Below are 57,671 nucleotides of genomic sequence, written 5' to 3'. Positions count from 1 at the left end.
ACCTCGGCGTTGAACAGACCGGGCTGACATACCGCGGTGCGGGTGACCGGGTCGACGGTGATGTCACGCATCTTCTCCGTCGACAGCACGATGCCGTTGTCCAGCGCCGTCGCCCCGCCCGACAGACCGCTACCGGCTCCCCGGGTCACCACCGGGACCCGGTGGGTGGTGGCCCACCGCAACACGGTCTGCACGTCTTCGGTGCACCGCGGCCGGACCACGGCCAAGGGTTTGCCGGCCGACGGGTCGAAGGCGCGGTCCTGACGGTAGCCCTCGGTCACGGTCGGGTCGGTGACGACCATCCCGTCGGGCAGACCGGCAACCAGCTCGGCCAGGACATCAGCATTCACGACCCGATCCTACGGACCCATCAGCGCTGTACAGTTGAGCGATCCTCGACGGGTGAAGGGGTTGAGCAGCGTGTTTGGACGCAGAGCCCTCAGCAAGGTCGGCGTCCGCGCGTTTGCGGACGTCCTCGCCGCCGAGCAGTCGGCGATTTCGGTCACCCTCGGCAACCCGAATCTGGTGAACAACACCGAGGTTCGCTGGAAGCTGCTGCTGCGCGTCACGCCCGATGCCGAACCGCCGTTCGAGGTCAATGTCAACGCGCTGCTCCCTCAGCTGAGTCAACCTCGTCCGGGCACGCGGCTGCCGGTGCTCTACGACCCGAAGGACCACAGCCGCGTGCAAATCGACCCTCGGCCGGCGGACACGGCCGACGTGGCGATCGAGGCCGTGACCGCGGCCCGCCCCGACCTGGCGGGCGCTCAGGTGATGGGCATGCCGATGACCGACGTCATCCGCCAGGCCATTGCCGATCCCACCGCATTCCGCCAGGAGATGATGCGGCGCGGGGCCGAGATCCAGCAGCAGGCGCTCGGCGCGGTGCAGGCGGCGCAAACCCAACATGCGGCGGACCCCGTCGATCGCCTCGAGAGGCTGGCGGCGCTGAAGGACCGCGGTCTGCTCACCGACGAGGAATTCGAGCAGCAAAAGCGCAAGATTCTCGGCGAGTGAATCACAGCGGCGATTCCTGGCTCGTCTCGAACGCCGGCGCGCGGTCCAGTTCCCGCAGCGACGGCAACCTGGTGGCAACCAGCCCGATCACCAGGATCGGCACCGCCAACGCCAGGAAGGTGACCTGCAATCCGGCGGCATCGGTGAGCGGACCGGCCACCAGCAAGCCCAACGGCCCCGCGGCGTAGGTCAGCCCCGCCATCACTCCGACCACGCGGCCGCGCAGATGGTGCGGCGCCCGGGTCTGCATGACGTAGTTGTAGATGGGCTGGATCGGCCCGTATACCAGGCCGGTCACCCCGCAGAGCAGCAGGATCACCGGCAGCGACGGCAGGAAGGCGATGCCGACCGTCGCGGCGCCGAAGGTGAGGGTCGCCGTCAGCACGGCCGTACGCCGCCGGGTGTGTTTCGAGAGCACCGCGTAGCCGAGCGCACCCGCCACGCCGCCGACCGCGAGCGCCATCAACGCCCAACCCAGCTCGGCGGGCTGGTGCCGGTCGGCGAAATACTTTGGGAACAGCACGCTTTCCATCGGCAGGTAAAGCGCGGTCACGGCCAGGTCGATCAGGCCGAGCGTTCGGAGCACCCGCAGCTTCCACACGAACCGCAGCCCCTCGACGACGCCGGACACCAGGCCTTCCGGGCGGGCCGCCTGCTGAGGCTTTCCGGCACCCTCGAGGCGCAGCGCCCCAATGGCCAAGAGGGACAACCCGAAACAACCCGCCGTGAACCACATCGTGTTGACGCCGCCAACCGTGGCGATCATCAAGCCGCCGATGCCCGGGCCGACCATGAACCCGAGGTTGAGCACGACCTCGTAGAGGCTGTTGGTGCGGTCCAACGACCAGCCCGCGCGCGCGGCGGCCTCCGGCAGCATCGACTGGCGCGCCGTCATCCCCGCCGGATCGAAAGCGGCCGCACAGAAGGCCAGCACGGCCAGCATGACGACGCTGATGGCATCCACGCCGAACAGGCGGGCGGCCAGCGGCACGGCGGCCACCGCCGCGCACGACAGCGAATCGGAGACCAGCGACACCCGCCGCCGCCCGACGAAGTCGACCGCGGTGCCGGCGACCAGCGTAGAGAGCACGAGGGGCAGCGTCATCGCGGCGGCCACGACCGACGCGTCGCGGGCGCGGTCGTGGTGCTGCAACGCGAGCCAGGGGAACGCGATGATCGAGACGCCGGTACCCGTCGTCGCCATCAGTGTGGCGGACAGGATCAGCAGCGCCGGGCCTCGGCTCGTGTGGCTCATGGGTATCCCGGGGAGAATTTAGCCGCTGATCCACGGCCCGACCACTGAATATTCGGGGCGTTCAGTCGTTGCCTCGCGGCTGACTGCAGGATGTTCTTGTGCTCGTCCACCCTCGTACCGGTCAGCCCTTCGATTCACCGGTGGTTCCCGGCACCGGATGGCCCGGCGACCCGGCGACCGCCCGGACCGAGGTGGCCGCCGACGCCGCACGGGTCGCCGAGCTGGCGGCCCACGCCGCGTCGCTCCCCGAACTCGACGCCCTGGTCAGCGTCTGCCGGGCCTGCCCGCGGCTGGTCGACTGGCGCGAGGACGTCGCCGTCCTCAAGCGCCGCGCCTTCGCCGACCAGCCGTATTGGGGCCGGCCGGTGCCGGGCTGGGGGTCGGAGCGACCCCGGCTGCTGATCGTCGGGTTGGCGCCCGCCGCGCACGGCGCCAACCGCACCGGACGCATGTTCACCGGCGACCGGTCCGGCGATCAGCTTTATGCCGCGCTGCACCGGGCCGGGCTGGTGAACCAACCCACCAGCGTGGATGCCGCGGATGGCCTGCGGGCCAATAAGGTTCGCATCGTGGCGCCGGTGCGGTGCGCGCCCCCGGCCAACGCCCCGACGCCGGCGGAGCGCGACACCTGCTGGCCCTGGCTTCAGGCCGAATGGCGGCTGGTATCAGAGCATGTGCGCACGATCGTGGCGTTGGGCGGATTCGCCTGGCAAATCGCGCTGCGGCTGCCGGGCGCGTCCGCGATGCGCAAGCCGCGGTTCGGCCACGGCGTCGTCGCGCAATTCGCACCTGGCGTGCGGTTACTCGGCTGCTACCACCCGAGCCAGCAAAACATGTTTACCGGTAGGTTGACACCAGCAATGCTCGACGACGTTTTCCGTGATGCAAAAAGGCTGGCAGGGATTAAGTGACTGACGTTCTGATTTCCGGCGCCAGCGTGGCCGGTACGACGGCGGCTTATTGGCTTGGACGGCACGGCTATTCGGTCACCGTGGTGGAACGGCACCCCGGGCCGCGGCCGGGCGGCCAGGCCATCGACGTGCGCGGGCCGGCGCTCGGAGTGCTGGAACGGATGGGGCTGCTGGCCGCCGCCCAGAAACGCAAGACCCAAATCCGCGGCGCCTCCGTCGTCGACCGGGACGGCAACGAGCTGTCCCGCGACACCGAGTCGACGCCCACCGCCGGGCCCATCGACAGCCCCGACATCGAGCTGTTGCGCGACGACCTCATCGAATTGCTGTACGGCGCAAGCCAATGGACGGCCGAGTACATCTTCGATGACACCATCACCGGCGTGGACGACGACGGCGCTGCCGTCAACGTGACCTTCGAACGTGCCCCCGCACGCAGCTTCGACTTGGTCATCGGCGCCGACGGATTGCACTCCAACGTGCGCCGGTTGGTGTTCGGCCCCGAGGAGCAATTCATCGAGAGGCTGGGCACGCACGCGGCGATCTTCACGGTCCCCAATTTCCTGGATTTGGACTACTGGCAGACCTGGCACTACGGCGATTCCTCCATGGCCGGCGTCTACAGCGCCCGCAACAACACCGAGGCCCGGGCCATGCTCGGTTTCATGGACGCCGATCTGCGGATCGACTACCGCGACACCGAGGCGCAGTTCGCCGAGCTGGAACGGCGGATGGCCGACGACGGGTGGGTCCGTCCGCAGCTGTTGGGATACATGCGCGACGCCCCGGATTTCTACTTCGACGAGATGTCGCAGATCAAGATGGATCGCTGGTCGAAGGGCAGGGTGGCGCTGGTCGGCGACGCCGGATATTGCTGCTCGCCGCTGTCGGGCCAGGGCACGAGCGTGGCCCTGCTGGGTGCCTACATCCTGGCCGGCGAGCTCGCGGCGGCTTCCGGGGACGGGACGGTCGACTACGAAGCCGGTTTCGCGAACTACCACAAGGAGTTCAACGACTACGTCAAGCGCAATCAATGGCTGGTCGTCGACAACATTCCGGGCGGGGCGCCGATCCCGCAGGAGGTCTTCGACCGCATCGTCAGCTCGATCACGCTGAAGGACTACTGACGCCGCGCCCGGGAACGTTCGCGCGCCGGGAGGCGTTGACGCGAACGTGCGTCTTTCCGTCCTTGATCTCGTCCCGGTGCGTACGGATCAGACGACCGGCGACGCGCTCGCGGCGACCGTGCAGCTGGCGCAGGCCGCTGATCGGCTGGGTTTCACGCGCTACTGGGTCGCCGAGCATCACAACATGCCGTCCGTCGGCGCCACCAGCCCGCCGGTCCTGATCGCCTACCTGGCCGCGCAGACGTCGCAGCTGCGGCTCGGGTCGGGCGGGGTGATGCTGCCCAACCACGCGCCGCTGGCGGTGGCCGAGCAGTTCGCGCTGCTGGAAGCCGCCGCGCCGGGGCGCATCGACCTCGGCATCGGCCGGGCGCCCGGGTCCGACCCGGTGACCTCCTACGCGCTGCGTGGCGGCCGCGACGACCGTGACATCGAGAATTTCCCCGAATACCTCGACGACGTGGCCGCGCTGATGAGCCCCCGCGGCGTGGTGGTGCCGCTGCGGTCGGGGGACTACCGGCTCAAGGCCACCCCGGCGGCCGCCGGCGAACCGCGCCTGTGGCTGTTGGGCTCGTCGATGTACTCGGCGCACCTGGCCGCCGCCAAGGGGCTGCCGTACGTGTTCGCACATCACTTCTCCGGCAACGGGACCGAAGAGGCGCTCGAGCTGTATCGCTCCCGATTCAAGCCGAGCGCCGTGGCCGCCGAGCCCGTGACATTCCTGACGGTGAACGCCGCCGTGGCCGAAACACGCGATGAGGCAACGGCATTGATGCTGCCCAATCTGCAGATGATGGCGAAGCTGCGCACCGGAGAGCCCCTGGGGCCGGTGCCGCTGGTCGAGGAGGCCGAAGGCGCGCAGTTGACGCCGCAGCAGCAGGGCATCGTTCAGAGCGGGCTGCGACGAGCGGTCCTCGGCACGCCCGTCGAGGCCGCCGAGCAGTTGCGGGCACTTGCGCAACGGTTCGAGGTCGACGAGGTGATGGTCAACCCGGTGGCCTCGGCCCGCCGCGGCACGCTCCCGGCCACCGGGCCGGCGCGGGTGGCGACCCTGGAGCTGCTCGCCAAGGAGTTGTTCTGACCGGTCAGTCCGTCACGGCCGAGCGTTGGGAATCGACGGGGCCGGCGATCGCGCGCCGGTCGGTGATCCAGCGCCGCAGTTCGTCCGGCGGCAACGGCGGGCTGTGCACGAACCCCTGGGTGATGGTGCAGCCGTAACGCCGCAGTGCGCTCAGGGTGGCCTCGTCCTCGACCCCCTCGGCGACGAGGTCGGCGCCGAGGTTCTGCGCCAAATCCACGGTCGATTGCACGATGGCGACCGATCGGGGGTCCTGAGCCAGCCGCGCGACGAATCGCCGGTCCAGTTTGAGCTCGTCGACCGAGACGTCCTGCAGGCGGGCCAGCGACGACCATCCGGTGCCGTAGTCGTCCAGCGAGATGCGCACGCCGAGGAGCTGCAGGGCGGCCACGGTGTTGCGGGAGCGCTCCGAGTCGACCAGTGCGCCCTCGGTGATCTCGATGATCAGCGCGTCGGGGGGCAACCCGTGGTTGCGCAGCAACCGCTCGATGGTGACCGCGAGGTCGAGGTCGAGCAGGTTCGTCGTCGACAGGTTCACCGCGACGCTCATCGCAATGCCTTCGTCGCGCCAGGACCGGATCTGTTCGAGTGTGAGGTTGATGGTGCGATGGGCCAAGGTGCGCATCAAACCGGAACGTTCGGCGGCCGCCAGGAACTCCTCCGGCAGCAGCAACCCGCGGGCGGGATGTTGCCAGCGCAGCAGCGCCTCGACGCTGTGGACGCTGCCGTCGCTCGCGTTGACCTTCGGCTGGTAATGCACCGTCAACTCGTCGCCGTCGATCAGCGCCGCGCGCAGCTCGCGGACGAGGTTGGGGTCATGGTCGCGATCCAGCTCGAAGCCGGCCTCGTACACCGCGATTTTGCTGAGGGCCGACTTGGCGTACGGGATCGTCGCCTCGGCGCGATTCAGCAGCTCCTGCGGATGGTCGCAATGGTCGGGATAGAGCGCAATGGCGACGCAGGCCTCGACCTGCACGCTGATCGCGTCCAGCTCGAACGGGATGCTGATCCCTTCGAGCAACCGCCCCGCTTGGGCGCGCGCGGCGACGAGATCGGAGCCCTCACCGAGCAGGATCGCGAACTCCTCGTCGCTCACCCGCGCGAGCAGATCGTCGCGACGCACGTTGTGCGCGAGCCGGTTTGCGACGCGCCACAGCAGCTCATCGGCAAAGTGGCGACCGACCGAGTCGTTGATCTCCCGCAGCCTGGGGAGACTCAGCAGCAGCAGAGCGCGACGCGACGACGTTCCGACCGGTTGGTCGGAAGCCGAGAGCGCGGTCAGCGCAGTCGCCAACGACCGCCGATTGGGCAGGGTGGTCAATTTGTCGGTCATGGCCTGCTTGTGGCTTTCGGCCAGCAGACTGACATCCCGGAAGGTCACCGAGAATCGCGCTGCGACCGCGACCAGGCTCAGCGCGGCGAGCGTCGAGGCGAGCCGTGAATGGTGGCCCAGGATCGCGACGCCGAGTGCCACCACGGTGCACGTCACCGGCACCGCGTAGGAGTCCAGCCCGCGCCGCGTCGCCGGTGCCGCCGACGATCCCCGGGCCCAGCTGGCCATCGCCACCAGCAGCGACGAAGCCGGCCAGAGCGCGTCCAGCGTAGTGCCTACCCGGTATGAGCCGGCCGATGTCTGGAAGAGGTACGCCGTGTCCGCGACCGCGAAGCCAATCAACCCGACGACCAGGAAGCCCCAGCGAAACTCCCTGCGCCATCCGACGATTGGCAGCATGCCGACGGCCAGGGCCAGCAGCACCAGGTCGCCCCACGGGTAGACCAGACCCACCAGCACGGTCGCGGGCGTCCGTTCCGCGGCGGTGTGCATGGGCCCGGCCCGCAGCGCCGCGGCCAGCGCGGCGACGGCCAACGCGCACACCAGGGAATCGAGGCGGATCGGCACCGGCACCCGCTTGAGGTGTGATCGCATCAGCAGCAGCATCCCGGCATAGACGAACGGATAGAACGCCAGGTATTCGGGATCGGCAACCGATGGCGAGTGAGCGTTCGGCACCCACAACGCGTAAACGACGTCACCGAGCGCCGAGAATGCCATGCCTGCCGCGATCAGAGACCATGCAATCCGGTCGGCCTTGAGGCGGTGTGCGCGAACGGCGATCAGCGCGGCCGCCAGCAGGTTCAACGCCGAGTACAGGGATTTGGCGAAGAACACGCTGTGGCTGGCATGCGGGAAGAGGAGGCTGGTCGCCGCGAAGGCGACCACGCCGAAAATCAAGACAGCCAAAGCGATCCGGATCGGCGCCGGGGGCCACCGGACGCCGTCGATACCGTCCTGCGGAGGCGCCGGTCGTGACGTGCCGACGTCGGTGACCCGCCTGCGCATGGGCTCGGCGCTCGTCTCGGCGGCCGCCACCGCCGCGGGAGCCGGCCCGGGCGCCGGAGCGGCCGACAGCGAGTAGGAGAGCGGCAAATCGGGCACGAAGCTGCGAACGCATTGGCCGCCTTCGCGTTTGGCGGTGTACATGGCCAGGTCGGCGTGCCGGAGGAGCTGCTCGACGGTGCAGTCCGACGCGACGGTGGCCACCGTGAACCCGACACTCGGTCGCACCGGTACGGGAACACCGTCGACCACGATCGGGGCGTCGAACGCCTCGAGGACCCGATGTGCCGCCGCGTGCGACTCCTCGACGGGACCCTCGAGGAGCACGGCGAATTCGTCGCCGCCCAGGCGCGCGGTGACGCACTTGTCGCCCAGGGCGGCGGTGAGCCGCCCTGCCACCCGGACCAGCAGTTCGTCACCCGCGGGGTGACCGAGGGCGTCGTTGACCGATTTGAAGTTGTCAAGGTCGAGGCACAACACCGCTATGGGGGCGATGTCGCAGCTCTGCCGGGCGACGGCCTGTTCCAGGCGATCGAGGAAGTACGCCCGGTTGGCCAGCCCCGTCAGACTGTCGCGGAACGCTTCCCGGGCGACCTCGGACAGCAGGCTCTGGTTCTCCATCAACATGACGAACTGACGCACGAGCACCGCGGCTACGAGGATCCCCAACGCGACGACTAGCGGGCCGTGCGCCATCAAGCCCACCGCGTGGCCCAACCCGACCGCGGCGGCGACCACCAGCGGAAGGTACGGCAGCCACAGCCGGGTCCGTGACAGCATTTCGTCGTTGCGCGAGGCCGGCGCCGCGACCTCGTAGACGCTGGACAGCGCTGCCAGCGCGATCATGCCCAGCCCGGCCACTCTGCCCAGGTCCACGAGACCGCTCACCTGATAGCTGCCGATCCCGCTCTTGAACACCATCGCGATGTCGGCCACGCTGATCGTCACCACGCCGCCGGACAGCAGGTTGCGGCTCGGCGGGTCGCCGCGACGCACCCGGGACAGCATGAGGATCGCGGTCGTCAGCAGGAGGACGTCGTTGAAGACTTCAGCGACGGTGGTCGCCCGGGAGCCGCTGTCCTCGCGCAGTTGTTTGTCGAGGACGAAGACCCACGACACGACGAACAGCGACGTCGCCACGATGAGGCCGTCGAGCACCAGTCGGCGTGGGCTGTGGCGGGAGAACCGTGACAACAGCACCAGCGACGCGAAGGCGCCGAACGGCCAGAGCAACAAGACGATCTCGGCGGCCGCGGGATGGGTGGCGTGGGCCAGTCCCGGACGCACGTCATAAACGGCCCAGATGACCTCGCCCGCGGCCCAGCCCAGCTGGGCCGTCACCATTGCAACCCATCCGCCCCGGTGCCGACCCGTCGCGGAGCGCGCCGCGTAGCCCGCACATCCCGCCCCGACCAGCAGGCAGCCCGCCAACGCGACTTCGTCGGCCGGCCGGGTCGCGTACGCGCCCTCCCAGCCGCCGATCGACGACGCGACCACCAACGCGGCCGCCAAACCATATGCGCCGAGGACGAGCCAACCGAGACGCGGGGGCAGCCTTAATCGCCACCACGGGTTGCCCGCCCAGGGTCTCATGCCCACTCCAGCCGATGTAGCGCCGCGCGGTGAGCTGTCGAGAAGTTCACCGCGCTAGTGGAGAATAAACCTCCACGCCGGGTTCAGGGTCAACGCCGCCTGAGTACCACGACGGGAATCGGCCGCGACGTCTTCTTCTGGTAAGCCGTGTATCGATCGCCGTTGTTCGTGTTGACGATCTGCCACAGCCGCGAGTAATCGGCGTCATCGGGCAGCACGGGGCGGGCGGTCACCGCGAAACGCTTTGGGCCGACGTTGATTTCAACGTCCGGGTTCTTCCGCAGGTTGTGGTACCAGCCGGGTGCGCGGGGGTCGCCTCCTTTGGAGGCGACGATCAGGTAGTCGTCTCCATCGCGCGCATAGGTGAGCGCCGCGGTACGGGGCTGCCCGGTCTTGGCGCCCACGGTGTGCAGCAGCAGGCTGGGCATCACCAGCAAGCGATGACCGATCCAGCCGTTCGTCTTGCGGTAGACGGTGTCGTGCACGCGCAGCATCGGGGGCAGCAGCCGCTGCTCGACCCAGGACGGAAGTGCCATCGGCCCAGTATTACTGGCTGGCGTCGATGCGGGCCAGTGCCGAGCGCAGTATTTGCGCGGTGGCCTCGCGGTCGGGGTCGCGCCGCAGCAGCATCCCCTTGGCGACGGAAAGCTTGTCGCCGTTGCGCCGGGGCAGCACGTGCAGGTGGATATGGAACACCGTCTGGAAGGCGGCGCGGCCGTCGTTGATGGCGATGTTGGTCGCGTCGGCCAACTCCGTCGAGCGGGCGGCGCGGGCGATCCGTTGACCGATGGTGACCATCCCGGCCAGCGTTTCCGCTGGGGTATCGGTGAGATCCACGCTGTGGCGTTTGGGGACGACCAGGGTGTGGCCGCGGGTGAACGGGCGGATGTCGAGGATGGCCACAAAGTCGTCGTCTTCATAGATCCGGATGGCCGGGGCCTCCCCGGCGACGATCGCACAGAACACGCAGGACATGTCGCCCACGGTACTGGCCGGGGGATACGCTGCCGCAGTGGACGCTCGCGACGTGGCCCGCGATGTGGCTTATGCCGGCGCGGCCGCTCAGGTGCGGATGCTGGCCGACGGCGAACTGACCGCGCCGGAGTTGCTCGAGATCTACCTCGAGCGGATCGCGCGACTGGACAGCCAGCTGCGGTGCTACCGCGTGGTGCTCTCCGACAGCGCGCGCTACGAGGCGGCGGTCGCGCAGGACCGCCTCGACGCGGGCGAGCGGCTCCCGCTCCTCGGGGTGCCGATCGCGATCAAAGACGACGTCGACGTCGCCGGCGAGGTGACGACATACGGCAGCGGCGGACACCGGCCCGCGGCGACATCCGACGCGGAGGTGGTCCGCCGGCTGCGCGCCGCGGGCGCCGTCATCCTCGGCAAGACCAACGTGCCCGAGCTGATGATGTTTCCCTACACCGAGTCGCTGGCGTTCGGTGCCACCCGCAACCCCTGGAACCTCACGCGCACCCCGGGCGGAAGCAGTGGCGGCAGCGCCGCCGCGGTGGCCGCCGGCCTGGCTCCGCTGGCGCTGGGATCCGACGGCGGCGGCTCGATTCGCATCCCGGCGATCTGGTGCGGGCTGTTCGGTGTCAAACCCCAGCGGGATCGGGTGTCGCTGGAGCCCCACGACGACGCGTGGCATGGGCTGAGCGTCAACGGACCGCTGGCCCGGTCCGTGCTGGACGCCGCGCTGTTCCTCGATGCGACCTCCACCGTGCCGGGGCCCGAGGGCGAGTTCGCGGCGGCGGCGACGCGTGCGCCCGGGCGCCTGCGAATCGCCTTGAGCACCAAGGTCCCAACCCCGCTGCCCGTCAGGATCGGCAAGGAGCAGCTCACCGCGGTCGAGCAAGCCGGCGCGTTGCTGCGCGACCTGGGCCACGACGTGATCACCGCCGACCCCGACTATCCGCCGTCGGCCATCATGACCAACTACCTGCCCCGCTACCTGCGGGGTATCAGCGACGACGCCGACGCGCTGGCCCATCCCGACCGTCTCGAAGCGCGCACCCGCAACCTGGCGCGCGCCGGTTCACTGTTCTCCGACCGCCGGATGGTTGCCCTCCGCGAGGCCGAGGCCGCGGTCAACGCCCGGATTCAGTCGATCTTCGACGACGTCGACGTCGTCGTCACGCCGGGCAACGCGACCGGGCCCTCGCGCATCGGTGCCTACCAACGCCGCGGCGCGGTATGGACGCTGCTGGCGGTGGCGCAGCGGGTGCCCTACCAGCAGGTGTGGAACCTGACCGGGCAGCCCGCCGCGGCCGTGCCATGGGATTTCGACGGCGACGGCCTGCCGATCGCCGTGCAGCTGGTGGGCCGGCCGTTCGCGGAAGCGACGCTGTTGTCGTTGGCCGCGCAGATCGAATCCGCCAGGCCGTGGGCGCACCGGCGACCGCCGGTGTCATGAGGAACAGATGACTCGCCAGGCGGCCAGCTTGGCGCCCCGCCCGACGGCGTGGGCTGGGCTCGTCGACGGGAGCCGCCGGTATTCCACCCGCTCGTCGGCCTCGGCGAGCCTGCGGTACAGCTCGGCGGCCTTGGCGCCGTTGAAGTACACCCGCGTGATCGTCGGGTATCGCGCGAACAGTTCACCGAAATCGTTGACCACCAAGCTCTTCGGTTCGATTGCCGAGTCCGCGCTGCCGGGGCGGCGGCATGCGCGCAACACGTCCCAGAGGGCTACGCCCACCGATTGCAGCGCGGCCAGCCGGTTTTCGTAGGGCGCCGCCGCGTCGAACCCGAACAGTTCGGCGGTGATCGCCCAGAACGCATTTCGCGGATTGCCGTAATACTGGCCAACCGCCAGCGACTGCGCGCTCGGAAACGAACCCAGGATCAACACCCTGGCGTTCTCGTCGACGACCGGCGGGAATCCCCGCAGCAATGGTGCGCTCATCACTTCAGATGATGACCTCACGCCGCGCTCGCGATCGACGCAGCGATCGGCGCCGACCCGCGTCGCCCGGCTGCGCCGCGCTCGCGATCGACGCGCGTTGTACGTTGGCGAAGTGGACGAGGACCTGCTCGACGGACTCGAGGGCAGCGCACGCACCGAGCGAGCGGAATTGGTGGAGTGGCTGCTCGAGCAGGGCATCACCGCCGAAGAGATCAGGGCCACCAATCCGCCACTCTTGCTGGCCACCCGCCACCTCATCGGTGACGACGGTACCTACGTGTCCGCCCGGGAGATCAGCGAGACCCACGGCATCGACCTGGCACTGTTGCAACGCCTGCAGCGCGCGATCGGTCTGGCCCGGGTGGAGGATCCCGACGCCGTCGTGCACATGCGCGCTGACGGCGAAGCCGCCGCCTACGCCCAGCGCTTCGTCGAGCTGGGCCTGGACCCCGAGCAAGTCGTGCTCGTGGTCCGGGTGCTCGCCGAAGGGCTATCACGCGCAGCCGAGGTCATGCGCTATACCGCGCTGTCGGCGATCATGCGGCCGGGGGCCACGGAGCTCGAAATCGCCAAGGCGTCAAAGGCGCTGGTCGGCGAAATCGCGCCCGAACTCGGCCCGATGATCCAGCAGATGCTGTTCATGCAGCTGCGCCACATGATGGAGACCGAGGCGGTCAACGCCGCGGAGCGCGCCGCAGGCAAACCGTTGCCGGGCGCGCGCCACATCACCGTCGCGTTCGCCGACCTCGTCGGCTTCACGCGGATCGGTGAGGCGGTGTCGGCGGAGGAGCTGGGGCATCTGGCCAACCGCCTGGCGCACCTGGCTCGCGACATCACCGTGCCGCCCGTGCGGTTCATCAAGACGATCGGCGACGCGGTGATGTTCGTGTGCCCCGAGCCGCTGCCCTTGCTCGACGTGGTGGTGAAGCTGGTGGACGCCGTCGACACCGACAACGACTTTCCACGCCTGCGGGCGGGCCTGGCTTCCGGCATGGCGGTCAGCCGGGCGGGCGACTGGTTCGGCAGCCCGGTCAACGTCGCGAGCCGGGTTACCGGCGTGGCGCGGCCGGGGACCGTGCTGGCGGCCGATTCTGTCTGGGAGAACATCGCCGACACCGGCGAGTTCAGCGGGTCGTACGCCGGTGCGCGCCGCCTCAAAGGCATCAAGAACGAGGTCAAACTCTTCCGTATCCGCCGGGGCGACGGCGGCGACTGAGTCGAAGTCCGGCGGACATGGGCAGGCCCGGACGACTCTGGGGGCGTTGGACTCCGTCATGCGCGGGTCCTACGCGGCCGGTCTTCTACCCTGACTTCCGGCGCTTGGAATTGGTCGTTTCCGGGCCTGCTTCGCTACCAAAAATACAACGTCGAACAACCCATATCAACGGGTTCTCCGCACTTAAACGCACCTTTTCCGGGTGCGCGGGCGGGCGGGCCGTCGCGCCGTTGACGTCCACGACGCACCTCCCGCCGCCCGGCCGGCGTTCGCCACGGGTGAACGCCGTCCCATCAGGCTTGTAACGGTGTAATCATGTAATTATGAAATCGCATCACGCACACGGCCGGCGCTACGGCCGCCCCGGCGGCTGGCAGCAAGCCCAGCAACCCGACGCCAGTGACGCCGCGGAATGGTTCGCGGGGCGCCTGCCCGAAAACTGGTTCGACGGCGACCCGACGGTCATCGTCGACCGCGAAGAAATCACCGTCATCGGACGGCTGCCCGAACCGCAGGGCTCGGAGCAGGAGACCGACGCTCGCGCGGAAGGACGCGCTTCCCGGTTCCGGGAGGAAACCCGTTCCGAGCGAATGCATATCGCCGATGAGGCACAGGATCGCTACGGGCGCAAGGTTTCCTGGGGCGTGGAGGTCGGCTCGAAGTCTGGCGTAGAGCGAATCCTGTTCACTCACATCGCGGTGCCGGTGATGACGCGCCTGAAGCAACCGGAACGGCAGGTACTCGACACGCTGGTCGACGCCGGCGTCGCCCGGTCCCGCGCCGACGCGCTCGCGTGGTCGGTCAAGCTGGTCGGTGAACATGCCGAGGAATGGCTGGCCAAGTTGCGCAGCGCGATGTCGGCCGTCGACGACCTACGCGCGGAGGGTCCGGACCTTCAGTCGTAGGCCAACGCCTTCGTCGCGCTGATTAGACGCGTTGGCCGCGTTGGGGTTCGGCCGGCGCTCAGCCGCCGTAGTTGGTCCACCATGTGTGCAGGTCTTCGAGGGCGGGGGGATCCCCGTAGACGTCGCACAGCATGAGCCTGGCCTCATTGGTCCAGATCACGTTGGGGTGGTTCTTGTAGGTCCCGCACGCGATCATTCCGGCGGTCACGGTCGGCGTGCTGTCGTGGTGCCAGCCGTCCGGTGACGCCCCCGCTCCCGGGCAGTTCATCAGTTGCACAGCGCCCACGTCGTCATCGAATGCCTTCTTCAGCGTGTCCTGATCGGCGAACAGTCCGTAGACGGCCCGAGACGGGCCGCCCTGATTGGTGTTCTGATCGCAGTCGACCATGGCCAGGGCGTTCACCCAGATGCTGTTCGACTTCGGCGTCGCGGGCGTGCAAGCGCCGCTGGGATATCCGGCGGGCAGCAGGGCGAGCAGCTTGCTCTGCGGGTTGGCGGCCCGGGTGGTTGTTGTGGTGGTGCTGGGCCTGGTGGTGCTCGACGTGGTGGAGGTGCGGTTGGCCTGCGGATTGTTGTCGTCGCCTCCCATGACTATCGCGATGCCGACGGCGGCCAGCGCGACGACTACCACCAACGCGGCGACGCCGGCGATGATCGGCCAGGGGTTGCGTCCTTTGCGGGGCGGCTGGTTCCACGCCGGGCCGCCGAATTGGGGTGGCGGGCCGCCCCAATTGGGGTTGGCGGCTTGGTAATAGGGCGGTGTGGTGGGGGGTGGGCCGGCCGCCGGGATGGGGCCGCTGTCGGGCCGCCACGTGGGAGCGCTCTGCGCGGGTGCCGGCGTCGAGCCGAGCGCGGGGTTAGGTGTCAAATCCTGTGCCGGCGGCGGCGGTGTGGGGGGAGGCGCCATGACGGTGCCCGGCAAGGTGGCTTCTTGGCTGCGGCGCAAGATGGTGGCGGCGTGGTCTTGGTCGGGGTCGCTGAGTGCGTCGTGGGCGGCCAGGGCCAGGTCGCCGGCGCTGGCGTAGCGGTCCTCGGGTTTTTTGGCCATGCCGCGGGCGATCACCGCATCGAAGCCCTTGGGAATCCCGGGACGCAGCGCGCTGGGGTGGGGAATGGGATTCATGGTGTGGGCGGTGACCAGCGCGCCCGCGCTGCTGGATGTGTAGGGCGGGGATCCGGTGAGGCATTCGTAGAGCACGCAGGCCAGGGCGTAGATGTCGGCGCGGTAGGTGACTTCGGCGTTGGAAAACCGTTCCGGGGCCATGTATTTCCAGGTCCCCACGGCGGTGCCCAACTGGGTCAGCTTTTCGTCGGTGGTGGCGCTGGCGATGCCGAAGTCGACCAGATAGGCGAAGTCGTCGCGGGTCAGCAGAATGTTTTGCGGTTTGACGTCACGGTGCATCACCCCGGCGGCATGGGCGGCATCGAGCGCCGAGGCGATCTGGGTGATGATGGCCACCGCGCGCGGCGGGGCCAGCGGGCCAAAGCGTTTGAGTACGCCGTCCAAGTCGGTGCCCTCGATCAGGCGCATCTCCAAGAACATCTGCCCGTCGATTTCGCCGTAGTCGTGGATGGGCACCACATGGGGCTCCTGCAAACGACCGGCGGTGCGGGCTTCGCGTTTCATCCGCTCCCGAAACACCGGGTCCTTGCTGAAGGTCTCCGAGAGCAGCTTGACCGCCACCGTCCACTCCTTGACGGTGTGCTCGGCCTCGTAGACCTCGCCCATTCCACCGCGGCCCAGCAGCCGTTTTAGGTGATAGGGCCCAAAATCCGACCCCGCCCGCGAGACCTGCTCATCACTCATCGCCGATCCTTCACACCCAACCACCACACCGCCGACACCCAACAATCGCCGGGCCCACCGGGCGGCCGCAACCCCCTGACCCAGCAACCATGACCGTAAGCCCCCACCCGGCCCGACGCATGACAATCACGCGATTTACCCGGGCGACGGTGTGGCTAGCTTTCGTCGTCCGCGGCGATCTGGAAGGTGAACTCGTGGTCACAGATACGGACGTGGTCGCCGTCGCGGAGCGTGGCGGCGGACCGGATTCGCTCGTGTTGCACGTGGACCCCATTGGACGACCGTAGGTCGTTGATGATGAAGCTGGTGCCCGTGTCGACGATGACGGCATGGTGGCGGCTGACTTTGGGGCTGTCCAGGACGATGTCGTTGTCACCGAGCCGCCCGATCCGGGTCGCCGCCGCCCGCAGCGGGTAGCTGCGTCCTGACGCCTCGTGCAGATAAGCGATGGCCTGCTGCCCGGATACCATGGTGTGCTGTTCGAGCACGGTGACCGTGTCGACGGCGGCGGTCTTCGCACTTCGCTTCACGTCCAGCGGTTCCTGGCGCAGGATTTGCTCGTTGAGCGACCGCAGCGTCGGCCCCGGATCGATGCCCAGGTCTTCGGCCAGTGTGGTTTTGACGCGACGGTAGGCCGCCAACGCGTCGGACTGCCGGTCGGTGACGTAGTAGGCAGTGATCAACTGGGCCCATAACGGCTCCCGGTAGGGGTGTTCGGCGGTCAGCGCCTCCAGTTCGGTGATCACGGTGGACGCACGCCCGCAGGCGATTTCGGCTTCCGCCTTGGCGCCGTGGACCAGAACCTTTTCCTCGACGAGCGAGGTGGCGTACGTGTCGACGAATTGGAATTCGCGGAGGTCCTCGAGCACCGGACCGCGCCATTCCGCCAGCGCGGCCGTCAGGTGCCGGCTGGCCTCTTCGAATCTTCCGGCGGCGGCCGCGTGCACGCCCGCGGTCTTCTCGGCAATGAATCGCCCTATATCGCAGTCACTTTCGGTGATATTGAGCCGGTATCCCGGCGGCGCCGCGGCCAACACGCCCCGCGGGTCGATGCCGGCGGTGCTGAGCAGCTTACGAAGGTTGGACACGTAGGAATGAATGCTGGCCCGTGCCCCGGACGGGGGCTCGTCGTCCCACAGGGCCGTGATGAGCCGGTCGACGGCGACCGGACTGTTGCGGTTCATCAGCAGCATGGCCAGTACCGCTCGCTGTTTGGGGGTGCCCAGGCCCACCAGAGTGCCGTCAACGCTCATCTCCAACGGCCCGAGCAGAGCGAGTTCGAGACGTTTGTCCACCACGCTTATTGGTCCTTCCGGTCCTCCGCACCCGCCGACGCAACAACGAACGCCACTACCTTGCCATTGTGCTGCCATTGTGATGGCAACCCCGGCGGATTCGATGACAACCCGCGAATAGTGCGACCGAAACGCCTTTCCCGCCGCACGATTGGAGCGGAGCGCCGCCCGGTGATCTCGGGCTACGCCCTTGTCATGGCGTAGTAGGCGCCCCGCCGGGCCAGCAGCTCGGTGTGACTGCCTTGTTCGACGATCCGGCCGGCTTCGACCACGACGATCCGGTCTGCGTCTCTGATCGTCGAAAGCCGATGCGCGATAATGAAACTCGTGCGATCCCGGCGCAGCTCCGACATGGCGCGGGCGATGAGCGCCTCGGTGCGGGTGTCGACCGAGCTGGTCGCCTCGTCGAGGATCAACAGCCGCGGCCTGGCAAGGAACGCGCGCGCGATGGTAATGAGTTGCTTTTCGCCGGCACTGATGTTGCCGCCGCCACCGCTGACGCGCGTCTGGTAGCCGGCCGGCAGAGTGTGCACAAACCGGTCGACGTACGCCGCCTTGGCGGCTTGCACCACCTCGTCCGCGCTCGCCTCGGGCCTCCCGTAGGCGATGTTCTGCGCGATCGTCCCGTCGAAGAGCCAGGTGTCCTGCAGGACCATGCCGATCCGCGACCGCAGCGACTGCCTGCTCACGGTGGTGATGTCGATGCCGTCGACCAGGATCCGGCCGGAGTCGACGTCGTAGAACCGCATGAGCAGGTTCACCAGCGTGGTCTTGCCGGCCCCCGTTGGGCCGACGATCGCCACCGTGGTCCCCGGCTCGGCCAACATCGACAGGTCGTGGATCACCGGCGTGTGCGGGCGGTAACCGAAGCTCACGTGCTGGAACTCCACCCGTCCGCCCGGGCCTCGGTCGGGCAGCGGGAGGGCGGGCTGGGGATCCGGCGATTCCTCGGGCTCGTCGAGCAGTTCGAACACCCGCTCCGCGCTGGCCACCCCGGACTGCAGGGTGTTGTACATCCCGGCCACCTGGCTGAGGGGGGCGTTGAACTGCCGGACGTACTGGATGAAGGCCTGGATGCCGCCGAGGGTGATGTGGCCGCTGGCCACCTGCAGTCCGCCCAGCACGGCGACGGCCACGTAGCCGAGGTTGCCGATGAACGCCGTCGCCGGCGCCACGAGGCCGGAGAAGAACTGAGCGCCGAAACTCGCCCCGTACACGTCGCGGTTGCAGTCGCGAAACTTTGCGCGCGCCGCGGCCTGGTGGCCGAACGTCTTGACCACCGTGAAGCCGCTGTAGGTCTCCTCGATGTGGGCGTTGAGCCGACCGATGCTCGTCCATTGCGCTACGAACAGGCGCTGTGCGCGCCGCGCGATCGCGCGCGTGGCCAGCAGGGTCAGCGGCACCGTCGCCACGGTGATCAGGGCCAGCAGCGGCGAGATGGACACCATCATCGCCAGCACGGCGACCACGGTCAGGATCGAGGTCACCAGCTGGGTGATGGTCATCGACAGCGACGACTGCACGTTGTCGATGTCGTTGGTCACCCGGCTCAACAGCTCACCCCGCTGGCGCCCGTCGAAGTAGGACAGCGGCAGCCGGTGGATCTTGTCCTCGACATCGGAACGCAGCGAGACCATCGTGCGTTGCACGGTGACGTTGAGCAGCCGTGCTTGCGCCCAAATCAGCAGCGCCGAAACCAGATACAGGGCCAGCGCGAGCGCCAGCGTTCGTGCCACCGCACCGAAGTCGACGCCCTTGCCGGGCACCACACCCATTCCCGACAGGAGGTCGGCGAAGGTGTTGTCTCCCCGCGCCCGGGCGGCGGCAACGGCCTGCGCCTTGGTGATGCCCGCGGGGAGCTGCCGCCCGATGACGCCGTTGAACAACAGATCCGTGGCGTGGCCGAGGATGCGCGGGACGATGACCCCGATAACCGTCCCGGCGATGCCGAGGCTGATCACCGCGATGCTCAGCCGCCGTTGCGGTGCAAGCCGTTTCACCAGCCGGATGGCCGATCCCCAGAAGTCGCGGGACCGTCCGGCCGGTACCGGGGTCGCACCACGAGTGGCCGCGACGGTCATGGCGCGCCGCCGAATTGACCAGATCGCACGGCGCTCACCGACTGAGAGTCGGCGAACTCCGCATAAGTGGGGCAGTCGGAGAGCAGCGATTCGTGCGTGCCGGTGCCCACCAGTCTGCCGTTGTCGACGACGATCACCTGGTCGGCCCGGGCGGCGGTCGAGACCCGCTGGGTGACAAGGATGACCGTGGTTGCGCCCGCCATCTGTTGTAGCGACGCGCGGACCCGCGCGTCGGTGTGCACGTCGAGCGCGCCGAACGAGTCGTCGAAGAGGTAGATGGCGGGGCGGCGGATCACCGCCCGGGCGATCGCCAGTCGTTGCCGCTGACCGCCGGAGAAGTTGATGCCGCCCTGGGCCACCCGCATCCGCAGCCCGTCGTCGTGCGCGCGGACGAATCCGTCGGCGTCGGCCACCCGCAACGCTTCCCACATCTCGTCGTCTGTCGCGTCCGCCTTGCCGTAGCGCAGGTTGTCGGCCACGGTGCCGGAGAACAGATAGCCGCGCTGGGGTACCAGCCCGATCGCGGACCAGAGTCGCTCGGTGTGGTAATCGCGGACGTCGACGTCGTCGACCAGGACGGCGCCGCCGGTTACGTCGTAAAGCCGGCAGATCAATGACACCAGCGTCGACTTGCCCGACCCGGTGCTGCCAACGATGGCCGTGGTGGTGCCGGGCCGTGCGGTGAATGAAATATCCTGCAGCACAGGGCGATCGGCGCCCGGATAGGTGAATGTCGCGCCCTCCAAACGCACCACCCCGGCGATCCCGCCGGGCGGGAAGACCGGTCGCTGCGGATCGGTTACCGCGGCCGGGGTGGACAGCACCTCCGAGATCCGTTCGGCGCACACAGACGCTCGCGGCAACACCACCAGTGTCATCGTCGCCATCAGCACCGCCATAAGGATCTGGGTGAAGTAGGCCAGGAAAGCGGTCAGCGAGCCGACCTGCATCTGGCCCCGATCGATGCGCAACCCGCCGAACCAGATCAGCGCGACGCTGGACACGTTCACGGTCAGCGTGGTCACCGGCAGCATCACCGCTTGCCAGTTGCCTGCGGTCAGCGCGGTGTGCGACAGCGCGGCGTTGGCGCGGGCGAATCGGTCGCGCTCATAAGCTTCGCGGGCGAACGCCCGGACGACGCGCACGCCGGACAACTGGTCGCGCATGACCCGGTTGATGCCGTCGATCAGGCCTTGCATCCTGCGGAACAGGGGCAGCATGTGCGACATCACCCAGTAGTTGGTCAACGCCATGATGGGAACGCTGACCAGGAGCAGCCAGGTCAGCGCGGCCTCCTGGTGGATGGCCATCAAGATCCCGCCGATGCACATGATGGGCGCGGTGACCAGCACGGTGCTCGATATCTGAACCAGGTATTGGATCTGGCGGACGTCGTTGGTGGTGCGCGTCAACAGCGTGGGCGCGCCGAAGCGGGCGGTCTCATGCTCGGAGAAGGTGGTGACGTGTTCGAACATCGCCGCGCGCAGGTCGCGACCGAAGCCCATCCCGGTCCGCGACCCGAAGTAGACCGCCCCGACCGCGCAAAACACCTGCAGCCCGGTGACCGAGAGCATCACCATGCCGAGCCGGACGATGGTGGCCGTGTCGCCCTTGGCGACGCCCTCGTCGATGATCGCGGCGTTGACCGTCGGCAGGTACAGCGACGCGAGCGTGCTGATGCCCTGAAGCACCATCAGCACCGCGACCAGCCGTCGGTACGGCCGGATGTACTGGCGCAGCAGTGCCAGGAGCATCTGGTAACTCTCGCACACCGCGCATCGACCAGCGCAACTGAAACGCCTGCTCAGGCGCGTCGGTGGTTGACCCGCTGAGCTGCCGCTACAGTGCATCGTGTGGACCGGGAGCAGGCTGAGCAAGAGCAGGGTAGCGGTGCGGCGTAATTCAAGGGCGCTGGCCGTCGCGGCGTCGGCCTTGATGATCCTGGCCCCCGTGGTCGCGGCGTGCTCTGATTCCGGCGGCAACAAACCGGGAGCGACGTCCTCGTCGGCGCCGGGCAACTCGGAGGGCCACCACGGGCCGATGTTCCCCCAATGCGGCGGCGTCAGCGATCAGACGGTGGCCGAGCTGACCAAGGTGACCGGTCTGATCAACACCGCCCGGAACTCCGTCGGCTGCCAGTGGCTGGCGGGCGGCGGCATCCTCGGTCCGCACTTTTCCTTTTCCTGGTATCGCGGCAGCCCGATCGGGCGTGAGCGCAAGACCGAAGAACTGTCGCGCGCTAGCGTCGACGACATCAACATCGACGGACACAGCGGATTCATCGCCATCGGCAACGAGCCGAACCTGGGTGACTCGCTCTGCGAGGTGGGCATCCAATTCCAGGACGACTTCTTCGAATGGTCGATCAGCTTCAGCCAAAAGCCGTTCCCGCCGCCATGCGACATAGCCAAAGAATTGGCGCGTCAGTCGATTGCGAACTCCAAATGACCAGAAGTAGCGCCCGCGCCGTCGTTGCCGTCCTCATCGCCGCCCTGCTGGTGGTGACCGGATGTTCGAGGTCGATCGGGGGTACCGCCATCAAGGCGGGCGGGCCCACCCGCAACAACAACTCCCAACAGCAGTATCCGAACCTGCTCAAGGAGTGCGAGGTACTGACCAGTGACATCCTGGCCAAGACGGTGGGCGCCGACCCGCTCGACATTCAGAGCACGTTCGTCGGCGCCATCTGCCGGTGGCAGGCCGCCAACCCCGCCGGGCTGATCGACATCACCCGGTTCTGGTTCGAGCAGGGCAGCCTCAGCAACGAACGCAAGGTCGCCGACTTCCTGAAGTACAAGGTCGAGACGCGGAACATCGCCGGGATCGATTCGATCGTGATGCGCCCGGACGACCCGAACGGCGCCTGCGGAGTGGCCAGCGACGCGGCCGGCGTGGTCGGGTGGTGGGTCAACCCCCAGGCGCCGGGCATCGATGCCTGCGGTCAGGCCCTCAAGCTGATGGAGCTGACGCTGGCCACCAACTCGTAGCGCAATCAATCAGCGCGGCACCTCGAACCCGATCAGCTCGGCGCGACCGAGTTCGAGATCCTTCCATCCGGACGGGACGGTCAGCACGGCGATCGCAGACGTCGGGAACTTGGCCGAAATCCGTTCGGCCGTAGCCGCATCGGTGCCCCTGCCGGCCAGGCCGAGGGCCAGGGCAGACATCGTCGGCTCGTGGCCGACGACAAGCAGCGTTTCGACTTCCTCGCCGACCGCGTTGATTTCCTCGATCATGGTGCCGGGTGTGGCGCCGTAGAGCCGCTCGCTGTACCGCACCGGAGCGTCAATGCCCGTGTTGGCCAACGTCTGCCGCGCACGGGTCGCGGTCGAGCACAGCACGGCGTCGATGGCCGGGGCGTCGGCGCGCAGCCAATCACCGGCGAGCCCGGCTTGCTTGATGCCGCGGGGTGCCAGCGGCCGATCGTGGTCGGCGACCCCGGGCGGGTAGTCGGATTTGGCGTGACGCATCAACAGCAACGTGCGCTGATCTTTCACGGCAGCCACGTTAACCCCTATGCCGCGTCGTCGTCATCGTCGTCGTCGTGGCCGTCGGGTAGGAGTTTTTCGGGGTGGTGGTAGGGGTTGGTGCGGGGTTGGCGGCGGTCCAGATGTGGGGGTGGGATCCATTCGGTGTCACCGTTGGCGTCCTTGCGGGTGGTCCAGCCGTCGGGTTTGAGCATGCGGTGGTGGGGTCCGCAGGCGAAGGTGAGGCCGGTGATGTCGGTGCGGCGGGATTGCGCGTAGTCGGTGACGTGGTGGACCTCGCAGAGGTAGCCGGGCACGGTGCATCCGGGTGCGGTGCAGCCGCGGTCCTTGGCGTAGAGGACAATTCGCTGCCCGGGACAGGCTAGCCGTTTGGTGTGGTACAGCGCCAAAGGCTTGGCGTTGTCGAAGACGGCCAGGTAGTGGTGGGCGTGGCGGGCCAGGCGGATGACGTCGCTGATGGGCAGGCGGGTGCCGCCGCCGGTTATTCCGGTGCCGGCGGCGGCCTGCAGGTCTTGCAGCGTGGTGGTGACGACGATGGAGGCCGGTAGACCGTTGTGCTGGCCGAGTTTCCCCGAGGCCAGTAGCGCACGTGAGGCCGCCAGTAGTCCGTCGTGGTTGCGTTGGGCGGCGCTGCGGGCGTCGCGGTCGATGGCCTCCTGGGTGGGGGCCCCGTCCACGCACGGGGTGTCATCGAGGGGGTTGCACATGCCGGGAGCGGCCAGCTTGGCCAGTACCGCCTCCAGGGTGGCGCGGGCCTCGGGGGTGAGCAGGCCGCGCAGTTCGGACATGCCGTCGGGGCCTTGTTTGCCCAACGCGAGGCCGCGGCGGCGGGCGCGGTCGTCGTCGGTGTAGGTGCCGTCGGGGTTGAGGCAGTCGGCCACGTGGTCGGCGAGCGCGGCGAGTTGTTCGGGGCGATACCGCGTTCCGTGAGCGGCCAGGTCGGCCTCGACCGTCTGGCGGGTGGCGGCGTCGACCCAGCCGGGCAGCTGGTGAAAGAACCGGCGGATCACCGCCACCTGCCCGGCACCCAGCGTGCCGGCGCGCTGGGCGGCCGCGGTGGCCGGCAGCGTCGGCGCCAGCGGTTCACCGGTGAGCCCGTGCCGCGGCCCCAAATCGGTGGCCTCCCGCACCCGCCGCGACGCCTCGGCGCGGCTGATCAACGTGGCCTCGGCGATCGCATGCGACACGGTGCCGCCCAACTCCTCGGGGGTGGCTTGGCGGGCCAGGGAGTTGATCAGCGGATGCTCGAGGGCCGGCAGTTGGCGGCGCACCTTTTCGCAGCGCTCCAGCATCGCCAGCTGTTGCCGAATGTTCATCGCGTCGACCGGCAACGCGCGAGCGCGGGCCAAGACCGCATCAAGGTCGTCGAACACCGCGTCGACCTCGTCATTGCCACCCGAATTCATGACCCCGAAACTAGCCACCCCCACCGACAAAAACCGCCGCCAGATCGCCACAGATGCACACTCGAAAAAAAGCCGCAAAGTAGCCGCTCGGAGACCTGCCGACCGAGGTCCCGCGTCTTGTCGGTGTGCGGACTTAAGCTCGCAATGCCCTGGTAACCACACGCTTCGAAAGGGGGCCGCCGACATGCGATTCCTGCACACCGCGGACTGGCAGCTCGGCATGACCCGGCACTTCCTCGCCGGCGACGCCCAGCCGCGCTACTCCGCGGCCCGGCGCGACGCGGTGGCCGGCCTGGGAGCGCTGGCGACGGAGGTGGGTGCCGAGTTCGTCGTCGTGTGTGGTGACGTGTTCGAACACAATCAACTTCCCCCGCGGGTTGTCGGGCAATCCTTGGAAGCCATGCGCGCCATCGGAATTCCGGTCTACCTGCTGCCGGGCAACCACGATCCACTGGACGCGTCGTCCGTCTACACCAGCGCGCTGTTCACCGCCGAACGCCCCGACAACGTGGTGGTGCTCGACCAGGCCGGCATCCATCAGGTGAGGCCCGGGCTGGAGATCGTCGCCGCGCCATGGCGATCCAAAGCCCCGACCACCGACCTGGTCGCCGACGTCCTCGAGAAGCTGACTCCTGAGCCGGTCACCCGGATCCTGGTCGGGCACGGCGGGGTCGACGCCCTGGACCCCGACCGCGACAAGCCTTCCCTGATTCGGCTTGCCGCGGTCGATGACGCGCTGGCGTCCGGCGCGGTGCACTACGTGGCATTGGGGGACAAGCATTCTCGCACCCTCGTGGGCGACAGCGGCCGCGTCTGGTATTCGGGGGCGCCGGAAGTCACCAACTTCGACGACGTGGAATCGGACCCCGGTCACGTCCTCGTCGTCGACATCGACGAAACCGACCCGGCCCGCCCGGCGACGGTGGAATCGCGGCGCGTGGGCCGTTGGCGGTTCGTCACGTTGCATCGACAAGTCGACACCCGGCGCGACATCGCCGACCTCGACGTGAACCTGGACCTGATGACCGACAAGGACCGCACCGTGGTGCGGTTGGCGCTCACCGGATCGCTGACGGTCACCGACCGCGCCGCGCTGGACGCCTGCCTGGACAAGTACGCGCGGTTGTACGCGTGGCTCGGCTTGTGGGAACGCCACACCGACCTGGCGGTCATCCCCGCCGACGGCGAATTCAGCGATCTCGGTATCGGGGGTTTCGCCGCGGCGGCGGTCGACGAGTTGGTGGCGACCGCGCGCGAGGGGGACTCCGAGACCGCAGTCGACGCGCAGGCGGCACTGGCCTTGCTGCTGCGGCTCACCGATCGGGGCGCCGCGTGAAGCTGCACCGCCTGATCCTGAAGAATTATCGGGGCATCGCGCACCGCGAGATAGAGTTTCCCGACCACGGTGTCGTGGTGGTGTGCGGCGCCAACGAGATCGGCAAGTCGTCCATGATCGAAGCGCTGGACCTGTTACTGGAGTCCAGGGACCGCTCGACGAAGAAGGAAGTCAAGCAGGTCAAACCCACCAACAGCGACGTCGGCTCCGAGGTGAGCGCCGAATTAAGCTGCGGCCCTTATCGATTCGTCTACCGCAAGCGGTTCCACAAGAAGTGCGAAACCGAGCTGACGATTCAGGCGCCGCACCGCGAGCAGCTCACCGGCGACGAGGCGCACGAACGTGTCCGCGCGATGCTGGCCGAGACGGTGGACAGCGACCTGTGGCATGCCCAGCGGGTGCTGCAAGCGGCGTCGACCGCCGCGGTGGATCTGTCGGGCTGTGACGCACTGTCGCGCGCGCTCGACGTCGCGGCCGGCGACACCGGGGCGCTGTCCGGCGCCGAACCGCTGCTCATCGAACGAATCGACGCCGAATACGGACGCTACTTCACCGCGACCGGCCGTCCGACGGGCGAATGGGCCGCGGCGATCGCCCGGCTGGCCGACGCGGAGGCCGCGGTCGCGGAGTGCGCGGCGGCGGTCGCCGAGGTCGACGAGCGGGTGTGTCGGCACGCCGTCCTGACGGAACGGGTGGCCGAGTTGTCGCAGCGGCGCATCGCCGCCCGCCCCCGGCTTGCCGCCGCGCGAGAGGCCGTGGAAAGGATCGACGAACTGACGGGCCAGGCGCGCGAGGCCGAGTTGATCGCCGCCGCCGCGGAGGCGACGAGCGCCGCGGCGGCAACCGCTCACCACTCACGTCTGCAACTTCTCGCCGAAATCGACGTCCGCGCAGCCGGTGTCGCGGCCGCCGAGACGCAGGCGCAAGAAGCCGCCACGGCGCGCGCGGCCGCGAATGTCGAAGCCGAGGCCGCCGAACTGGCGGCCCGGGAAGCCACCGAGGCCCTCGCGGAGCTGCACCGCCGCGCGGAATCCGCCCGCCGCGCCGTCGTGCAGCTGGCCGACCGCGAGGAGGCTGACCGGTTGAGCGCCCGATTGACCAAGATCGAGGCCATCCAGCGGGACCGCGACCGGGTGTGCGCAGAACTCCGCGAGATCGCCGTCACCGAGCAGCTATTGCGACGAATCGAGGACGGCGCCGTCGCGGTCGATCGCATCGGCGACCAGTTGGCGTCGACGTCCACGGCAGTCGAGTTCACCGCCGCCGCGGACGTGGAGCTCTCGATCGGCGACCAACGGGTGTCGTTGGCCGAGGGTCGAACCTGGTCGATTACCACCACGGGACCCACCACGGTCGAGGTCCCCGGCGTCCTGACAGCGCGGATCACTCCAGGCGCGACGACGCTCGACATTCACGCAAAACACGCTGCGGCACAAGAAGATCTGGCGGCGGCGTTGGCCGCTGGTGGGGTCGTTGACCTGGCCGCCGCCCGGTCCGCCGACCAGCGTCGCCGCGAACTGCAGGGCAGCCGCGACCAGCTGAGCGCCACCCTGGCCGGCTTGTGCGGTGACGAAGAGATCGACCAGCTGCGGTTGCGGCTCACGCAGCTTCGTGCTGGGCAGCCGGCCGGGGTGGAGTTCCACGCTATCGACATCGACGCCGCGCGCGCCGACCTCGATACGATCGAGACGGCTCGCCTGGCCGCGGTGGCCGATTGCGACGACCGCCGCCGGGACGCCACCGCTGCCGCCACTCGGCTCACCGAGTTGGCCACCCGCGCAACAGTTCTGCAGAACACCCTGGAGACTCAACGCAGCGAACTCACAGCGGCCAACGACCGGCTGACCGAAGAACGGGCGTCGGCCGGCGATGACGATCTCGCGTCGTTGGCGGATACCGCGCAGCAGGCGGCGCGGGCCGCGCAACGTCGTCACGCCGAACTGGCCGACAGACTGGCGGCGGCCAGGCCTGATGCCGTGCACGACGAATTAGCCGCTGCCACGAAGGAAACCGAGGAATTGCGCGAGCGCTACGAGGAGGCGGCCCGCGCGTTGCGCGAGATCACCATCGAACTCTCGGTGTTCGGCAGCGAGGGCCGCCAAGGCAAGCTCGACGCCGCGGAAACCGAGCGCGAGCACGCCGTCAGCGAGCACATCCGGGTCGGCAGCCGGGCCCGGGCCGCGCGGTTGCTGCGCGCGGTGATGACACGCCACCGCGACACCACCCGGCAGCGCTACGTCGAGCCCTACCGCGCGGAGCTGCAACGGCTCGGCCGGCCGGTGTTCGGGCCCACGTTCGAGGTCGACATCGACAGCGACCTCTGCATTCGCAGCCGCACGCTCGACGGCGTCACGGTGCCCTACGAATCACTGTCGGGCGGGGCGAAGGAGCAACTCGCCATCCTGGCGCGGCTGGCCGGCGCCGCCCTGGTCGCCAAGGAGGACGCCGTTCCGGTGGTGGTCGACGACGCGCTCGGCTTCACCGATCCCGACCGGTTGGCCAAGATGGGCGAGGTATTCGACACAGTGGGCGCGCACGGGCAGGTGATCGTGCTCACCTGCAGCCCCGACCGGTACGACGGCGTCAAGGGCGCGCACCGCATCGACCTGAGCGCCTAGCGCCAACGCGTTGAGCTGCGTCGAACGCCTCGGGTGGACCGCTGCGACGGTGCCCGCCGGCGGTCCCGGCAGAATGGGATCATGGTGGGCCGACACAGATGACGATGAATGCGAAACGTCGCCGGGCGCAGGAGAAGCTCGCGGCACTGCCCGGTGTGCGACCCGTGCGCCGGCCGGTCTCGCCGGATAGCACGGAAGAGTTCGATCTGTACTACGTGCGCACCGGCCGGAAGTCGGCACACCCGCTGGTCATCATCCCGGGTGGTCCTGGGGTGGCGTCGGTGCAGATGTACAAGGGACTGCGGTGTCGCGCGGCCGCTGCCGGCCTGGACGTCATCATGATCGAGCACCGCGGAGTGGGCATGTCGCGCCACGACGACTCCGGCGAGGATCTGCCCCCCGAGGCGATCACGGTGAACCAGGTCGTCGATGACATCGCCGCCGTGCTCGACGACGCCCATGTCGACTCGGCCGTCATCTACGGCGCGTCGTACGGCACCTACATCGCGTCCGGTTTCGGCGTGCGCCATCCGGGCCGGGTGCGGGCGATGATCCTGGATTCGCCGCTGTTGTCGCGGCATGACGTCGTGATCGTTCGCCACGCGATCCGTCGGCTGCTGCTTCGCGGTGACAGCCCCGAGACCGCCGCGCTGGCGCCCAAAATGCGCAAGCTCGTCGACGCGGGGGTGATGACCGCGGCGGCCACCCAGGTCGTGGCGACGATCTATGGCTACGGCGGCGCCGAGCTGCTCGAGCGACAGCTCGACCTGCTGCTGGATGGGCGAAAGTTGTTGTGGTGGGCGCTGTCCCGGTTCTCGACGCTGAGCAACCTGCCCTATCGCTACGAGGAGGACCTGGTGAGCCGCATCGCGTTCCGGGAACTGAACTACGCTGCCGAGCCCGACGGACTACCGCTCGACCCCGCCGTGGCGGAACGTGAAGCGCGCACGCAGACCGCGACTTTCGAGGACGAGCCGTACGACCTGGTGGCCGAGATGCCGCATTTCACCTGGCCGACCGCGGTGGTCTCCGGCGGCCGCGACCTCATCACGCCGCCGGCCGTCGCCGAGCGGGTAGCCGCGCTGCTGCCCAACGCGGTGCTGTTGAAGCTGCCCAGCATGGCGCACAGCGCGCTGGACTTCCGCGAGCCCGCCGCGATCGCCATCGCCCGGGCGGTGTGGCGGGGTGAGCTCGACGGGCTCGCCGCGAAAGCGCCTGCGCTCGACGCGCTTCCGGCGCGCCCCGAGCTGCGGCTGCTGTGGAAGGCGATCGGGGTGGCCGCCGCTATTGAGGGCGCGCTGCCGATCCCGGCGCGGCTACGCCGGATCAGCCGCGCATGAACCCGATGGCGGTGTAGCGGAGGTCGCCCAGGCCGGGCGCGCCGAAATTCGCCAGCGTGCTGCGGACCGCGACGTCGCCGGGCGACTGCGTCAGCGGCAGGCTGAACCCCTCGGCCCAGATGAGTTTGTCGAGATCGTTGGCCAACGCCTGCGCCTTGCCGGGATCGAGTTCTTGCAGGGTCCGCTCGATCGCCGCGTCGATCTGCGGGCTGCCGATTTTGCCGAAGTTGCTCTCCCCGCCCGACAGGTAGATCTGCGTAAGTGCCGAGAGCGGAAAAGCGTCACCGAGCCAACCGAATTGGGCGATGTCGAAAGCCCCGACGTTGATGTAGTTGGTGAAGAACCCGCTGCCGGACCTGGACACCAGTTCGAGCTTGACGCCGATCTGCGCGAGGCTGTGCTGGGCGATCTGGGCGAACTGACGGCTACCCTGGGCGTCATAGAACAGATCGCGGACGACCAGTGGGCGGCCGTCCTTCTCGCGGAACTGGCCGTTCAACCTCCAGCCCAGGGCATCGAGCTCCCGCTTGGCCTCGTCCGGGTCATAGGGGACGACCGCGCTGTTGTCCTGGTAGCCCTCCTGCCCGGCGACATAGATGTGGTTGCCCAACGCCGCCGGATCACTCGTGAGGCCGTATTGGACGACCTTGGCGATGGTGCGGCGGTCGATGCCTTTGGCCACCGCGAGGCGCAGCGCCTTGTCGGCCAGGATCGACCCCGGGGCGCCGTTGAACGTGAAGTGAGACCATGCCGGGGCGGGCGCGCGGCGGATCGTAATCCCCTTCGTGCGCCGAGCGATGGTCAGCTGGTCGACGGTGCCGACGCCGGTCGCGTCGATGGTGTTGTTCTGCAGGGCGGGCAGCCGCGCGGCGTCATCGAGGACCAGGTAGGTGATGTTGTCCAACCGTGGCCGGGCGCCCCACCATTTCGGGTTGCGGGACAACACGATCCGTTGTGTGGTCCGGTCCAGTGACGTGACGATGAAGGGGCCCGCCGAGGGTCCGGGCCCATCGAGTTGGCCCTTGTTGAACGCCTCCGGCGTGGCCGTCATGCTCCTGGGCAGCAGCATGCCGTTGCCGGCGAACATGCCACGCCACTCGGCGTACGGCTTGGCGAAGGTCACGACGGCTTGCCGGTCGTCGACACCTCGGGTGACCGACGCGACACGGTCGGCCCCGCTGGGCCCGGCGATCTCAAAGGTCTTGTCGGCGCCGCTCAACGCATGGATCTGGCTGGCGATGTCTTCCCACGTAATCGGCGTTCCGTCGGACCACACCGCCTGCGGGTTGATCGTGTAGGTCACCACTTGCGGTGCGGTCCCGGTGAGTTCGACGCTGGTGAAGTAGTCGGTGTCGACAGCCGTCGAGCCGTCGGCGCCGATGATGAAGGCCCGCGGCAGGGTGGCCTTCATCATCGCGGCGACCTCGGCCGAATTGCCGTCGATGTGCAGGATGTTGAAGTTCGGCGGGAAGTCGCTGAGCGCCAGTCGCAGGCTGCCGCCGTCTTGCAGGGTGGCGGGGTCCCGTGGGTTGATGTCGCTGGTGGTGCCGATCTCGGCACTGCGGCCGCTTTCGGGCGCCAGGTTGATGGCCGGTGAGCATCCGGACACCGCCAGCGCCGTCGCGACGATCGCCGTCGCTACCCGCCTAGACACGTCTGCCCGGATCCGGTTGTGGCACGGCGCCCAGCAGCCGCCGGGTGTACTCGTGCTGCGGGTCTTCGAACACCTGCCGGCTCTCGCCTTGCTCGACGATCGTGCCGGCATACATGACCACCACGTGGTGCGCGAGGTGTCTGACCACCGAAAGGTCATGGGATACGAAGAGATACGACAGGCCGAAGCGCTCCTGCAGGTCGAGCAGCAGGTTGATGATGCCGGCCTGGATGGAGACGTCGAGGGCGGAGACCGGCTCGTCGAGCGCCAGGATCTTCGGCTGCAACGCCAGCGCCCGCGCGATGCCGATGCGCTGCTTCTGCCCGCCGGAGAACTCGGCGGGGTATCGGGCGGCGTCGGCTCGGCGCAATCCCACGATGTCGAGCAACTCGGCGACGCGCGCGTTGGTCTCGCTCTTACCGAAGTCGTTGGCCAGCAACGGCTCGGCGATCAGGTCGGATACCGGCAGCCGGGGGTCCAGTGCCGCCACCGGGTCTTGGAACACCACCTGGATGTCGCGTCGCAGCGAGCGTCGTTTCGACGCGCTCAGCGTCGCCACGTCGGTGCCCAGCACTTCGATCGAACCTGATTGCGGGGCAACCAATTCCAGAATTTCGTGGAGGGTGGTCGACTTACCCGAGCCGGACTCGCCGACGATGCCCAGGGTGCGGCCCGCCCGCAACTCGAAACTGACGCCGTCGACCGCGCGTACCTCCCCGACGGTGCGGCGCAATACCAGGCCTTTGGTCAGGGCAAAGGTCTTGACCAGATCGCGCACCCGCACGACGACCGGCGAGTCGCCGGACACCGTGGTATGCGCCTCGGTGTTGACCCCGTAGATCTCCGCGGCGGTGCGTCCGTTGACCTGGTCGGTGCGGATGCAGGCCGCTAGGTGATCGGCGCCCACGGGGAGCAACTCCGGTTCCTCCGCGCGGCATTCGTCGATGACCAGGGGGCAGCGCGTCGCGAAGGGGCAGCCCGGGTCCAGCCCGATCAACGACGGGGGCGCGCCCGGGATGGGCACCAGCCGGGTGCCCTGCTCGGCATTGAGCCGCGGCACCGAGCCCAGCAGACCGACGGTGTAGGGCATCTGGCGATCGCGGTAAAGGTCATTCACGCCTGCGGATTCGACGACGCGGCCGGCGTACATCACCAGCGCCCGGTCGGCGAACTCGGCGACCACGCCGAGGTCGTGGGTGATGATCAGCACCCCGGCGCCGGTGATGTCGCGTGCTGTCTTGAGCACCTCGAGGATCTGCGCCTGCACGGTGACGTCCAGGGCGGTGGTGGGCTCGTCGCAGATCAGCAGGTCTGGGTCGTTGGCGATCGCGATCGCGATGACCACCCGCTGGCGCTCGCCGCCGGACAGTTCGTGCGGGAACGCGCGGGCACGCCGTTCGGGCTGAGCGATACCGACCAGATTGAGCAGTTCCACCGCGCGCCGGCGGGCGGCTTTTTTGCCCACATGCGGTTGGTGGATCTCGATCGCCTCGGCGATCTGGTCCCCGACGGTGTAGACGGGTGTGAGCGCCGACATCGGATCCTGGAACACCATGCCGACCGTCTTGCCGCGAAACCTCGACATCGCATCGTCGCCCAGACCGAGCAACTCGGTATCGTGCAACCGCACCGAGCCGCGCACCTGCGCGTACTCCGGGAGCAGACCCACCACCGCCATCGCGGAAACCGACTTTCCCGAGCCGGATTCGCCGACCATGGCGACGACTTCGCCCGGGGCGATGCTGTAGCTGATGCCGCGCACCGCGGTCACCGGTTTGCCGTCCGTCGGGAAACTGACGGCCAGATCGGTCACCTCGAGCAGCGCGGTCACCGGGCGACCCCCCGCAGCATGCCGCTGCCGGGATCCAGCGCGTCGCGCAGACCGTCGCCGGTCACGTTGGCGCACACCAGGATCAGTACCAGAACGCCCGCCGGAAACAAGAACACCCAGGGGAAGGTGGTCGCGGACTGGGTGCCGTTGGCGATCAACGTGCCCAGCGACACGTCCGGCGGCTGGATGCCGAAACCGAGAAAGCTCAGCCCGGTCTCGGCCAGGATTGCCGAGGCGACGTTGAGGGCGGCGTCGATGATGAGAATGGAGGCCACGTTGGGTACCACGTGGCGGAGGATTATCCGGCGACTGGACACGCCCATGTACCTTGCGGCCCTGATGAACTCGCGTTCACGCAGACTCATGGTCATGCCGCGTACCATCCGGGAGCTGATCATCCAGCCGAAGCCGGCGAGCAGCAGGACGAGCATCAGGATGTTGGCCGAGCTCTTGGTTCGCGGTGTGACGATGGCGATGAGGATGAAGCTGGGCACCACCAACAGCAGGTCGACCAACCACATCAGTGCGCGGTCCCGCCAGCCACCGAAATAGCCGGCGATCGAGCCGACGGTGGCGGCGATGCCGGTCGAGATGACCGCCACGCAGACACCGATCAGCATCGACTTCTGCATGCCCCGCAGGATCTGCGCCAGCAGGTCCTGCCCCAGCGCGTTGGTGCCCAACCAGTGGCGGCTGTTTGGCGGTTGCAGCAGCGCGTCGAAATCGAGGTCGTCGTAGGAATACGGCAGCACCGCCGGCAGCGTGTAGCAACCGACGAACAGCAGCACCAGCAGCACCAGCGCCGCGACCGCCAACCGGTTGCGGACGAACCTGCGCAGCACCAGGGTGCGGCGCGAGGTGAACTCCGAGGTCGTTGGGGCGGAGATCCCTTGAGCGGCTTGAGCTTTGGGCTCGGCCGTCATGAGACCCGAACTCTCGGGTCGAGGGCGGCGTAGAAGACGTCGGAGAGCAGGCCGGCCAGGAGCACGACGGTGCCGGAAAACAGCGTGATCGCGGCGATGATGTAGGTGTCCTGCGTCGCGATGCCCTGCACCAGCCATTCACCCATGCCGTGCCAGCCGAAGATCTTCTCCACGAACACCGCGCCGGTGACCAGCCCGGCGACACCGTAGGCGAACAGGGTGGCCAGGGGTATCAGCGCCGTGCGCAGCCCGTGCTTCACCAGCGCGCGGCGGCGGGTGAGCCCTTTGGCGCGGGCCGTTCGGATGAAGTCCTGCCCCAGGACGTCGAGCATCGCGTTGCGCTGATAACGGCTGTATCCGGCGGCGGCCGCCAGGGTCAGGGTGAGCGTGGGCAGGATCAGATGGCGCAACCGGTCCACCAGGTGGTGCCAGGCCCCACCAGCCACACCCGGCGACGTTTCCCCGGTGTAGTCGAAAAGGTGCACGCTGAAAGCCCAGTTCACCCGGAGTGCGCCGAGGATCAAGAGGCTGGCGATGACGAACGTCGGGGTGCTCAGGACCAGCAGCGCCATCATCGTGACGAGGCGGTCGCTGAGTCGGTATTGGCGGATGGCTCCCCGGGCCCCGGCCGCGATGCCCAGGACGGTGCCCGCCAGCGACCCGACGACCAGGAGCCGCAGGGTGACTCCGACGCGCCGCCACAGCGTGGCGCCGACGGGCTGGCCGGTGATGGTCTTGCCGAAGTCGCCGCGAATGGCGTGGGCGGCCCACTGCGCGTAGCGGATCGGTATCGGCTTGTCCAGGTTGAGCGCGTGCGCCTTGGCGTCGATGACCGACTGCGGCGGGCGCGGACTGCGCTGCAACAGGCTGTCCAGGGGCCGGAAGGCGACCGATGTGAGGCAGAAGGTCAGAAACGATGCCAGCGCCAGCAGCACGACGTAGTTGAGCAGCCGGCGCGCCAAGAAGCGAATCATCCCCGACCGCACCGCCCGCCTCGCATTGGGACAGGTTAACGAGCCGGGCCCGGACCGGCCCGGTTCGGCGGCCCGATCCTTGTGATCAGGCTGATTTTCATGCGTCAATAATCGATGGCCCGTTGTTAACATCCACCGCGGCACCGATGCAGGCAGCAAATTCCGTGCCGCGACACTCCGAGGAGGCTTGCGTGACGGTTACCGATGACTTCCTGGGCAACAACGCCCGGTATGCGAGCACCTTCCACGGGCCGCTGCCGATGCCGCCGGGCAAACACGTCGCGGTCGTGGCGTGCATGGATGCCCGGCTCGACGTCTACCGCGCCCTGGGTCTCAACGAGGGCGAGGCGCACGTCATCCGCAACGCCGGCGGGGTCGTGACCGACGACGTCATCCGCTCGCTGGCGATCAGCCAGCGGTTGCTGGGAACCACGGAGATCATCCTGATCCACCACACCGACTGCGGCATGCTCACCTTCACCGACGACGAATTCAAGCGCGCCATTCAAGAGGAGACCGGCGTCAAGCCGCCGTGGGCCCCCGAATCGTTCCCGGACGTTGCCGAGGATGTCCGGCAGTCGTTGCGCCGCATCGACGCCAGCCCGTTCGTGACCAAGCACGGATCCGCGCGCGGATTCGTCTTCGACGTCGCGACGGGCAAGCTGGAGGAAGTCAAGGTCTAGCGGTCAGCCGACCTTGTAGGTGGCGAGGGCCTTCGCGACGAGCCTGCCGTGCGCGTCGACGACCTCCGCCTCGCAGTTCACCAGCGACCGGCCGCGCCGCAGCACCCGGCCTACGCCGATCACGTCGGTGGCGCGGGCCGGCGCCATGAAGTCCAACGCCATCGAGACGGTTACGCCCCGCAGCTCCGGGGGCGCCTCCGAGCCGCACCAGGCCGCCGCCATGACGGTGACGTCGGCGAGTGTGGCGATGGCGCCCCCGTGCACCATGTCACCGATCGTCACGTTGGAGGGATCCCACGGCAGCCGCAGCCTGACCTCGTGGCCATCGAGCCGGTCGGCAACAATGCCCAGCTTCGCAACGAACGGCGATTGGGGGAGGAACTGCGAGATGACGTCGCGGCCGCTGGGAGCTTTGGAAGGTGTAGTCATCCGCCCATGCTTTCGTACTGTTCCCGAGCGGCAAAAGGGGTTGCCGTCGCCCCGGACGTAATGCATCCCATCGCTGGTGCCCGGACCATATTGAACCCGAATTTGACACCCGTGAGGTTAGCTGATTCGATAGATGGCAAATATGCCAAATATGGTCAGTTCAACCAAGATCAGCAAGGAAGTTATGACCAGCGATCTGAAGGCGGCTCCAGCCGCCGGCCAGTACGAGCTGAGCCACCTGCGCTCGCTGGAGGCCGAAGCGATCCACATCATCCGGGAGGTGGCCGCCGAATTCGAGCGGCCCGTTCTGCTGTTCTCCGGCGGCAAGGACTCCATCGTCATGCTGCACCTGGCGCTGCGGGCGTTCCGGCCCGGTCGGTTGCCGTTCCCGGTGATGCACGTCGACACCGGCCACAACTTCGACGAGGTGATCGCCACCCGCGATGAGCTGGTCGCCGAGCATGGGGTGCGCCTGGTGGTCGCCTCGGTTCAGGAGGACATCGACGCAGGCCGCGTCGTCGAGCCACCGCAGGGACGCAACTCGATCCAGACCGTGACGCTGCTCCGCGCCATCCGGGAGAACAAGTTCGACGCGGCGTTCGGCGGAGCGCGCCGCGACGAGGAGAAGGCCCGCGCCAAGGAGCGGGTGTTCAGCTTCCGCGACGAGTTCGGCCAGTGGGACCCGAAGGCGCAACGGCCCGAGCTGTGGAACCTGTACAACGGCCGGCACCACAAGGGCGAGCACATCCGGGCCTTCCCGCTGTCGAACTGGACCGAGTTCGACATCTGGTCCTACATCGGCGCGGAGAACATTGCGTTGCCCTCGATCTATTACGCCCACCGGCGCAAGGTGTTTCGCCGCGACGGCATGCTGCTGGCGGTCGACCGGCACATGCAACCGCGCGACGACGAGCCGGTGTTCGAGGCGACGGTGCGTTTCCGCACCGTCGGGGACGTCACCTGCACCGGATGCGTGGAATCGGAGGCCGTCACGGTCGAGGAGGTGATCGCCGAGACCGCGGTGTCGCGGTTGACCGAACGGGGCGCCACCAGGGCCGACGACCGAATCTCGGAAGCCGGCATGGAAGACCGCAAACGGCAGGGGTATTTCTGATGGCCACACCCACCACGCTGCTTCGCCTCGCGACCGCGGGCTCGGTCGACGACGGCAAGTCCACGCTGATCGGGCGCCTGCTCTACGACTCCAAGGCCGTCATGGAGGACCAGTGGGCCGCGGTGGAGCAGACGTCCAAAGAGCGCGGCCACGACTACACCGACCTGGCGCTGGTGACCGACGGCTTGCGTGCCGAACGCGAACAGGGCATCACGATCGACGTCGCCTACCGCTATTTCGCCACCCCCAAGCGGAAATTCATCATCGCCGACACGCCGGGTCACATCCAATACACCCGCAACATGGTGACCGGCGCGTCGACCGCCCAGCTCGTGATCGTGCTCGTCGATGCCCGGCACGGCTTGCTGGAGCAGTCGCGCCGGCACGCCTTCCTGGCGTCGTTGCTGGGCATCCAGCATATCGTGCTCGCCGTCAACAAGATGGACCTGATCGGTTGGGACAGAGAGAAATTCGAGGCAATCCGCGACGAATTCCACGCCTTCGCCGCGCGGTTGGATGTGCACGACGTGGCGACTATCCCGATTTCGGCCTTGCACGGCGACAACGTGGTGACCAAGTCGGACCAGACGCCGTGGTACGAGGGCCCCGCGCTGTTGTCGCATCTGGAGGAGGTCTACATCGCCGGGGACCGGAACTTGGTCGACGTGCGGTTCCCGGTGCAGTACGTCATCCGGCCACACACCCGCGAGCATCAAGACCACCGCAGCTATGCCGGCACCGTGGCCAGCGGTGTGATGCGGCCGGGCGACGAAGTCGTCGTACTGCCGATCGGCAAGACCACCACGATCACCGCGATCGGCGGCCCGAACGGCCCAGTCCAAGAAGCGTTTCCGCCGATGGCCGTCTCGATCAGCCTTGCCGACCAGATCGATATCTCGCGCGGTGATCTCATCGCGCGCACCAACAATCAGCCCCGGGTGGCCCAGGAATTCGACGCGACCGTGTGCTGGATGGCCGACGACGCGACGCTGGAGACCGGCCGCGAGTACGTCATCAAGCACACCACCCGCACCACGCGCGTGCGGGTGACCGGGCTGGACTACCGACTCGACGTCAACACCCTACATCGGGACAAGGCCGCAACGGCGTTGCAGCTCAACGAACTTGGCCGAATATCGCTGCGCACTCAGGTTCCGCTTCTGCTCGACGAGTACACCCGCAACGCCAGCACCGGCTCGTTCATCCTGATCGACCCGCACACCAACGGCACCGTTGCTGCGGGCATGGTGCTGCGTGACGTGTCGGCGCAGGCGGCAAGCCCGAACACCGTGCGGCACAAGTCGTCAACCGTGGCCGAGGCCCGGCCGCGGGGGCGGACCGTATGGTTCACCGGCCTATCCGGTTCGGGCAAATCGTCGGTGGCCATGCTGGTCGAGCAGATGTTGCTCGAAAAGGGCACTCCCGCTTATGTTCTCGACGGCGACAACCTGCGCCACGGTCTGAACGCCGACTTGGGCTTCAGCATGGCCGACCGGGCCGAGAACCTGCGCCGACTGGCGCATGTGGCGACGTTGCTCGCCGATTGCGGCAACGTCGTGCTGGTGCCGGCCATCAGCCCGCTGACCGAGCAACGCGAAATGGCTCGTAATGTGCACGCGGCAGCGGGGTTCGACTTCGTCGAGGTGTTCTGTGACACCTCCATCGAGGAATGCGAGCAGCGTGACCCGAAGGGGCTGTACGCGAAGGCGCGCGCCGGCGAGATCGCACACTTCACCGGCATCAACAGCCCTTATCAACCGCCGGCCAACCCCGACCTGCGGCTGACGTCCGACCGCACCGTCGAGGAGCAGGCGCAAAGCATCGTCGATCTGCTCGAATCGCGCGGTTAGCACGCCGAGCCCACCCGGCTGCGCCGAAAATCCTGCACCGAGTGGCACAATCCTGAGAGTGCGCATGTCGGCGAAGGCGGAGTACGCGGTGCGGGCCATGGTCCAGCTCGCCACGGTCCCCCATGGGACGTTGGTGAAAACCGACGACTTGGCCCAAGCGCAGGGCATACCGCCGCAGTTCCTGGTCGACATCCTGACCAACCTGCGCACCGACCGCCTGGTGAGAAGCCATCGCGGCCGGGAGGGTGGCTACGAACTGGCCCGTCCCGGCGACGAGATCAGCATCGCCGACGTGCTGCGCTGCATCGACGGACCATTGGCCAGCGTCCGCGACATCGGTCTCGGGGACCTGCCCTACTCCGGGCCGACCGCGGCGCTCACCGACGTCTGGCGGGCGCTGCGTGCCAGCATGCGGTCGGTGCTGGAGGAAACCACCCTGGCCGACGTCGCCGCCAACGCGCTGCCCAGGCATGTCGTGCAATTCGCCGAGGACTATCGGACGCAGGAGAGCGTGCGGCACGGCACACCGCGCGCCGGCGAATAGGCGCTACCGCCGCACCGATTCAGCTTCCCGACCCGTACGGCCGGGTGAGGATCTCCATCGCATGTCCCGAGGGGTCGCGGAAGTACACCCCGCGGCCGCCGTCATTGTGGTTGATCTCGCCGGGCCGTTTGGCGCCCGGGTCGGCCCAGTGCGGCAGGCCACGCGAGGAGATCTTGCCGTAAATGGCGTCGAAGTCCTCCTCGGAAACCAGGAAGGCGTAGTGCTGCCGCGGGATCTCCCCGCCCTCGGGAGCGTCCGCATAATCGAGGTTGGCGCCGTGCTCCAGTTGAACAACCATGAAGTGGCCGAACGGTTTTGGGTCGGGCAGACCGAACAATTCGGTGAGGAATTCCGCGGACTCGCGTTTGTCGCGGGCGGCGACGATCGTGTGGTTGAAACTGATGGCCATGGCCTCCTCCTATTTCGGCGCGGTGAGCTCCAGGGCGATGTTGTCGGGATCGCGGAACTGCAGGATGTAGGACGGTCCGATGTCTTTCACCGGCTCATGGGTGACGCCCAGTTCGTCCAGGTGCGCTGCCGCGGAATCCAATTCGTCCTTGCTGCCGACCCGGAACGCGATGTGGTCGAGCCCCGCGCGGTCTTCGTGGAAACGGTCCGTCGCTACGGGCCGCAGCCCGAGCAGGGTGCCGCCGAGGTCGTAGATGACGCCGCCGAACAAGAAGCTCAGCTGTTTGCGGGTGGCGTCGTCGGCGTTGTCGGGCACTTCCAGCAGGACGGGCCAACCGAACACGCTCTCGTAGAACTGCCGGGATCGCTCGATATCGGTGACAGTGAGGCGGACGTGCGCGATGGAACTGCTGGTGAAACCCATCTGCTCCATGCTGCCACTTGCACGCCGGGAAGTTGACCCCCGTGCCAGAATCGCCGTCGTGCGGATTGCGATGACGCTGCCGGTCATGGAACCGGACTTGGACGCGGGAATCTTGGAGAACTGGGCGCGCGCGATTGACGACGGCCCGTTCTCGTCGCTGTGCTGGGGTGAGCGCATCGCCTTCGACAACCCGGACAACCTCACCCTGCTGGGGGCGCTGGCCGCCTGGACGCGTCGGGTGCGGCTGCTGACGACCGTGATCGTGCCGCAGCTGCACGACCCCGTCATGCTGGCCAAGGCACTCGCGACCGGCGACATGCTCTGTGGCGGGCGGCTGAGCGTGGGCATCGGCGTGGGCGGCAGGCATGAGGACTACCACGCCGTCGGCGCCGACCCGGCGACGCAGACCATGCGCGACATGGCCGAGCGCGTGGCCGTGATGAAGCGGGTGTGGGCCGGGGAAAAGCTCACCGAATCGGTCTTGCCGGTCGGTCCGGCGCCAGTGCAGCCCGGTGGGCCGCCGCTGTTCGTGGGCAGCATCGGCCCGAAGACCATCCGCAGCGCCGCTTCCTGGGCCGCAGGACTGGCCGGGACGACCCTGGATCTGGACGTCGCCAAGCAGAACGAGCTGTTCGACGTCGCGCGCGACGCATGGGCGCGGGCCGGCAAGGGCAAACCCCACCTGGTGACGTCGTTCTGGTTCGCGTTCGGCCCGCCCGAACAGGCCCGGGCGCAGGTACATCGTCACCTACGGCGCTATATGAACTGGATACCGGGGGAGTACGTCGACGCCATGGCGCCGACGACCGGGTGGGCCGGCACCGAGGACGAGCTGCTGGCGGTGCTGCGCACGTTCGAGGACATCGGCACCGACGAGGTGCAGCTCATCCCGACGAGCTCGGACGTCGACCAGCTCAGCCGCGCGGCGGACGTGGCGGGCCGGCTCTAGGCGCGAGGCCGATAGTGGCGACCCGCCGCGCGCGGCTGCGCCGCGCTTGCGATCACCACTGGGCCGATGGTGGCGACCCGCCGCGCGCGGCTGCGCCGCGCTTGCGATCGCCACTAGGCCGACGCGCGCTCGTCCCCGGCCGCCGGCTCCTGGGGAGGCTGACCCTTGCGCAGCGTCGCCAACAACTCGCGGTACGGGCCCACGAGGTAAACCGTGTCGCCGCCGCGCAGCCAGGCGTCACGTCGCGGATGAAGCTCGACCGGCGCGTCCTTACGCGTGATCGCGATGACACGGGTCTGGGTGGACAGTTCGAACATCTTCAGCCCGTCGAGTTCGCTGCCGGGTGCCACGTGCATCCCGCCGATCATGAACGAGCGCTGCCCGACGGAAAACGTGCCCAGCACCTGCAGGCCCATCGCGGCGCCGATGAACCAGGGTGCGGCAAGTTCGACGGTAGACCGGACGTTTTCGAATCCGAACCGCTGCGCCACCGCGGCCCCCAGTGTCCGGTCGTAGACGCGCAGCACCAGGGGGACGTCGCGCCGGACGACCCCGGGCTTCACCCGCGGGCCCAGCATCTCGCGCAGCACGATCCCGGTCTCGATGTTCACCATGTCGTCCTGGGTCAGCACCGCCACCGCGCGGGCGTGCTCGACGCGCGCGGCCTCCAGCGTCTGCCGCAACGTCGCGTCCCCGAAGATCACCGGCACGTCAAGGTCGGCCGCCGTCGACAGGTAGCGGTTGTTCTCGTCCCGCTCGATCACCGCGACGTCGTATCCGGCTGACCTCAGGTCGGCAACCACGCGGCTCCCGAACGAACCGAGCCCGACGACGATCACGTGGTTGCGAAGATGGCGCGCCCGCCGGCGGCCCACCGAGTGGGCGAAACGTCGCGATAAGAGCAGGTCGGCGATGAAAGCGACGAGCAGCGCGGTGGTGGTCACGCCGGCGAACATCAACATGATGCTGAACAGCCGCAACCATGTGGGTTGCTGCAGGAAGCTGAAATCGCCGTAACCCACCGTCGCGATCGTCTCGGTGCTGAAATACAGCGCGTCGAGCCACGTCATCTTCGGACGCGGCTGGTAGCTGAAGCGCAGCACGATCGTCGAGCCGATCAGCAAGCACGCGGCGGCCAGCAGTGCTCGCGCAAACATCGGGTTGACATCGTCGCGCAGGGCGCGCGCGCCGTCGAGTACCCGCCGCAGCCGGGGCAGGCGATAGCGCGTCACCGTCGGCAGCGGAACTTTGATGCCGCGGGCGGCCAATTCGTCGGCGGTGCCTATCATCGCGGTCCAGTCGCCGGCGTGGATCGGCAGATCGCGGCCCGGACAGGACACCACCTCGCCGGGAGTGGCGCAGTTCTCGCCGTGAATCACCGCCACCGGCGCCAGATCGCCGTAGATCTCGCGCAGCGTCGCGCCGTACGGCGCCTCGGCGCCGGAGACGACGAACTCGATGCCCGCCGCCTCGAACGGGTGCACGGTGTGCGCCAGACATGCCTCGACGACGGAGGGCGCCGCGAGGTCGGCGACGTCCAAGATCGCCCCGGGGCGCTTGTCGGCGGCCATCGCCGTCCGCAGCACGTCGTTGGCCAGTCGCGCCACCACACGCACGCGCGGATTGGCCTTCCTTGCCAGCAGCGCGATTTCGAGATTGGTCGCGTCGTCGTCTCCCACGCAGATCACGGCGCGGGCGCGGGTTACCCCGACGGTGTCGAGCTCGCCGGCGGTGCGGACCTTGACGATGTGCACGCCGGCGTTGTTGAGCTCCTCGACGATCGTGGTCGCCAGTGCGTCGTCGCCGCTCACGATGATGTGGCCGCGCATGGTCACTCACGCTTCCGAGCGTCCGGCATAGCCCCCACCTCTGCTGACGTTGGCATTTGTCCCTATGACTATCGGATACCCTGCCGGTTCATGCCAGCGCGACACCAGACGCCTGCTAAGACGGAGTGAATTGCGAGGGGGCCGCATGCGAGATTCGATAGCGGTATGACGCAGCCTGAACTGCCCGGGCCGCTCGCCGCCTTGACCCGACTCATCTCGGAGCGCATTGCCGCGGCCGATTTCGCCGGGGCGTTGCCGCTGATGGGCGAGCTGGTCGCGGTCTGCCGGCCGATCTTGGGGGAACGGCATCCAAACGTCTTGGACATGGAGCTCGCGCTGGTGCACCTCCAGCTCCAAATGGGGGACCAGGCCGGGGCCTATGCCGCTCTCGAGCAGCTGGTACCCGAACTCCACGAGGTGCTCGGCCGCAACCACATCACCACGTTGACCGCGCGCCACATGTTCGCCGACCGGCCGCAGCCGGAGGGGCGGGCGGCGCTCACCGAATGGTCGCAGCTGCTGGCCGACGAAGAACGTGTGCTGGGCGCCGAGCATCCCACCGCGCTGACGTCCAGGGATCGAGTGGCGCATCAGCTCAAGGAGCTCGGTGACTACCCGGGCGCCATCGCCGAGGGCGAGCGCGTCCTTGCGGCACGGCGCGTGGTGCTTGGCGAGCACCACGAGGACACCCTGGGTATGCGGCTGTCGCTGGCGCAGTGGCACGGCGAGTCGGTGGACGGCGCGGGCGCCATGGCTCAGCTCGAGTCGCTGGTCGAGGTGATGCGCGAGAAACTCGGCCACGACCACCGTCACACGCTGATCGCGCGGCACACCATCGCGCTCTGGGAGTCCGAACCCGAGGATTGGGGGGCCAAGGTCGCCACCTGGCAAGCCCTGGCCGACGACGAAGCCCGGGTCTTCGGTGACGACAATCCCGTCACCGTCGCCGCCCAGGAGGAACTGGCGAAATGGCGGGATCGTGTCGAGGGATACCGGTGGGTGGCCGAGGTCCGCGACCGGGTCGAAGAATCCAGCAAGCGCCGACTTCGAGCCAAAAGCCAAGCGACACAGCGGTTCTCGAACGGAGAATATCTGAGGTGCTGGCTCGCCGAGCGCGGGGCCCAATTCCCGGTCTGGGCAAGTCATTACGGTGGCGACGCTGTGTGGGATTTCTCCCCGCAGTCCCTTGACGCGTTGGAAGAGCTCGTCATTCGGAGGGCCGCGACACCCGAGCAGCTCCTGGAAGAGGAGAGCAATGCGCCGTTCGTCGACGGTGCCGTGTGGTACCTCGGGGAAGTGCTGCGCCGCGGACGGCCCTTGCCCTGGGAATACACCCGTGGCGAAACGGCGGACCCGACCGTCGGACACGTCGACGTGTTCGCGGCGCTCACCCGGGTGCTGCATTCCGTCGACCGCGGCGCACTGCGCCGGACCTACGACCGCTTCACGGCCGCACGGTAACGGGACGCGCCGCGGGCCGGCCGCGATACTGGTCGGGTGCCCTTCATCGAATGCGTCGCCTCCCGCGAGGTCTACCGGAGCCAATGGATGGTGCTCCGCGAAGACGACATCCGTCGCCCGGACGGCAGCCCCGGCATTTACGGCGTGGTGGACAAGCCGGACTACGCGCTGGTGATGCCGTTCGACGGGCACCGCTTCCGGCTGGTCGAGCAGTTCCGGTATCCGCTCGGGGCGCGGCGGTGGGAATTCCCGCAAGGCACCGCCCCCGGCTTGGCGGATACCGACCCGTCGGCGTTGGCCGAGCGCGAGCTGCGCGAGGAGACGGGATTGAGCGCGACGTCGTTCGAGGTGCTCGGCAAGCTCGACGTCGCTCCAGGCATGACCAGCCAGCGTGGCTGGGTGTTCCTGGCCACCGGTATCGCCGAGGGGGAGCCGGATCTCGAGCACGAGGAACAGGACCTGCGCAGCGCCTGGTTCGACCGCGAGGACGTCGAGCAGATGATCCGTTCCGGGGTGATCGCCGACGCGCAGTCTGTCGCTGCCTACAGCTTGTTCCTGCTGCGGCGACCATAAACGGATGCGGGGACCCGCTCCGGGTCCCCGCACCGTGGTGGTCGGTGTCAGGCCGAGGTGACGTACTGCGGGCAGTATGCCGAAGCCGCGTCGACCGCGAATGTCTTCGAGCCCTTGTTGCTCAGGCCGGTGGCCTGGGCCACGGCGCTAATGACGTCCTTGCTCGAGTGGCCCTGGTCGAGGGCGTTGCAGACGGCGTGGGCGTCCTTGATGGCGACCGAGGCGCTCGGCGGGGTGATGCCGTCGGAAGCCAGTTGGGCGAGGAAAGCGTCATCGACCGAGCTCGCGCCCGCGGTGCCCGCGAGCCCGAGCGCGGCCAGGGCCAGGGCGGCGGTGCCGACAACGGTGGCGGTGAAACGGCGAGAAAACATCGGGGTCTCCTTGTGCTGGGGTTTCTGGTGGACGCTGGGTGCGTTGATCACAGAATCAGCACGAGGCCTTAACGGCTTCTCAACAAATTCTTGGTGGGCTATCGCCGCAGGCGAGCGCGAGTGGATCCCTTGTCAGACGACGTCGGTCACTGCTTCGGCGCCGGCGTCATCGAGGCGATGTAGTAGACCTCGTGCCCGGTCGGGTACCCGCCACCATTGGTGGCGATGTGCACGTGGTCGTAGTGGTTCAGGGTCTCCGAGCCGAGGTCGGCGGTCCAGCTTCCGCCGCCGACGCCTGGATAGATCTTCTGCCGCCAGATCACGTGGTTGATTCCCCATCGTTTGGCATTCGCCAGGGCGTACCCGGCGATCTGGTTGCCGAGCTCGATGCCCTCGGGGCTGGCGTGGTTGGGGATCATCACGTCGATCGCCAACCCGTTGGGATGCCATGGCAGCGGATCTTCGCGATAACCGTAGATGGTCGTGATCTGCGGAAACAGCACGCTGATGGCACGCTCCGCCCAGATCGTCTTGACCTGCAGCCGCTCCTCCGACGCGATGCCATGGGGCAAGGCGACCTGGAACTGTTGGGCCGCGGCGGGTGCGTTTGCGGCCAGCATCTCGACTTCCGCGGGAGTGGCGGTGTGCGGCCCGCTTGACGGTGCGGCCGCCGCCGCGGCGGGGGGTGCGGCCGCCGCGGCGGTGGGGGCCGCCGCCAGCGCGTTCGGCGCGCAGCAGCGGGGCTTGGTGTCTTGGGCGTAGACCATGCCGGCCGCGAGCGCGAACGAGGCGCCGATGGCCAGCCAGCGCCCACGGCCGTTGGCAAACACATTCTTGCCCACGAGCTGCAGCTTAGTGCTGTAAGCGACGCGCGTGACGCGTTTTCATTCGGATTTTCCGCTCGGCGAATAGGCCCGAAGCAGCCGTCGGCCGGGCCACAATGACACCATGGCCGGACAGTCCTTCGATGACGCCAATGCGTTCCACCGGATGATGCGTCGATTCGCATCCACGAAGCCGGGTTCGGCGCTCCTTCGCCCCACGGCCCACCACCTCGACCGCCTCGTCACCAGGGTCAGCGGGGGCAGGAGCAGTTTCGCCGGGCTCGCAACCGGCATCCCCGTGGTGATGCTCACCACCACCGGCGCCAAGTCCGGGGAGCCCCGCACCGTCGCCGTGTACGGAATCCCGCATCCCGATGGGTTGGCCCTCATCGCGTCGAACTTCGGCGGCGCCAAGCATCCCGCCTGGTATCACAACCTGAAGGCCTACCCGGAAGCGACCGTAACCATTGGGCGCGACACCTGGCATGCCACCGCGCGGCTCGCCACACCCGGCGAGCGGGACGAGATCTGGGCGACAGGCCTCAAGCTGTATCCCGGCTGGCGGAAGTACGAAGCGCGGGCCGGGAAGCGCCACATCGAGGCGTTCGTCCTGGCACGAGACTGAGCCGGCTGACCCGAGACCCCACCGATAAGCTGGCGACCGACTCAAATCTGTTCGAGGCGAGTCGCATACAACGGTCACCCTCGATTGAAGGACTTCCATGAGCTCGCTGCGCTGCGTGGGATGCGGTGCGGACGGTGAGTAACCCTCGGCTGCACGTCGCGTTCGTATGCAGTTTCAACCGTGCTCGATCGGTGATGGCCGCGGCGCTGTTCGCCGAGCAGCTGCGGGAGCGTGGCCTAAAAGACGTGGTGCGGGTCTCCAGTGCGGGCACCCTCGCGTGGGTGGGCGATACGGCCGATGAGCAAGCGTGCTCGGTGCTGTCCGCGAATGGTTATCCCGCCCCGGCGGGCCATCGGGCTGCGCTGGTCGGTCCTGAGCACCTCGCCGCCGATCTGGTGGTGGCGTTGGGCCGCGAACATGTGGAGGTGTTGCGAGCGGGTGGCGTCGACGACGCCCGGCTCAGGTGCGTCGACGTCCGGAACCCGGTCTTTGGCGCTGACTTCGAGCACGCCTTGGCAGCGATCGAGGCCGCGATGCCCGGGCTGCACGACTGGCTGGACGACCGGCTCATCGCACCCGGTTTCGGCCGCCTGGAAACCGCCGTCGGTTTTCGCTTTTGGACGGGAATGGCCGGGGATGTGCTGCGATCCCCGTATTACGGGGAAATGACCTGGCCGACGAAATGGTCCGCCGCCGAATGCCGCTACAACCCGGAACACATGCCGCCGGCGCCGGAGTGCGAGTGCGGATGGTACGCCGATATCGAGGTCGCGGACGTGATCGCGCGGGCGCGCGGGTTCCCGAAGGTGTCGCAGTTGGCCTCGCGAGTGGCGCCGCAACTGAAGGTCACGGATGCGCCGTGGTCGTATCTGGTTGTCGGCAAGGTCGTGCTGCATGACGTGCTGCCGTTCCGGCCACCGCCGACGATGAAGATCAGCCCGCGTGCCGAGTACCGGGCGCGGATGGGTGGCATCGTCGAGCTGGGCCTCCTCGACACCGACGGAGGCCCGGAGGCCATGGCGTTCGGCCAGGAGTTGTCGGACAGGTACGAGGTCGAAGTCCTGGACATCAGCGATCGCGGGGAGCTTGGCGAACGTGCCCCCGGCGTCGGCGGGTGAGCATCGCATCGGCTGGTGTGCCTACTTGACCTGGCTGTTGTCGCCCAGGTACGCGTCGGCCCAGGCGCCGATGATGCGCCCCGCCCGGTGCGCCTGCCCGCGGGCGGCGAGAAAGTGATCCGACCCCTCCAGCGAGACGAAGCTGCGGGGATGACGGGCCAAGCGGAAGATCTCGCTCGCGTTCTCGATGCCGACCGTGTTGTCGGTGGGCGAGTGCAGGATGAGCAGCGGCAGGCGCAAACCCTTGATCTTGTCGCGTAGGTGGGCCCGACGCACATCCTCGACGAATGCCCGCTTGAGTGTCAGCGTGCGCCCGCCGACCATCCATTCGGCGCTGCCCTCGGTTAGGCAGCGATCGACGACTGCGTCGTAATGCTTTTCGACGTGGCTCGGGTCGACCGGCGCCGCGACCGTCACCACCGACCGCACTCCCGGCGATTGCCGAGCCGCGGCGAGCACCGCCGCGCCGCCCCAGGAGTGCCCGATCAGGATGTCGGCCGGGGTTCCGCGGTTGGTCATGAATTCGCACGCCTTGGCGATGTCGTCGACTTTGACGGTGAACGACCCGTCGCCCCAGTCGCCCTCGGACCCGCCCAGGCCCAACGCATCGAAGCGCAGCATGCCGATGCCGTCGGCGGCCAGTTGCTTGCAGATCCTCGCGGCGGCGGGCGAGTCCTTACCGAGGGTGAAGCCGTGCGCGAACACGCCCCAGCCCCGCACCGCCCCGTCCGGCATCTCGATGACGCCTGCCAGAGTCGCGCCCGTGGAACCTTGGAACGTCACACGTTCGCCCATGCTGACGATCTAACCCGCCCGGGCCGACGGTTGTAAGCCGGCCTACCTGCGAGAATGTTGGTGCCCCCGGCAGGAACAATAACTGCGGAATTGAGCCACATATTCGCAGTTCAGAGGCATAACGCGGGTGTGCGAGTCGGATCGTTGTCGGATGCCTCGGCTCGGCCGAAACGAAATCCGTTGTGCGACAACCGATTACAAATCTGATCACCTGAAGGCGTCGCCGCCGCGTGGGCCAACGTGGTGGCTGCGCAGTGCGCTCAGTCGCCGCGGGATTCATCTGGGATCTCTCGATTGATTCGGGCCGGCGTACGGGGTGGGGACTCCACAGAGACGGAAGCCGCTGATGGTCTACACCATGCAAGACGCCGACGCGGCCCAGGCGGGAGCCGACGTGGCGTCCGTGTACAAGTCAGCCTCTGCGGGCTACGTCTTGGCTCAGGATCTGGGGCCAGGTCTCGACATCGGCCGGGGTGTGCGCCACGGTGAGCGTTGACCGCGGCATCAGTGCGGCAAGCGATTCCGCTGTCGACATCGGATGCGCCGGGTCGTTGACCCAGGCCAGAATCGTCGTCGGCACATCGATTCGTGCGACCGCTTCGCGGGCGGGCAGGTCGCTGAGGGCCGCACCCCGAAACAGTGACGGCAGCAGCGCGTCGGCCACATCGGGAACTGTTTCGGGCGCGCCGACCGTGGCCGGCGGCGGAGTCACCCCACGCGCCGACGCGATGAATGCCCCGACTCCCTCGGTCTCGATAATTTCGGCCGCAACCTCGTAGATCTCGGCCTGCGCGGGCCGGGTTTCCCACGCGGTGGCCGGCACCATGAGCGTGAGCCCGGCGAAACGGTCCGGCTCGCGGGCAGCCGCGTGCAGCAGCGTGCCGGTACCCATGGACGGGCCGACTCCGTGCACCCGTTCGCCGGGAAACCATTCGTCGAGCAGCTGCAGAAGATCCTCGGCAAGGCTTTCCCATCGGTAATCCTCCGGGACCTTGCGCCCCGTCGACTTGCCATGGCCGCGTGCGTCGTACCGCAGCAGTCGGGTCCCGCTGAGGCCCCTGCCGAGGTCGAGATTGAGCACCCGGTCACGCGCGCGGCTGGAGGTAAGTCCATGCAGTTGAACTACCGGATGACCACCTTCATCGCTCAGTTCGACCGCAAGCTCCGCTCCGGGAACCACGAAAGTGGACATCACGCAACTCTTCTCACGACCGGACGGCTCGCCCCGGAGCCGACCGCGCAGACCGAGCATTCAGGCTAACCGGGGCGTTAAGGTACCGCCATGCGGCTGACCAACGTCGCGCACCTGCGGCTACCCTTTGGACGACTCTGGGGCTACGACGTGTCGGTGTCTGACCTCGGCCGCCAGCTCCCGGTGTCTTTCGACCAGCGCATACACGTCGGTGCGGGCGCACGACCCGGCTCCTGGATGGCTCTGTCCATCCGGTTGCCGGCGGGGGTCAGCCGCCAATCGTTGGCCGATGCGTGGCTGGCCGTGATCGCCCGCCACGGCACCCTGCGAACGGCATTCACACCCGGGGCGGCCGGCGATCCGCAACTGAATGAGATCGATATTCACCCAGGCCAGTGGGTCGAGCATGAGATCGCTCCGGGCCAGGCGGTCAACGACGCACTGCGAGTGGTTCTCAATGCGACGTGCTCGCCCTATCAGCGGCCCTCACATCGATTGTGCGTGCTGGAGACTGCCGCCGGATTGACGGTGGTGATCGCCGCCGACCACGCCCACGTGGACATGTGGTCAATGCTGGTGATTGCCCGGGACCTGTTGTCGATGCTCGCCGACGCCCGGATCGGACGCATGTCGTCGCCGCAACCGCCGCCGGCATTTGTCGTGCACACGCAAGCACTGCTGGACCTTCCCGCGGCACCGGAACGCGTGCGCGCGCGATGGGCACAAATCATCAGCGACAGCGGTGGGGTGATGCCACGGTTTCCGCTGCCGTTGGGTGAGTCCGGGCCGCATCCGGAACGCGTTGAAGTGCGTGACGTGTTCGATGTCGATGACGGCGCCGCGTTCGCCGCGCAGGCACGCGACGACGGTGTCTCGACGCTGGCACTCGCCGTGGTCGCCATGACCGCGGTGACCCGCGAGTTGGCCGGGGCGCCGCTGCGCGCGGTCTTCCCCGTGCACAGCCGATTTGAAGACAAATGGCACGACTCGGTGGGCTGGTTCATCACCAATTCGGTCCTGGAGTCGGCGGTTGCCGAGCCGCACGCCGCGGCCACCGCCGTCAAAGAAGCCGTGCAGCTTGGTTCCTGGCCACTGGCCGACGTACTGGCTCCGTGGGGTGGAATGCCCATCGCGCCTGGCATGTTCGCGATTTCCTGGCTGGACCAAAGCAGACTTCCGGTGCGCATCGACTCGGTCGGACTCGACGCCCAGTATGTGAGCGCGAGCGTTGACACCGACGGCGTCATGCTCTGGTTCATCCAGGACGAGTCCGGGCTACATCTGCGATGCCGCTACCCGGATACCGCGGAGGCACGAACCAACGTGGGGGCGTGGCTGGACCTGTTGGTGGCGCGCCTACAGGCACTGGCGCAGTCCTCGGTTCGAGGACTGCTGCGGGTAGCGGGCCGCACATATCGTGTGCAGCGCGCGACGCGCGAACACGTGGGGGTGATCGCCCAGCTGCTCTCCGACGACGAATTCGGTCAGGAACGCGAAGACGCCGAACTCGAACGCTACGAGGCGGCCTACGACATCGTCGTTCGCAACCGATCCAACTATCTCGGAGTCGTCCTGAACGGTTCCGATATAGTCGTCGCGACTGTGCAATTGACGATCATTCCCGGCCTTTCCCGCGGCGGCGCCACCCGGCTGCAGATCGAGGGATTACGGGTCGCCAAAGCCGAACGCGCACAGGGTCTTGGTACTGCACTAGTCGAGTGGGCACACAACTACGGCCGAGCACACGGGGCACAGCTGGCGCAGGTGACCACAGACGAGGCTCGCGAAAGGGCTCGGGCGTTCTATCGCCGGCTCGGGTACCACGCCGCTCACGTCGGGCTGAAACGCACCATCTGAGTCCGGTTAATGCGCGGTGAACGATTCAGCGTGCCTGATGGCGACTCCAGGCAAGGTGAGGACGATGCGCTTTTGCTGGCCGGAAGACTTTGGGAACAGTTGCGACATCCTCGTGGCACTGCGGCCCGAAATGGCGTTTTCATCAGCCGAGCTGACTAACGGAAACACAGTCTGACCTGCAAGAAACATGAGTGCCCCCGGCAGGATTCGAACCTGCGGCCTTCTGCTCCGGAGGCAGACGCTCTATCCCCTGAGCTACGGGGGCGCTACGGCATTGGCGTTGCGCCATTGGGCCCCGCCAGACTAGCGCATGTCGGTGTCCGCTTCGTCACCGCAATGGATTCGGGGCGCGGGCACCTCAGCCAATAGGATGGACGCTCGTGACGCCCGCTGACCTCGCCGAGCTGCTCAGGACCACCGCCTCCGCGGTGCTGGCCGAGCGCGGGCTGGATGCTGCCGCCTTACCGGCGACGGTCACCGTGGAGCGGCCCCGCAACCCCGAGCACGGCGACTACGCCAGCAATCTGGCGCTGCAGCTGGGCAAGAAGGTCGGCGCCAACCCCCGGGAGCTGGCCGGCTGGCTGGCCGAGGCCCTGTCGCGGGCCGACGGCGTCGCCTCGGCGGAGGTGGCCGGTCCCGGCTTCATCAACCTGCGCCTTGAGGCGTCGGCGCAGGCCAAGATCGTCAACGCCGTCATCGACGCCGGCGACGGCTTCGGTCACTCCGACGCGCTGGGCGGCCACAAGATCAACCTGGAATTCGTCTCGGCCAACCCCACCGGACCGATCCACATCGGCGGCACCCGCTGGGCCGCCGTCGGCGACGCGCTCGGCCGGCTGCTGACCACCCAGGGCGCCGACGTCCTGCGCGAGTACTACTTCAACGACCACGGCGCCCAGATCGACCGCTTCGCCAGCTCGCTGATCGCCGCCGCCAAGGGTGAACCGACGCCCGAGGACGGCTACGCCGGTGCCTACATCAACGACATCGCCGCGCAGGTGCTGGCCAAGGCGCCCGACGCGCTGAGCCTGCCCGGCGCCGAGATGCATGAGACGTTCCGCGAAATCGGTGTCGACCTGATGTTCACCCACATCAAGGAGTCCTTGCACGAGTTCGGCACCGACTTCGACGTCTACACCCACGAAGACTCGATGCACACCAGTGGCCGAGTCGACCAGGCCATCGCCCGGCTGCGCGACACCGGCAACATCTACAAGAAGGACGGCGCAACCTGGTTGCGCACCAGTGCCTTTGGTGACGACAAAGACCGCGTCGTGATCAAGAGCGACGGCAAGCCGGCCTACATCGCCGGTGACATCGCCTACTACCTGGACAAGCGGCAGCGCGGCTTCGACCTGTGCATCTACATGCTCGGCGCCGACCACCACGGGTATATCGCGCGGCTCAAGGCGGTGGCCGCCGCCTTCGGCGACGACCCGGCGAGGGTCGAGGTGCTGATCGGGCAGATGGTCAACCTGGTCCGCGACGGGGCACCGGTCCGGATGAGCAAGCGGGCCGGGACCGTGATCACGCTCGATGACCTGGTCGAGGCGATCGGCGTCGACGCGGCGCGCTACAGCCTGATCCGCTCCTCGGTCGACACCCCGATCGACATCGACCTGGCGCTGTGGTCCTCGGCGTCGAATGAAAACCCGGTCTACTACGTGCAATACGCGCACGCCCGGCTGTCGGCGCTGGCCCGCAACGCCGCGGAACTGGGCCTGGTCCCCGACACGGGGCACCTCGAGCTGCTCACCCACGACAAGGAGGGGACGCTGCTGCGCAGCATCGGTGAATTCCCCCGCGTGCTGAAAACGGCTGCCGCCCTGCGCGAACCGCACCGGGTATGCCGCTACCTGGAAGACCTGGCCGGTGACTACCACCGGTTCTACGATTCGTGCCGGGTGCTGCCCCAGGGCGATGAACAGCCCACCGACCTGCACACCGCGCGCCTGGCGCTGTGCCAGGCGACCCGCCAGGTCATCGCCAATGGGCTGACGATCCTCGGTGTCACCGCTCCGGAGCGAATGTGAACGTGCACCCGGCCGGTCCCCGGCACGCCGAAGAAACCCGGCACCCCGACAGCCCGCCGCGACCGCAATCTCCCGACGAGCTGCTGCGGCTCGCGCCGAATGTCTGGCCCCGCAACATCGATCGCGACGACGCCGGTGTGGTCAGCCTCGCCGGAATCCCGGTGACGGAGCTCGCCCGGGAGTACGGCACACCGCTGTTCGTCGTCGACGAGGACGACTTCCGCTCCCGCTGCCGCGAACTCGCGAAGGCATTCGGCGGCGGACACAACGTCTGCTACGCGGCCAAGGCGTTCCTGTGCAGCGAGATCGCCCGCTGGGTCGACGAGGAGGGTCTCTCGCTGGACGTGTCCACCGGCGGTGAGCTCGCCGTCGCGCTGCACGCCGACTTCCCGCCGGAGCGGATCACCTTCCACGGCAACAACAAGTCGGCCGCGGAACTGACCGCGGCGGTCAAAGCCGGTGTGGGCCGCATCGTCGTGGACTCGATGATCGAAATCGAGCGCCTCGACACGATCGCGGCCGACGCCGGCATCGTTCAGGACGTCTACGTCCGTCTCACGGTCGGGGTCGAGGCGCACACGCACGAGTTCATCTCGACCGCACACGAGGACCAGAAGTTCGGTCTGTCGGTGTCCAGCGGAGCGGCGATGGCCGCGGTGCGCCGGGTGTTCGCCACCGATCACCTGCGCCTGGTGGGGCTGCACAGCCACATCGGTTCCCAGATCTTCGACGTCGACGGGTTCGAGGTCGCCGCGCACCGCGTCATCGGGCTGCTGCACCAGATCGTCGACGAATTCGGCGTCGACAAGACGCGTCAGATCGTCACCGTGGATCTCGGTGGCGGACTCGGAATTTCGTACGTGGGGACCGACGACCCACCGCCGGTCTCTGAGCTGGCGGCCAAGCTGACGGCTATCGTCGGAAACGAGTCGGCGGCGGTCGGGCTGCCCACCCCGAGGCTGGTGGTCGAGCCCGGGCGCGCCATCGCCGGGCCGGGGACCATCACGCTGTACGAGGTGGGCACCGTCAAGGACGTCGACGTGAGCAGCACCGCGCAGCGCCGCTATGTCAGCGTGGACGGCGGCATGAGCGACAACATCCGCACCGCGCTCTATGACGCGCAGTACGACGCCCGGCTGGTCTCGCGGTCCAGCGACGCGCCGGCGACGCTGGCCCGGATCGTCGGAAAGCACTGCGAGAGCGGTGACATCGTGGTGCGTGACGCGTGGGTGCCCGACGACCTGGGGCCCGGTGACCTGCTCGGGATCGCGGCGACCGGCGCCTACTGCTATTCGCTGTCGAGCCGGTACAACATGATCTGCCGGCCGGCCGTGGTGGCGGTGCGTGCCGGGCGGTCCCGCCTGATCCTGCGCCGCGAGACGGTTGACGATCTACTGAGTCTGGAAGTGAGGTGAACGGTGCCCCGTGACGAAAAGCCGGTCGGCGTAGCGGTACTCGGGTTCGGCAACGTCGGAAGCGAAGTCGTCCGAATCATCGAGGACAGCGCCGACGACCTCGCGGCCCGTATCGGCGCGCCTTTGGTGTTGCGCGGCGTCGGAGTGCGGCGGGTCGCCGCCGACCGCGGCGTTCCGCTCGAGCTGCTCACCGACAACATCGAGGAACTCGTCTCCCGCGAAGACGTAGACATCGTCTTGGAGTTGATGGGGCCGGTGGAACCGGCCCGTAAGGCCATCCTGCGCGCGCTCGAGCACGGCAAATCCGTCGTCACGGCGAACAAGGCGCTCCTGGCGACCTCCACCGGTGAGTTGGCGCAGGCAGCCGAAAATGCCCACGTCGACCTGTATTTCGAGGCGGCGGTGGCCGGTGCCATCCCGGTCATCCGCCCGCTCACCCAATCCCTGGCGGGCGACACGGTGCTGCGGGTCGCCGGCATCGTCAACGGCACCACCAACTACATCCTGTCCGCGATGGACAGCACCGGCGCCGACTACCAGACCGCCCTGGCCGAGGCGAGCGCGCTGGGCTACGCCGAGGCCGATCCCACCGCCGACGTCGAAGGCTACGACGCCGCGGCCAAGGCGGCGATCCTGGCATCGATCGCCTTCCACACCCGGGTGACCGCCGACGACGTCTATCGCGAGGGCATCACCAAGATCACGCCCGCCGACTTCGCCTCCGCGCGGGCGCTGGGCTGCACCATCAAGCTGCTGTCCATCTGCGAACGCATCACGGGCGACGATGGGCAGGAACGGGTCTCGGCGCGCGTCTACCCGGCCCTGGTGCCGCTGTCGCACCCGCTGGCCACGGTCAACGGGGCGTTCAACGCGGTCGTGGTCGAGGCCAAGGCCGCCGGCCGGCTGATGTTCTACGGCCAGGGCGCCGGGGGCGCGCCCACCGCCTCCGCGGTGACCGGCGACCTGGTGATGGCCGCCCGCAACCGGGTGCTGGGCAGCCGCGGGCCGAAGGAATCCAAGTACGCCCAGCTTCCCATCGCCCCAATGGGTTTCATCGCCACCCGCTACTACGTCAGCATGAACGTCGCCGACAAGCCCGGCGTGTTGTCCACGGTGGCGGCCGAGTTCGCCAAGCGCGAGGTGAGCATCGCCGAGGTCCGCCAGGAGGGCGTGGTTGACGAAGGCGGGCGACGGGTGGGGGCCCGCGTCGTGGTGGTCACCCACAGCGCAACCGACGCCGCGCTGTCCGAAACCGTCGATGCCCTGGCGGATTTGGATGTCGTGCAGGGCGTCACCAGTGTGCTGCGACTGGAAGAGACCGGCTCATGAGCGTTCCGCATACCGCCGTGCACCAGCCGTGGCCAGGATTGATCGCCGCCTACCGCGACCGGCTGCCGGTGGGCGACGACTGGACCCCGGTCACCCTGCTCGAGGGCGGCACCCCGCTGATCGCAGCCACGCGCCTCTCGGAAAAGACCGGCTGCACGGTCCATCTCAAGGTCGAGGGCCTCAACCCCACGGGCTCGTTCAAGGACCGGGGCATGACCATGGCGGTCACCGACGCACTGGCGCGCGGCCAGCAGGCCGTCCTGTGCGCCTCGACGGGCAATACCTCGGCGTCGGCGGCCGCGTACGCGGCTCGCGCCGGCATCACCTGCGCGGTGCTCATCCCGCAGGGCAAGATCGCGATGGGCAAGTTGGCGCAGGCCGTCATGCACGGCGCCAAGATCATCCAGATCGACGGCAACTTCGACGACTGCCTGGAACTGGCCCGCAAGATGGCCGCCGACTTCCCGACGATCGCGCTGGTCAACTCCGTGAACCCGGTGCGCATCGAGGGCCAGAAAACGGCGGCGTTCGAGATCGTCGACGCGCTGGGCACCGCGCCGGACGTGCACGCCCTCCCGGTCGGCAACGCGGGCAACATCACCGCGTACTGGAAGGGCTACACCGAGTACCACCACGACGGCGTAATCGACAAGCTGCCCCGCATGCTGGGCACTCAGGCCGCCGGCGCCGCACCATTGGTGCACGGCGCCCCGGTCAGCCATCCCGAAACGATCGCGACCGCCATCCGCATCG

50 protein-coding genes and 1 tRNA gene (2 of these 51 cut by a window edge) are annotated in these 57,671 nt (G+C 68.1%); 26 read left to right on the top strand and 25 right to left on the bottom strand.

Going from position 1 to position 57,671, the window contains the following annotated elements; all coding sequences use genetic code 11:
* On the bottom strand, nt 1-350 hold the 5' end (the start) of the coding sequence (locus tag G6N51_RS12060) for an FAD-binding oxidoreductase (RefSeq protein WP_083174875.1). The gene continues 1,018 nt to the left of window position 1, outside the view; the window shows 350 of its 1,368 coding nt (coding positions 1-350); it begins with the start codon at nt 348-350; its stop codon lies off the left edge, out of view.
* Between the two features lie 70 nt (nt 351-420).
* Between G6N51_RS12060 and G6N51_RS28955 the strand changes: the two genes are divergently transcribed.
* Nucleotides 421-1,017, top strand: coding sequence for an SHOCT domain-containing protein (locus G6N51_RS28955; protein WP_197747119.1), 597 nt, complete (start codon nt 421-423; stop codon nt 1,015-1,017).
* A 1-nt stretch (nt 1,018) separates the two neighbouring features.
* Here the strand turns inward: G6N51_RS28955 and G6N51_RS12050 are convergent, their stop codons facing one another.
* Nucleotides 1,019-2,272, bottom strand: coding sequence for an MFS transporter (locus G6N51_RS12050; protein WP_083174869.1), 1,254 nt, complete (start codon nt 2,270-2,272; stop codon nt 1,019-1,021).
* Nucleotides 2,273-2,355: 83 nt separating this feature from the next.
* Here G6N51_RS12050 and G6N51_RS12045 point away from each other — a divergent pair, with 83 nt between their 5' ends.
* Genes G6N51_RS12045 through G6N51_RS12035 form a run of 3 tightly spaced genes read left to right on the top strand, consistent with a single transcriptional unit; the run spans nt 2,356 to nt 5,388 of the window.
* Nucleotides 2,356-3,183, top strand: a complete 828-nt coding sequence (locus tag G6N51_RS12045) for a uracil-DNA glycosylase (RefSeq protein WP_083174866.1) — start codon at nt 2,356-2,358, stop codon at nt 3,181-3,183.
* Nucleotides 3,180-4,310 (top strand): FAD-binding protein, encoded by a 1,131-nt coding sequence (locus G6N51_RS12040; protein ID WP_083174863.1) that lies wholly within the window; start codon nt 3,180-3,182, stop codon nt 4,308-4,310. Before G6N51_RS12045 ends, G6N51_RS12040 begins: the two co-directional genes overlap by 4 nt.
* A gap of 46 nt (nt 4,311-4,356) precedes the next feature.
* Entirely contained in the window at nt 4,357-5,388 is a 1,032-nt protein-coding gene (locus tag G6N51_RS12035) for an LLM class flavin-dependent oxidoreductase (protein WP_083174860.1), read from the top strand.
* Nucleotides 5,389-5,392: 4 nt separating this feature from the next.
* Here G6N51_RS12035 and G6N51_RS12030 read toward each other — a convergent pair whose 3' ends face one another.
* From G6N51_RS12030 to G6N51_RS12020, 3 genes are all read right to left on the bottom strand, one after another.
* Complete coding sequence (locus G6N51_RS12030) at nt 5,393-9,316, bottom strand: bifunctional diguanylate cyclase/phosphodiesterase (RefSeq protein WP_083174857.1); 3,924 nt, start codon at nt 9,314-9,316, stop codon at nt 5,393-5,395.
* 89 nt (nt 9,317-9,405) lie between these two features.
* Nucleotides 9,406-9,852: a nitroreductase family deazaflavin-dependent oxidoreductase gene (locus tag G6N51_RS12025; protein WP_083174855.1), complete on the bottom strand. Its 447-nt coding sequence runs from the start codon at nt 9,850-9,852 to the stop codon at nt 9,406-9,408.
* Between the two features lie 10 nt (nt 9,853-9,862).
* A complete protein-coding gene (locus G6N51_RS12020; protein WP_083174854.1) occupies nt 9,863-10,291 on the bottom strand; it encodes an HIT family protein in 429 nt (142 codons plus the stop codon).
* A gap of 52 nt (nt 10,292-10,343) precedes the next feature.
* On the opposite strand from G6N51_RS12020, the gene G6N51_RS12015 reads away from it, so the two are divergent.
* Nucleotides 10,344-11,732, top strand: a complete 1,389-nt coding sequence (locus G6N51_RS12015) for an amidase (protein WP_142275190.1) — start codon at nt 10,344-10,346, stop codon at nt 11,730-11,732.
* Here G6N51_RS12015 and G6N51_RS12010 read toward each other — a convergent pair.
* Nucleotides 11,727-12,221 (bottom strand): DNA-deoxyinosine glycosylase, encoded by a 495-nt coding sequence (locus G6N51_RS12010; protein ID WP_083174852.1) that lies wholly within the window; start codon nt 12,219-12,221, stop codon nt 11,727-11,729. The two genes, G6N51_RS12015 and G6N51_RS12010, sit on opposite strands and share 6 nt — an antisense overlap.
* A gap of 97 nt (nt 12,222-12,318) precedes the next feature.
* Between G6N51_RS12010 and G6N51_RS12005 the strand changes: the two genes are divergently transcribed.
* Together G6N51_RS12005 and G6N51_RS12000 are read left to right on the top strand one after the other, a co-directional pair.
* Complete coding sequence (locus G6N51_RS12005; protein WP_083174851.1) at nt 12,319-13,437, top strand: adenylate/guanylate cyclase domain-containing protein; 1,119 nt, start codon at nt 12,319-12,321, stop codon at nt 13,435-13,437.
* 323 nt (nt 13,438-13,760) lie between these two features.
* A complete protein-coding gene (locus G6N51_RS12000) occupies nt 13,761-14,342 on the top strand; it encodes a hypothetical protein (RefSeq protein WP_083174850.1) in 582 nt (193 codons plus the stop codon).
* Nucleotides 14,343-14,400: 58 nt separating this feature from the next.
* Here G6N51_RS12000 and G6N51_RS11995 read toward each other — a convergent pair whose 3' ends face one another.
* The 4 genes from G6N51_RS11995 to G6N51_RS11980 all read right to left on the bottom strand — a co-directional run bounded on the left by G6N51_RS11995 (nt 14,401) and on the right by G6N51_RS11980 (nt 21,279).
* Complete coding sequence (locus tag G6N51_RS11995; protein WP_163750697.1) at nt 14,401-16,149, bottom strand: serine/threonine-protein kinase; 1,749 nt, start codon at nt 16,147-16,149, stop codon at nt 14,401-14,403.
* Between the two features lie 155 nt (nt 16,150-16,304).
* Nucleotides 16,305-17,402: an ATPase/transcriptional regulator EmbR gene (gene embR, locus G6N51_RS11990; protein WP_232078549.1), complete on the bottom strand. Its 1,098-nt coding sequence runs from the start codon at nt 17,400-17,402 to the stop codon at nt 16,305-16,307.
* A 224-nt stretch (nt 17,403-17,626) separates the two neighbouring features.
* Nucleotides 17,627-19,525, bottom strand: coding sequence for an ABC transporter ATP-binding protein (locus G6N51_RS11985; RefSeq protein ID WP_163750695.1), 1,899 nt, complete (start codon nt 19,523-19,525; stop codon nt 17,627-17,629).
* The gene (locus G6N51_RS11980; protein WP_083176770.1) at nt 19,522-21,279 is read right to left on the bottom strand and encodes an ABC transporter ATP-binding protein; all 1,758 of its coding nucleotides are present in this window, start codon (nt 21,277-21,279) and stop codon (nt 19,522-19,524) included. The genes G6N51_RS11985 and G6N51_RS11980 overlap by 4 nt, the downstream gene beginning before the upstream one ends.
* 181 nt (nt 21,280-21,460) lie before the next feature.
* Between G6N51_RS11980 and G6N51_RS11975 the strand changes: the two genes are divergently transcribed.
* Nucleotides 21,461-21,973, top strand: coding sequence for a DUF3558 domain-containing protein (locus tag G6N51_RS11975; protein WP_276055476.1), 513 nt, complete (start codon nt 21,461-21,463; stop codon nt 21,971-21,973).
* Nucleotides 21,970-22,512 carry a DUF3558 domain-containing protein gene (locus G6N51_RS11970; protein WP_083176774.1) on the top strand — a complete coding sequence of 181 codons (543 nt, stop codon included), beginning with the start codon at nt 21,970-21,972 and terminating at the stop codon, nt 22,510-22,512. Before G6N51_RS11975 ends, G6N51_RS11970 begins: the two co-directional genes overlap by 4 nt.
* Before the next feature lie 9 nt (nt 22,513-22,521).
* Here G6N51_RS11970 and G6N51_RS11965 read toward each other — a convergent pair whose 3' ends face one another.
* Both G6N51_RS11965 and G6N51_RS11960 read right to left on the bottom strand, forming a co-directional pair.
* Nucleotides 22,522-23,022, bottom strand: a complete 501-nt coding sequence (locus tag G6N51_RS11965; protein ID WP_142275292.1) for a SixA phosphatase family protein — start codon at nt 23,020-23,022, stop codon at nt 22,522-22,524.
* 17 nt (nt 23,023-23,039) lie between these two features.
* Nucleotides 23,040-24,419, bottom strand: a complete 1,380-nt coding sequence (locus tag G6N51_RS11960) for an HNH endonuclease signature motif containing protein (protein ID WP_163750693.1) — start codon at nt 24,417-24,419, stop codon at nt 23,040-23,042.
* A 184-nt stretch (nt 24,420-24,603) separates the two neighbouring features.
* Between G6N51_RS11960 and G6N51_RS11955 the strand changes: the two genes are divergently transcribed.
* The 3 genes from G6N51_RS11955 to G6N51_RS11945 all read left to right on the top strand — a co-directional run bounded on the left by G6N51_RS11955 (nt 24,604) and on the right by G6N51_RS11945 (nt 29,713).
* Nucleotides 24,604-25,755, top strand: a complete 1,152-nt coding sequence (locus G6N51_RS11955; RefSeq protein WP_083170114.1) for a metallophosphoesterase family protein — start codon at nt 24,604-24,606, stop codon at nt 25,753-25,755.
* Nucleotides 25,752-28,373, top strand: coding sequence for an AAA family ATPase (locus G6N51_RS11950; RefSeq protein ID WP_083170116.1), 2,622 nt, complete (start codon nt 25,752-25,754; stop codon nt 28,371-28,373). Before G6N51_RS11955 ends, G6N51_RS11950 begins: the two co-directional genes overlap by 4 nt.
* Before the next feature lie 98 nt (nt 28,374-28,471).
* The gene (locus tag G6N51_RS11945; protein ID WP_083170118.1) at nt 28,472-29,713 is read left to right on the top strand and encodes an alpha/beta hydrolase; all 1,242 of its coding nucleotides are present in this window, start codon (nt 28,472-28,474) and stop codon (nt 29,711-29,713) included.
* On the opposite strand, the gene G6N51_RS11940 is transcribed toward G6N51_RS11945, so the two are convergent.
* Genes G6N51_RS11940 through G6N51_RS11925 form a run of 4 tightly spaced genes read right to left on the bottom strand, consistent with a single transcriptional unit; the run spans nt 29,700 to nt 35,095 of the window.
* Entirely contained in the window at nt 29,700-31,343 is a 1,644-nt protein-coding gene (locus tag G6N51_RS11940) for an ABC transporter family substrate-binding protein (protein WP_372510056.1), read from the bottom strand. The genes G6N51_RS11945 and G6N51_RS11940 overlap by 14 nt on opposite strands.
* A gap of 16 nt (nt 31,344-31,359) precedes the next feature.
* The gene (locus G6N51_RS11935; RefSeq protein WP_083170120.1) at nt 31,360-33,198 is read right to left on the bottom strand and encodes an ABC transporter ATP-binding protein; all 1,839 of its coding nucleotides are present in this window, start codon (nt 33,196-33,198) and stop codon (nt 31,360-31,362) included.
* The gene (locus tag G6N51_RS11930; RefSeq protein ID WP_083170122.1) at nt 33,195-34,121 is read right to left on the bottom strand and encodes an ABC transporter permease; all 927 of its coding nucleotides are present in this window, start codon (nt 34,119-34,121) and stop codon (nt 33,195-33,197) included. Before G6N51_RS11930 ends, G6N51_RS11935 begins: the two co-directional genes overlap by 4 nt.
* Nucleotides 34,118-35,095: an ABC transporter permease gene (locus G6N51_RS11925; RefSeq protein ID WP_083170124.1), complete on the bottom strand. Its 978-nt coding sequence runs from the start codon at nt 35,093-35,095 to the stop codon at nt 34,118-34,120. The genes G6N51_RS11930 and G6N51_RS11925 overlap by 4 nt, the downstream gene beginning before the upstream one ends.
* A 191-nt stretch (nt 35,096-35,286) precedes the next feature.
* Between G6N51_RS11925 and G6N51_RS11920 the strand changes: the two genes are divergently transcribed.
* A complete protein-coding gene (locus G6N51_RS11920; RefSeq protein WP_083170484.1) occupies nt 35,287-35,778 on the top strand; it encodes a beta-class carbonic anhydrase in 492 nt (163 codons plus the stop codon).
* A gap of 3 nt (nt 35,779-35,781) precedes the next feature.
* Here the strand turns inward: G6N51_RS11920 and G6N51_RS11915 are convergent, their stop codons facing one another.
* Nucleotides 35,782-36,207 carry a PaaI family thioesterase gene (locus G6N51_RS11915; RefSeq protein ID WP_083170126.1) on the bottom strand — a complete coding sequence of 142 codons (426 nt, stop codon included), beginning with the start codon at nt 36,205-36,207 and terminating at the stop codon, nt 35,782-35,784.
* Nucleotides 36,208-36,340: 133 nt separating this feature from the next.
* Here G6N51_RS11915 and cysD point away from each other — a divergent pair, with 133 nt between their 5' ends.
* Genes cysD through G6N51_RS11900 form a run of 3 tightly spaced genes read left to right on the top strand, consistent with a single transcriptional unit; the run spans nt 36,341 to nt 39,715 of the window.
* Nucleotides 36,341-37,321 carry a sulfate adenylyltransferase subunit CysD gene (gene cysD / locus G6N51_RS11910; RefSeq protein WP_142274885.1) on the top strand — a complete coding sequence of 327 codons (981 nt, stop codon included), beginning with the start codon at nt 36,341-36,343 and terminating at the stop codon, nt 37,319-37,321.
* Nucleotides 37,321-39,171 (top strand): adenylyl-sulfate kinase, encoded by a 1,851-nt coding sequence (cysC, locus tag G6N51_RS11905; RefSeq protein WP_083170128.1) that lies wholly within the window; start codon nt 37,321-37,323, stop codon nt 39,169-39,171. The genes cysD and cysC overlap by 1 nt, the downstream gene beginning before the upstream one ends.
* 58 nt (nt 39,172-39,229) lie before the next feature.
* Nucleotides 39,230-39,715 carry an Rrf2 family transcriptional regulator gene (locus G6N51_RS11900; RefSeq protein ID WP_083170130.1) on the top strand — a complete coding sequence of 162 codons (486 nt, stop codon included), beginning with the start codon at nt 39,230-39,232 and terminating at the stop codon, nt 39,713-39,715.
* A 19-nt stretch (nt 39,716-39,734) separates the two neighbouring features.
* On the opposite strand, the gene G6N51_RS11895 is transcribed toward G6N51_RS11900, so the two are convergent.
* Together G6N51_RS11895 and G6N51_RS11890 are read right to left on the bottom strand one after the other, a co-directional pair.
* Complete coding sequence (locus G6N51_RS11895) at nt 39,735-40,124, bottom strand: VOC family protein (RefSeq protein WP_083170132.1); 390 nt, start codon at nt 40,122-40,124, stop codon at nt 39,735-39,737.
* A 9-nt stretch (nt 40,125-40,133) separates the two neighbouring features.
* On the bottom strand, nt 40,134-40,547 hold the full coding sequence (locus tag G6N51_RS11890) for a VOC family protein (RefSeq protein ID WP_083170488.1): 414 nt from the start codon (nt 40,545-40,547) through the stop codon (nt 40,134-40,136).
* A gap of 70 nt (nt 40,548-40,617) precedes the next feature.
* On the opposite strand from G6N51_RS11890, the gene G6N51_RS11885 reads away from it, so the two are divergent.
* Nucleotides 40,618-41,496 (top strand): LLM class flavin-dependent oxidoreductase, encoded by an 879-nt coding sequence (locus G6N51_RS11885; RefSeq protein ID WP_083170134.1) that lies wholly within the window; start codon nt 40,618-40,620, stop codon nt 41,494-41,496.
* Nucleotides 41,497-41,609: 113 nt separating this feature from the next.
* On the opposite strand, the gene G6N51_RS11880 is transcribed toward G6N51_RS11885, so the two are convergent.
* Entirely contained in the window at nt 41,610-43,325 is a 1,716-nt protein-coding gene (locus G6N51_RS11880; RefSeq protein ID WP_083170136.1) for an NAD-binding protein, read from the bottom strand.
* 165 nt (nt 43,326-43,490) lie between these two features.
* Here G6N51_RS11880 and G6N51_RS29195 point away from each other — a divergent pair, with 165 nt between their 5' ends.
* Both G6N51_RS29195 and G6N51_RS11870 read left to right on the top strand, forming a co-directional pair.
* On the top strand, nt 43,491-44,786 hold the full coding sequence (locus G6N51_RS29195) for a tetratricopeptide repeat protein (protein ID WP_083170138.1): 1,296 nt from the start codon (nt 43,491-43,493) through the stop codon (nt 44,784-44,786).
* 87 nt (nt 44,787-44,873) lie between these two features.
* Nucleotides 44,874-45,359, top strand: a complete 486-nt coding sequence (locus G6N51_RS11870) for an NUDIX domain-containing protein (RefSeq protein WP_232075529.1) — start codon at nt 44,874-44,876, stop codon at nt 45,357-45,359.
* Nucleotides 45,360-45,406: 47 nt separating this feature from the next.
* Here the strand turns inward: G6N51_RS11870 and G6N51_RS11865 are convergent, their stop codons facing one another.
* Together G6N51_RS11865 and G6N51_RS11860 are read right to left on the bottom strand one after the other, a co-directional pair.
* Nucleotides 45,407-45,730 carry a DUF732 domain-containing protein gene (locus tag G6N51_RS11865; RefSeq protein ID WP_083170490.1) on the bottom strand — a complete coding sequence of 108 codons (324 nt, stop codon included), beginning with the start codon at nt 45,728-45,730 and terminating at the stop codon, nt 45,407-45,409.
* A 146-nt stretch (nt 45,731-45,876) separates the two neighbouring features.
* Nucleotides 45,877-46,572, bottom strand: coding sequence for a glycoside hydrolase (locus G6N51_RS11860; RefSeq protein ID WP_232078346.1), 696 nt, complete (start codon nt 46,570-46,572; stop codon nt 45,877-45,879).
* A gap of 106 nt (nt 46,573-46,678) precedes the next feature.
* Here G6N51_RS11860 and G6N51_RS11855 point away from each other — a divergent pair, with 106 nt between their 5' ends.
* On the top strand, nt 46,679-47,179 hold the full coding sequence (locus G6N51_RS11855; protein ID WP_083170142.1) for a nitroreductase family deazaflavin-dependent oxidoreductase: 501 nt from the start codon (nt 46,679-46,681) through the stop codon (nt 47,177-47,179).
* Between the two features lie 134 nt (nt 47,180-47,313).
* Nucleotides 47,314-48,297, top strand: coding sequence for an arsenate reductase/protein-tyrosine-phosphatase family protein (locus G6N51_RS29670; RefSeq protein ID WP_083170494.1), 984 nt, complete (start codon nt 47,314-47,316; stop codon nt 48,295-48,297).
* A gap of 21 nt (nt 48,298-48,318) precedes the next feature.
* Here G6N51_RS29670 and G6N51_RS11845 read toward each other — a convergent pair whose 3' ends face one another.
* Together G6N51_RS11845 and G6N51_RS11840 are read right to left on the bottom strand one after the other, a co-directional pair.
* Nucleotides 48,319-49,092, bottom strand: coding sequence for an alpha/beta hydrolase family protein (locus G6N51_RS11845; RefSeq protein WP_083170144.1), 774 nt, complete (start codon nt 49,090-49,092; stop codon nt 48,319-48,321).
* 412 nt (nt 49,093-49,504) lie between these two features.
* Nucleotides 49,505-50,284 (bottom strand): alpha/beta fold hydrolase, encoded by a 780-nt coding sequence (locus G6N51_RS11840; protein WP_083170146.1) that lies wholly within the window; start codon nt 50,282-50,284, stop codon nt 49,505-49,507.
* 90 nt (nt 50,285-50,374) lie between these two features.
* Here G6N51_RS11840 and G6N51_RS11835 point away from each other — a divergent pair, with 90 nt between their 5' ends.
* Nucleotides 50,375-52,141 (top strand): GNAT family N-acetyltransferase, encoded by a 1,767-nt coding sequence (locus tag G6N51_RS11835; protein ID WP_083170148.1) that lies wholly within the window; start codon nt 50,375-50,377, stop codon nt 52,139-52,141.
* A gap of 192 nt (nt 52,142-52,333) precedes the next feature.
* On the opposite strand, the gene G6N51_RS11830 is transcribed toward G6N51_RS11835, so the two are convergent.
* Nucleotides 52,334-52,406: transfer RNA gene (locus tag G6N51_RS11830), tRNA-Arg, on the bottom strand.
* Between the two features lie 115 nt (nt 52,407-52,521).
* On the opposite strand from G6N51_RS11830, the gene argS reads away from it, so the two are divergent.
* The 4 genes in view from argS to thrC are tightly spaced (at most 3 nt apart) and all read left to right on the top strand, a layout consistent with a single transcriptional unit that may run on beyond the window.
* On the top strand, nt 52,522-54,174 hold the full coding sequence (gene argS / locus G6N51_RS11825; protein WP_083170150.1) for an arginine--tRNA ligase: 1,653 nt from the start codon (nt 52,522-52,524) through the stop codon (nt 54,172-54,174).
* Nucleotides 54,171-55,589, top strand: a complete 1,419-nt coding sequence (gene lysA, locus G6N51_RS11820; RefSeq protein ID WP_083170152.1) for a diaminopimelate decarboxylase — start codon at nt 54,171-54,173, stop codon at nt 55,587-55,589. Before argS ends, lysA begins: the two co-directional genes overlap by 4 nt.
* A 3-nt stretch (nt 55,590-55,592) precedes the next feature.
* Nucleotides 55,593-56,918: a homoserine dehydrogenase gene (locus tag G6N51_RS11815; RefSeq protein ID WP_083170154.1), complete on the top strand. Its 1,326-nt coding sequence runs from the start codon at nt 55,593-55,595 to the stop codon at nt 56,916-56,918.
* Nucleotides 56,915-57,671, top strand: the 5' portion of a protein-coding gene (thrC, locus tag G6N51_RS11810; RefSeq protein ID WP_083170156.1) for a threonine synthase. Its footprint extends 326 nt past the window's final position; 757 of the gene's 1,083 nt are visible here — the first part of the coding sequence; the start codon lies at nt 56,915-56,917; its stop codon lies off the right edge, out of view. The genes G6N51_RS11815 and thrC overlap by 4 nt, the downstream gene beginning before the upstream one ends.

This window comes from Mycobacterium paraseoulense, from assembly GCF_010731655.1.
Classification (GTDB): Bacteria; Actinomycetota; Actinomycetes; order Mycobacteriales; family Mycobacteriaceae; genus Mycobacterium; species Mycobacterium paraseoulense.
This window is presented reverse-complemented; position numbering and strand designations above follow the sequence as displayed.

Coding starts and splice junctions, on each gene's coding strand:
- G6N51_RS12050 (WP_083174869.1), bottom strand. CDS start 2,272: ATGAGCCACACGAGCCGAGGCCCGGCGCTGCTGATCCTGTCCGCCACA.
- G6N51_RS12030 (WP_083174857.1), bottom strand. CDS start 9,316: ATGAGACCCTGGGCGGGCAACCCGTGGTGGCGATTAAGGCTGCCCCCG.
- G6N51_RS12025 (WP_083174855.1), bottom strand. CDS start 9,852: ATGGCACTTCCGTCCTGGGTCGAGCAGCGGCTGCTGCCCCCGATGCTG.
- G6N51_RS12020 (WP_083174854.1), bottom strand. CDS start 10,291: ATGTCCTGCGTGTTCTGTGCGATCGTCGCCGGGGAGGCCCCGGCCATC.
- G6N51_RS12010 (WP_083174852.1), bottom strand. CDS start 12,221: ATGAGCGCACCATTGCTGCGGGGATTCCCGCCGGTCGTCGACGAGAAC.
- G6N51_RS12000 (WP_083174850.1), top strand. CDS start 13,761: ATGAAATCGCATCACGCACACGGCCGGCGCTACGGCCGCCCCGGCGGC.
- G6N51_RS11995 (WP_163750697.1), bottom strand. CDS start 16,149: ATGAGTGATGAGCAGGTCTCGCGGGCGGGGTCGGATTTTGGGCCCTAT.
- embR (WP_232078549.1), bottom strand. CDS start 17,402: ATGAGCGTTGACGGCACTCTGGTGGGCCTGGGCACCCCCAAACAGCGA.
- G6N51_RS11985 (WP_163750695.1), bottom strand. CDS start 19,525: ATGACCGTCGCGGCCACTCGTGGTGCGACCCCGGTACCGGCCGGACGG.
- G6N51_RS11980 (WP_083176770.1), bottom strand. CDS start 21,279: ATGCTCCTGGCACTGCTGCGCCAGTACATCCGGCCGTACCGACGGCTG.
- G6N51_RS11975 (WP_276055476.1), top strand. CDS start 21,461: ATGATCCTGGCCCCCGTGGTCGCGGCGTGCTCTGATTCCGGCGGCAAC.
- G6N51_RS11970 (WP_083176774.1), top strand. CDS start 21,970: ATGACCAGAAGTAGCGCCCGCGCCGTCGTTGCCGTCCTCATCGCCGCC.
- G6N51_RS11960 (WP_163750693.1), bottom strand. CDS start 24,419: ATGAATTCGGGTGGCAATGACGAGGTCGACGCGGTGTTCGACGACCTT.
- G6N51_RS11955 (WP_083170114.1), top strand. CDS start 24,604: ATGCGATTCCTGCACACCGCGGACTGGCAGCTCGGCATGACCCGGCAC.
- G6N51_RS11945 (WP_083170118.1), top strand. CDS start 28,472: ATGACGATGAATGCGAAACGTCGCCGGGCGCAGGAGAAGCTCGCGGCA.
- G6N51_RS11930 (WP_083170122.1), bottom strand. CDS start 34,121: ATGACGGCCGAGCCCAAAGCTCAAGCCGCTCAAGGGATCTCCGCCCCA.
- G6N51_RS11925 (WP_083170124.1), bottom strand. CDS start 35,095: ATGATTCGCTTCTTGGCGCGCCGGCTGCTCAACTACGTCGTGCTGCTG.
- G6N51_RS11915 (WP_083170126.1), bottom strand. CDS start 36,207: ATGACTACACCTTCCAAAGCTCCCAGCGGCCGCGACGTCATCTCGCAG.
- cysD (WP_142274885.1), top strand. CDS start 36,341: ATGGCAAATATGCCAAATATGGTCAGTTCAACCAAGATCAGCAAGGAA.
- cysC (WP_083170128.1), top strand. CDS start 37,321: ATGGCCACACCCACCACGCTGCTTCGCCTCGCGACCGCGGGCTCGGTC.
- G6N51_RS11895 (WP_083170132.1), bottom strand. CDS start 40,124: ATGGCCATCAGTTTCAACCACACGATCGTCGCCGCCCGCGACAAACGC.
- G6N51_RS11890 (WP_083170488.1), bottom strand. CDS start 40,547: ATGGGTTTCACCAGCAGTTCCATCGCGCACGTCCGCCTCACTGTCACC.
- G6N51_RS11885 (WP_083170134.1), top strand. CDS start 40,618: ATGACGCTGCCGGTCATGGAACCGGACTTGGACGCGGGAATCTTGGAG.
- G6N51_RS11880 (WP_083170136.1), bottom strand. CDS start 43,325: ATGCGCGGCCACATCATCGTGAGCGGCGACGACGCACTGGCGACCACG.
- G6N51_RS29195 (WP_083170138.1), top strand. CDS start 43,491: ATGACGCAGCCTGAACTGCCCGGGCCGCTCGCCGCCTTGACCCGACTC.
- G6N51_RS11870 (WP_232075529.1), top strand. CDS start 44,874: ATGGTGCTCCGCGAAGACGACATCCGTCGCCCGGACGGCAGCCCCGGC.
- G6N51_RS11865 (WP_083170490.1), bottom strand. CDS start 45,730: ATGTTTTCTCGCCGTTTCACCGCCACCGTTGTCGGCACCGCCGCCCTG.
- G6N51_RS11855 (WP_083170142.1), top strand. CDS start 46,679: ATGGCCGGACAGTCCTTCGATGACGCCAATGCGTTCCACCGGATGATG.
- G6N51_RS11845 (WP_083170144.1), bottom strand. CDS start 49,092: ATGGGCGAACGTGTGACGTTCCAAGGTTCCACGGGCGCGACTCTGGCA.
- G6N51_RS11840 (WP_083170146.1), bottom strand. CDS start 50,284: ATGTCCACTTTCGTGGTTCCCGGAGCGGAGCTTGCGGTCGAACTGAGC.
- G6N51_RS11835 (WP_083170148.1), top strand. CDS start 50,375: ATGCGGCTGACCAACGTCGCGCACCTGCGGCTACCCTTTGGACGACTC.